Here is a 56,681-nt window from a genome sequence, read left to right on the forward strand (position 1 = left end):
GTGTTCCACCTGCGCCAGGAATAATTCCCAGTGAAGTTTCCGTCAGGCCAAGCATTGCAGTTTCAGAAGCAATGCGGATATCACAAGCAAGCGCCAGTTCAGTTCCCCCGCCAAAAGCTACGCCGTTTACAGCTGCTATAACCGGTTGGGTTAATGATTCTAAAGAGTTGATATTATCGCGGATCAATGAAACAGTCTTCCTCACTTGAACCGGATCCATTCCAGCTCGTTCTTTTAAATCAGCTCCCGCACAAAAAGCTTTCTCGCCGGCCCCTGTTATTACTATGCAGCGGACTGATTGATCATATTTACATGTAAGTATTGCGTCGCGGAGACCCTCTAACATCTCCACAGATAAAGCATTAGCAGCTTCCAGCCTATTTAAAGTAATCATCACGATTCCGTTTTCCAACTTATTAACTAATATGGTTTTACTCATGATCTCACCTTTCTTACACGATATTTCCAAGCTTTCCACCTAGTTGAGAGCTAGCGGCCTGAAGACTTTTACTCGGTAAAGGTCTTCCAATCTTCTCCTGAATGAATTGGGATGCAGAAGTGAGCTTTTGCTGATCAGCTCCAGTGTGAATTCCCATCCCGTGAAGCATATAGAGTAAATCGTCTGTTGCCACGTTTCCGGATGCTCCAGGCGCATAAGGACATCCTCCTAAGCCGCCAAGGGAAGAATCAAAAATGGTAATCCCCATTTCTAACGATACGATGATGTTGGCCAAAGCGGTTCCTCGTGTATCATGAAAATGCATTGCTAATTTATCGGCTGGAAATCTTTTTAATAAAACTTCCAAAACTTCTTGGACTTGCTTTGGATTTGCCACACCGATTGTATCCCCGAGAGACAGCTCTGCAATACCCATGTCAAATAATGTTTCGGACACTCTTATGACCGCATCGATATCAACATCCCCTTCATAAGGACAGCCAAAAACGGTCGAAACATAACCTCTGCTTAATTTTCCTGCCGAAATTGTGTCTCTGACCAAATCTCTTAACACAGGGAAAGTCTCACCAATAGTTTTATTAATATTTTTTAGGTTATGTGTTTCGCTTGCTGACATAAACACTGCTACTTCATCAATGTTCGCTTTAAATGCTCGTTCCAAACCTTGAAGGTTGGGAACGAGTGCTGTATAAGTGACACCAGGCACTTTTGTAATGCCAGCAGCAACGGCAACTGCATCTGAAAGTGCGGGAATCCATTTTGGATTAACAAAAGAGGTAATCTCGATATGTTTTAGTCCACTTTCGGACAATTGATTAATCCAAGCGATTTTATCTTCTGTTGAAATGAAAGCCTTTTCGTTTTGTAATCCATCACGAGGACCAACCTCTTTAATCGTTACACCTTCCGGCCACTTCATTGTTCCATCTCCTTTCCACCTTTATCCAGGCTTTATTCAATTTCTACAATGACGTCGCCTTCATTAACAAAGTCGCCTTCATTCACTTTCACTTCTTTCACCGTTCCATCGAATTCAGCTGCAATAGGAATTTCCATTTTCATCGATTCCAAAATCACTACATCTTGACCCTCTTCTACCTGATCTCCAGCTTTAACTAATACCTTCCATACACTTCCTGCCATGACTGCGATTACTTCACTCATGATGATTCCTCCTATTTTACGTTTTTTGCTTTTTTAGTTTTTAAATACTTGTTAACAAAGTCTGTTGTCGTATCACCTGATTGGAATGCCGAGTGGGCAATAACCTCTTGCAGCATTGTGATATTTGTTTTAATACCTTCAATATGATAATCAGCTAGTGCATCTTGCAGACGATTTATTGCCTCTTCACGATTGCTGCCTTTGACAACAAGCTTAGCAATCATTGGATCATAAAAAGGAGTGACTACGGATTGACCGTGAATGGCTAATTCATGTCGAACTCCAGGTCCGTTCGGCAACTCTAATTTCGTTATTTTTCCAGGTGATGGGAAAAATGTTTTGGGATCTTCTGCATAGATTCTAACCTCAATTGCATGCCCCTCACGTTTTACGTCTTCTTGAGAAAATTTCAGAACTTCACCTGCAGCAATTTGCAATTGTTGTTCAACTAAGTCCAAACCTGTAATTTCTTCCGTAACCGGATGCTCTACTTGCAAACGGGTATTCATTTCAAGAAAATAGAAATTTTGCTTTTCATCAACTAAGAACTCGATTGTTCCTGCATTTTTATACCCGATTGATTTTGCCGCTTTTACTGCAGCCTCCCCCATTTTGGTACGAGTTATTTCAGTAATAAACGATGAGGGGGCTTCCTCTACGACTTTTTGATGACGGCGCTGGATCGAACATTCACGTTCCCAAAGGTAAACTGTATTTCCAAAACCGTCTGCCAAGATTTGAATCTCAATATGTCTTGGATTTTCAACAAATTTTTCAATATACATTGCTCCATCGCCAAAGAAATCAGTAGCCCGCTTTTGGTTCCCCTCAAATGCCTTTCGGATTTCATCTCCGTTATGGACCACTTGCATTCCAATTCCGCCACCCCCAGCGGAGGCTTTTAGCATAACGGGATAACCGATGCGATCCGCCACTTCTACCGCTTCCTCTGCATCTGCCAGTGGGTAGGTAATCCCTGGAACGACAGGAACACCTGCTTCCTCCATCGCTTTGCGTGATTCAATCTTACTTCCCATTTTAGAAATAACCTCTGGGGAAGGGCCGATGAATATAAGGCCTGCTTCCTCACAACGGCGGGCAAAGTCAGTATTTTCAGATAGCAAGCCATATCCCGGGTGGATAGCCTCCGCTTCTGAAAGCTGAGCGACCTCTAGAATTTTATTGATATTTAAATAGCTTTCTGCTACGCGGGAACCTCCGATTAAATAGGCCTCATCTGCCATTTTTACATGGGGAGCATCCGCATCAGCTTCTGAGTAAACTCCAATCGTTGTAATCCCTAAGGCCTTGCATGTACGGATTACACGAACAGCAATTTCGCCACGATTAGCAATTAAAACTTTTTTCAACATCCCTTCCACCCTTTCTATCTTCTAATTAAGTAAGTTCAAACTCATCGGCATCGTTACAAAGCTTAACCTGTTACCATTAAGGAAATATGTAAAAATCTAATTATTAATTTTGCAACATTCTTTACGATTATCTTTAACTCCTAATCTAGTGGGTGGAACCAGTCATTTGCCGATCATTTTCCTGACAAATGACTCGTTCTCATTAATAACTATTAAACTGAAGATTTTTCAGCAACTATTTTTTGTATTTGTGCAACGGCCTCCGGATCTTCTAGTCCTGTAATGTCGCCGTTAACCTTTCCTGATACAACAATTTCCTTTAATAAGCGGCGCATGATTTTTCCGCTGACTGTTTTCGGCAACATATCAGTAAAAATAATTGATTTTGGAACTGCAATCTTACCAATTTGTTGAATTATCCGATTATTTATTTGTTGTTTCAATTCTTCGGTTCCTTTATAGCCATCAGCCAGACGGACAAATACGAGCGGAACTTCTCCTTTTATTTCATCAGGAATTCCAATGATAGCGCTTTCAGTGACACCCTCACATTCAAGTACAGCGCTTTCCATCTCCATTGTACTTAAGCGGTGTCCGGCTACATTAAATGCGTCATCTGAACGGCCAACTACCCATAAATATCCATCATCATCTATTAATGCCAGGTCGCTGGCATAATAGCAGCCATCCACTTGGCTAAAATAGGATCCGTAATATCGCTCTGGTTCTTTCCAAAGTGTCCGGCATAGCATAGGAAATGGTTTTCTAATAACCAGATTTCCTAACTTACCAGGTTTAACTGGATTGCCTTCTTCATCAACTATATCCATAATCGCACCTAAAAATGGAGTACCTGAGGAGCCCGGTTTCATTGGCGTTAGCCAAGCTGCTCCAGCTATAGGCGATCCCGCTGTTTCGGTTTGACCCCAAGTATTATTGATATATACCTTCTTCTTTCCTAGAACTTCATATGTCCAATGCCAAGTTTCCGGATCGAATGGTTCTCCAACAAGGGAAATGACATCGAGGCAAGATAGATCAAATTTCTCTAATGCCTTTTCTCCCATACTTTTTAACATTCTTAATGCTGTTGGGGCAGTAAACAGTTTATTCACCCTGTATTTTTCAATGATTTGATAGAAACGGTCTTTTGTTGGATAATCAACTGCCCCTTCAAAGACAACGGTTGTTACACCATTCGCTAAGGCACCTGTAATCCCCCAAATATGCATTGTTAACCAGCCGATATCCGCGGTACACCAAAAAACATCGTCATTATGGTGATCCATATGATACTTGGCATATGTGTAATTTTGAGTGACAAAAGCCATACCTGAATGCACGACACCTTTTGGTTTACCAGTCGTACCACTTGTATAAAACACAATACCGCTCTCATTAGCTTCTATTCTCTCAGGTTCACAAACGATACTTGCCACTTTTGTCTGCTCATGCCACCAATAATCCCGGCCTTCGTTCATTTGAACCTCTAAACCTAATCGGTCTACAACAATAACTGCTTCGACAGATGGAATAGATGGTACAACATTATCAACTTTTTCTTTTAAAGGAATGACTTTACCCCGGCGTTGCGTTCCATCTGCAGTGACCAATACTTTTGGTTCAAAACTGATGAGTCGGTCTGTCAATGATTTTTCGGAATAACCTGAGAAAATCGTATTGTAAATAGCACCAATGCGAAAACAAGCTAAAACGGCAATAAAGGCTTCGGCCAGATTTGGAAGATAAATAGCTACACAATCACCTTTTTTTACACCAAATGATTTAAGAACATTTGCAAATCGATTTACTTCAGCAAGAAGCATATTATAAGTATAAAATTTGGTGTCCCCGTTTTCACCCTCCCAAATGAGAGCGGTCCGGTTTCCTGCCCCGTTTTCTATATGCCGATCAAGTAAATTTACACTCGGGTTACTAATGCCGCCGGCAAAGAAGCGAAAATCAGGGAGTTGTCCACTAATGGTTTCATTCCATGGTTCATACCAAACAAGTTCACGGGCTGCACGATCCCAAAAGGCAGCAGGATCTTCTTGGGATTGTTTAAGAAGTTCTTGAAAAGCTTCGCTGCTCCCAATGGAGGTTGAACGCACTTTTTCTTGATCTGGATAAACGAGTTTGCTATTTGAAACGACTTGTAAAATTCCACTGATATCCATGTAATTGCTCCTTTAACAATTTTTATTTATTTATTATAAAAATTCTTTAACATCCAATTTGCTTGGCAATAACCATTCGTTGAACTTCAGAGGTTCCTTCACCAATTTCCAAAAGTTTTGCATCACGGAAGAATCGTTCAACTTGGTATTCCTTCATATATCCATATCCACCATGAATTTGTACGGCTTGATCACATGCACGCATGCATATTTCCGAAGCAAATAATTTCGCATATGCCGCTTCCTTCTTAAATGCTCGTCCTTGATCCTTTAACCAAGCTGCTTTAAAAACCATATTCCGGGCTAATTCGATATTCATTGCCATGTCAGCTAATTTAAATTGGATTGCTTGGAAGTTGGATAAACTCTTTCCAAACTGTTTTCTTTCCTTCGCATATTGAAGAGATTTTTCATAAGCACCTTGAGCAATACCTACAGCCATAGCTGCGATTCCAATTCTTCCGCCATCAAGAGTAGCTAAAAATTGTTTGTAACCGTTTCCATCTGTTCCCAGCAGATTTTCTTTTGGAACTCTTACATTCTCCATGATCAGTTCTGTAGTATTTGAGGCATGCAAACCCATTTTTTCATAGTTGTCGATTACAGTGAATCCTGGAGTATTAGTAGGAACAATAAATGCTGTGATGCCGTTGATCCCTTTTGAACGGTCTGTAACCGCTGTCACTGCAAGGTGATTGGAATAGCTTGCATTTGTAATAAAACATTTTGAGCCGTTAATGACCCACTCATCGCCATCAAGAACTGCAGTTGTTTGGGTTCCCCCTGCATCGGAGCCTGCATTCGGTTCAGTCAAACCAAATGCTCCGAAAGACTCTCCAGTACAAATTGGTGTTAAGTATTTCTCTTTTTGTTCGTCCGTACCAAATAAATTAAGAGGGGCCCCCCCTAATGAAATATGGGCTGAATATGTAATTCCTGTTGATGCGCAAACACGACTAAGTTCTTCAACAACAATTGCAAAACTGACAGTGTCAGCTTCACCTCCCCCGTATTGTTCAGGGAAAGGCAGTCCCATGACTCCTAGCTCTGCTAGTTTTGAAAAAATTTCTTTAGGGAATTCCCCAGTTCGATCACGTTCATCTGCTCCAGGAGCAACTTCTGCATCAGCAAAATCTCGAATTAATTTGCGTATCATCTCTTGTTCTTTCGTTAAATCAAAATTCATTTATTTGCAACCCCTTTCTAAATATTTTGATTATTTTTTGGTAAAAAAAATATTTTACAACAAAATTACTCATAATTAGCCTTTTTTCGTAACAAATATCAAACCTTTCACTAAATCTCTATGTACTGACCCCCTTTCATTATTTTTATAACTTTCTTATAATAATAATAATAAAACTATTTAGAAATATAATGCTATGTACATTTCCATGAATATTATTATGAAAAATTTGTGTGTTTTACACAAAAAACACAAAAATAGATTGATATGTAAAATAATAAATTTCATAGAGTAAGGATGATGAAAGATGCAAGATACATTAACTCATAGACAACTAAAGTCCTTAATCCAAGTGTCCAACGTTATTAATTCCAAATTAGATATTGATACCATCTTTGATTCAATCATGAATGAAACGATATCTGTCGTTGAAGCTGCTGGAGGAGGCTCTATTTGGATTTTTGACAAAAACCAGAATCGACTAATCGCAAAATCCGCTCAAGGATTATTTTATCCACATATTTTTAGGCAAATTAAACTAGCTAGCGGTGAATCCATGACTGGGATTTCTTTTGCTTCAAAAAAATGTCTCATTTTTTGGGATGAGGTAGAAATTAAACAAGCACTTTCTACATTAACTCCATATAACAGAGATTTATTGGATCGGGCTATTCCGAGTAATTTTCATTTTACATCCGTCATTTCTTCACCTATTTTACAAAAGGGAAAATGTATTGGCGTGATTACATTGGACTCTTTTGAACAATCTTTGCAGTTTAAGCAAGAGGATATTAATCTATTGGAAGCGATTGGCCACCAAGCAGCGATTGCCTTGGAAAAATCCAGTCTATATTATGAAAAGGAAAATACAGTTCGGATGCTTTCCCATTCAATAGAAATACATAGGAACTTAGCCAATCTTGTTGTAAATGGTGAAGGAATTCAATCAATTATGAATTTTATACATAAAACAATTGGACAGCATATGTTTCTCTTTAATGAAATAGGAGAACTTAGGGCTTCTGCCTGCCATTCCTCATTTTCTGTAGAGATGACCGAGTATATTACACAATACACCAAACAAATTATCCTAACACTTGAAAATTCACATACCGTTTCCGATATAACATTAAATGATGAAACTTATCAAATAGTTGTATTATCACTTGGATCTAAACTAAAGTCTCTAGGCGGGCTAATAATCCTTTCTAAACAAAAAATGAGTGAGGTGGAAATCGCTGCTCTTGAACATGCTTGTACGATCATTTCACTTGAACTGGTAAAAGAACAAGCTATTTTTGAAACACAGCAGCGTTTAAGAGGGGAATTCGTGACGAAGCTTTTTTCAGGACAGATGGATGAAGCACTCATTCAGAAAGCAAAGAATTTAAATTTTGACCCTAACCGGACCTATGTTGCCATTATTATTAATTTTGAAGATAAATTAAACGAGAAAAAGGTTTTAGGCGAACACGTTTTAAGGAATTTACTTCATATGGCCAATATCACATTACTTGGGAGGAACTCTCAAGTAATGGCAGTAAGGGTTGAAAATCAAATTGTTGCTCTTCTATCCTTTCATTCAAGAGTTTCTTCGTCCAATATTGTTGCCGAAGTAAAAGAACTTACAATAAATTTACAGCTTGAGATTACAAATAAATATAGAGAGATAGACGTATCGATTGGCATTGGAAGAATTAAGCAAGGGCTTACTTTTGTCCATGAGTCATTTGTAGAAGCGACAAAGTGCATAAAGTTTCTCAAAAACTATCTTTTTGATCATAGAGTCCTGAGTTATACAGACCTTGGCGTTCAGAGGTTTATTTTACAAAACTCAAAGGAAGAATTGAACGATTTTATTCATGAAGTATTAGGTCCACTTATTGAATATGAACAATCTAGAAAAGGCGAATTGTTAAGCACTCTGATTGTTTATTTAGACCAAAATCAGAACATAAAGAAAACGGCTGATTCTTTACATATTCACACTAATACCTTAAGCTATCGTTTAAAGCGAATTGGGGAAATTCTATTAATGGACTTGAATGATAGTCAACCATTATTTAATATTCATTTAGCAATCAATATTTATCAATGTTTAAAGGCTAAAGATACATTACAGAAAAGCAAAAGCTAAAAATAATAACTGCTAAATGAACTTATCCCAGGTTGAATTTAATTCGCGAAATAAAACACATATTAAACACCTTCAAGGCTGCCTTCATTCCAAATTCTTTTGCAATGAGGCAGCCTATTCTTGTACATACGGCTTGGTTGTCATCTCGCAGTCGAGTTCCTTATGGTGAGAAAGGGTTCAATGGTTACTTCTTTTGTCTCCACCAGTACTTCTTGCTCATTTTTTGCGTTAATAATTAAATCTAGTGCCACCGTTCCGAGTTTTTCGTAGTCATGGTTAATGGAGGTAAGGCTCGGCGTCAAGATATCGGCGACAAACGAATCATCATAGCCCACAAAGGCAAATTTCTTGGGATCGATATTTTGGTGATTGCATTCAACTAAAGCACCGGAAGCAATCATATCATTCATACAAATAATGGCCGTTGGCAACTCTTTGTTTTCTAGCAGCAGGTTCATTGCCTTTTGTCCGCTTCCTACTGAAAAACCGCTGTATATATGCCATTCAGGTTGATAAACCAGACCATTTTCCATTAGTAGCTTCCTGAACCCCTCTACTTTGATATCGGTCGAAGTAATCCCCTGCTTTCCTCCCAGCAAGCCAATGTTTTTGTGACCCATTTGGACTAAGTGCTCCACAATCATCTTCATACCAAACTGCTCATCGGATCTCACTCGATAACAATCGACGCCCGACATCTCTCCATTGACCATCAAAACAGGAATCTTGTTCATAACCTCCAGCACCTCGGCAGCCTCTTCTGCTACCGTTACCGATTTATTTATCCGGCCGCCCATCATGATGATCCCTTCGACCTGACGTTCCGAGAGAACCTTTAGGTAAACCGACTCCATCTCACTATCGTTCATTGAATTGCATAAGAAAATCGTATAGCCCTTTTTTTGAGCGTATTTTTCCAATTCCATGCAGAAGCTTGAAAAGAATGGATTCGTGATGTCTGGTAAAATCAGCCCAATCATCTTTGTTTCTTTTTTTGACAAGCTTCTTGCAATACTGTTTGGCTGGAAATTATATTCCTGTATTTTCGCCAATACCTTCTCTTTTGTTTTCTTGCTGACAGGATAATTGCCATTTAGGACCCGTGATACGGTGGCCGGAGATACGTTTGTGGCATCGGCAATATCGTAGATGGTAAATGTTTTTTTTTCCAACTGAAGCCCTCCCTTCTTAAAAAAGGCTATTTTCGCATAGATTGTTGTTTTTGGTATAAGTTAATCAACCCGTAAAACTATATGCTTCGTGGCATCTTTTCGTAAGAACATTTGCGAAAATTGCCCAGGAACTTAGTAAATGACCCTTAAAAAGCTCCTAAAGCAACAAAGTTTACGAAAAGAGCCTTAAAAAAAATAAACCGATATATTGAAATTGGTTTTATCCTAAATTTCTTTCTTCCGATTGTCAATCTATTTAAATAGGAAAATGGTAGTTGAGAGGGTCAACGTGGCTATTGGGGAAAATATAGCTATAAAAAGTCATAGTTGAGGATTTTTGCATCCTCAACTATGACCAATGGATTTATCTAAAATTAACCGTATAGGTTTCCACCCGGAGTCCATCCTCCGATTTTACCCTAATCACAGCAGCGTCCTCTTTTTCAGATACCTGATAGGAGGCAAATAAGTCGTTAGTTACTGCTGAAACAACTGGAGATTTCGATGCTTTATCCTTCACATCATAAGTAAATTGGTTTGGTTGGAAATCAGTTAGCGGCTTTCCATCGATTAAGATACTCTCAAGCGTGGCATCATCGCCGATGCTTGGGCCAGCCTTGATGACATCTCCTTTTCCAAATACCTCCATTTCCGAAATCGCAATGCATGTTTTTGGCATCGCCTTCATCACCACTCGAATTTTTGATGTGGTTACTGGTGCAAAGTTCACCGTTAAGTCTTTTGTCGCATTCACATCTAATTGGGTACCGTCGATGGCCTTCCAATTGGCCCCATCCCAGTACTCAAGATGTAGAGATTCCGGTGGTCTCGTACCGCCACCATCATCATAAAAATAGAAATCGACTTTAGATATGGTATCCTCACTACCAAAATCAAGGGCTACTGAATCTTCTGGTCTCCAGCTGTTAGGATCCCAATTCGTCCAACGAACCGAAGAGATATCGCCATCGTTGACATTGGTTGCCTTGTCATACTGTCCAGTAAAGGAAGCGCTTGCCTTTGGAAACTCCTTGCCAGAGCCCGGAAGATTTAACGCGATGTTCTGCAATGCCGGTTTGGTGACTTGCACATTGGCAGTTACTTTAACCGAACTATACGGAATCGAGCCTTTGACTGTAAATTTGCCTAGATTTTCAAACTTGCTTGGGTCAATTGGTTCCCAATCCACACGAACGTTTCCTTCCGTACCATTTTCAAGTTTAGCAGAAACAAATTCCGGCAGTACCGGTTCTTTCCCTGGAACGGTTTTCACCTTAATAGGTTCGACACTTTCCACCTTGCTGACGGTTACATTTACGACAGCTGGGATGTTCGTTCCTTCTACTGTACCCCTCGCGGTAAAAGTGGTTTCTCTGTCATATTGTTCAGGGTCAATCGGCTCCCATTGGACGGCTTTCTGTACTCTTTCCCCATCACCGTAAATCGTGGTAACCTCTTGCGGCATTTCGGGTGCGATTTTTTTCTTGGTGACGACTACATTAGCAGGCTCAATTTCTACAATTCCAGCCTTATTTATGATCCAGGTCTGATTCTTTCCAGAGTTCGCTGACCATACATCAACACCTGCATCTTCTTTTGTGGACGCACCGCCAACTTCCAGCATCTGACCATTTGCTGCGTTAATGAACGTGTATTGTTGATTACCGGAGGTCGATACCATCCACTTTTGGCTAGCTGTATTTTGATCCGCTTGTTCTACAGCTGACCCATTTTCTATACCTATTACTTTACCACTATTAGTGTCGACGATTTTATACAATTCCTTTGAGCTGTATCCCTTGGTTACTTTTTGAATGCTCCACTGCTGGGCGGCTTTATCACGGTCATAAGTTTTTTGCACAATCTTGCCATCCTGAGTGATATCCAGTACCTTGCCACTATTTTGATTGCTTACTTTGTATTTATCTTGATTATTTAAGAAACCAGCATCCTTGTCGACACCAGAAACACCGGATACGACGAAGGTCGTAATCGATTGTGCTGGAACCACCGCTGCTAATTTTTCGTCCTTTACCTTGATGTCTTCTTTTTTCTGCAAATTATCGGTCGCAGATGTTGTATATGGTGTTGCCGTGGCTGTTTCATTTACCGTTTCAAATCCAGAAAAGTCGAAGTCGACTGCTTTTGATTCCGTAGATGAATTGGTATAAACGATAACAGCGGAGTCATCTTTTGAATTAATAGCTGCCAAGGTATTTTTGTTATTTGAATTAATAAACTTATCACCAGGGCGGATAAATTTACTGTAGTTGCCCACTGCGTAGTACTTTTTATTTTTGTAGATTTTAAAATTACTGAAATCATCTGCTGTAAAGTCAACCTGCATTAGACCCCAGTTGCCATTCTCATTCTCAGGCCTCATGTTTACCTCATCTTCCACTGCTTGCCAAAGTACCCATGCCTCCGGCTCGAGCTGTTGGATATCCGCCTGAATTCTTTCCGATATGGCAAGCCCTGGCATAATGTCCTCATGATTCTGGCCGCCGACACTTAGGTCCACTTCCGACATCCACAATCTTTTTCCGGCCGCTTTGGCAATATCTCTGGCACCAATTCTTTCTCCTGTCCCGTAGGTATGTACATTTAGCTGGCCAATATTGTTGCGGGTGTCTGTATTATACGCATCCCAATCTTTACGGAATGTTGATGGATTGGTTTCATCCATTGCCGATACAACGGTTTCCAATCCTTTTTCGGTTAATTGCTTTTTCACTTCATCGATCATTTTCGCTTGTGATGCAGGGGTCCAGTGTGATCCTTCTTGTCTGCCCTTGGCCCCCCAGTAGTTAGTATTCGGTTCATTTACCGGTGAAAGCGTTTTAAATTGAATGCCTGTTTCTTGCTGCAGATGGTTTACAACTTCTGTTAAATAGCTGGCAAAATTCGTGTATTGATCCGGCTTAAGGTTATCATTATTAGAATTCCAGTTGCCGGATACGTATCCGCTTTGAGTCATAAAGTATGGTGCCGAGTTTGAAAAAGCTTCAAACGTATCTGCCCCTCGAGACTTAGCTGCCGTCAGCCACCAGCGCTGGTTGCCATCAGCGTTCCAGTTCCAATGATCAGGATTATTAGGGTCCCACCAATTATTCGGCTCTGTCCAGCCTTCTGTGTTCCCATTTGGCGGCCCAAACTCAGCAGGCCGATTCCAATAACCTGGGACCGCTCCGCCAAGACGCATGTACGGAGTGGTTTCCGGTGAATCACCCCCGCCGATATTATAACGAGCAATATTAAAATTAAGGCCATCCTTACCATAAAGTGCATCTGCTAATTGGTTTTTGACTTCATCCGGCCAGCCACCTGTAATATTGGCAAACCAGACAAGGGCTGTTCCCCAACCATTAAATGGTGCCTGTTGATAGCTTGGGTCTAATTTCACCGTTTCTGTTATGGTATTCGATTGAGTTTCTTCAGCGGCAAATGTCTTAGGTGCTGCAGGTGCGAGCAGACTAAGGGTCAGGGCCGTGGCCGATCCGCATGTTGCTATCCTTTTAGCAATCTGTTTAAAATTAGCTTTTACCATTTTAGCATTCTCCTTTTACTATTTTTCTAGAATCAAACAGCAAAGTTTCTAATCACCTCCCCAAAAGTTTTCAATAGAAACCGGTTTCTTTTTCTTCCAAATGAATTCCTATCATCTATTTTTTTGAAGTATTTTTGTGTTCAACAATCCAAATACGGATGATTGATTAGATAGAAACCGGTTTCTTTTTTTGCTAAAGAATGGTGGCCTGTTAATTCTGAATACTCTTAAAATTGTTCACTATAAATATAAAATCATCCATATAAACTGTCAATATAAAAGTAAACTTTTGGTACATTATTCCTACGGAAAATCGTACTAGCGAACTCCGAAGACTATTCAGCTCATTTTAGGGTCAGGTAGCCTCGTCGTCTCTAGGCCTCACCATAAAAAAGAAGCAGAAGAACTCTCCCCTGCTTCTTAAACCATTAATTTTCTTTTCGCTATTTCCTTAAGTCCGGCTCGGATGAGCAGTAAAACAACAATCCAGGAGGCTGCCATTAATAGAAATTGCCCATAGGGGAACATTCCTTGTATCGGGGTGTCCCATAAAGCATGCATCACAACCACTAACAAAAAGACGCGTAAAAATTTAACACGGAATAACATCTTAAGGTTAAATGGCTGTTCCCCTTGGACTCTGCAGAAAGCTGCACCAGTCAAAGCAGCCCACGCAACATGCCCTCCAGGAGCAAAAATCCCTCTCCATAGGATGGTGTTATAAAGATTTGTGCTATCCCCAGAAAGCAGTGCCCTTAGAGCATACCCTGCCGTTTCAAACGTTGCAAAACCTGCTCCAACTGCAGCACCAATGAGAAGGCCGTTTAGAATATATCTGTATTTTCGGTAACGAACAAATGAAATGACCGTTATCGCTTTAGCAAGTTCCTCAATTATTCCAATCGTAATCGGATTGATATTGTTTTTCAAAATATCGAAAAACACGAGTGCGACTAACATAGAAAGAATCCCGCCAAGCAACACGATATAAATAACTCGATAAAAGGCAATATTTTGCGGGGCATTCATCTCCCAGAAGAAGATTAACGTCGTAAACGGAACAGCAAAGGCACCCACAATAACAAGTCCAGGTATAAAGTTAACATTTCCAAAATAACTCACACCAATGTAAAATCCTGCAAATGCAAGAAGCGCAATGATGAACACCCTGGCAAAAAGCCAAGGTTTTGGCCATGTGTCTTTCACTTCCGTAATTTTAGGTGTCGTAAGGGCCGTTCCTACGATAAACAGCCGCTCCGCTTCCAGTTCACTATGATTACGGAAAACACGCGAAAATATGTTTTGAAATTTGGGCTCAATGGATCGTTCAATTTTTGGAACCATATTAACATAATCGGCAAACTCATAAAAAAAACTATTTTCATCACCTGGTGTGTTATTTTTAATAAACTTTTCACCACAGTTTAAGCAGAACCTCACTCCTTCTGGATTGGAATATACGCATTCCGGGCATTTCAAATAACTTCACCCCTATTGGTTTCATGTCTACTTTTTTGCTAAGACTTTAATGGTCAACTTATTAAATCTTTTTTTATCAAGAAAAACATCCTCAAAAAAAGGATGCCCAATAAAAGGTAAATTATTTGAATAAATGCTTATGCCTGAATTATCGGAGTCTAAAGACTAGTTAGTGGGAAGTAAAAAAATTCTACCTTAAAAAAATTGTCGGTATTTGTCGTTAATTTCCCCTTTGTTGTATTCGCTTTCACTTGTTAAAATCTATTCGTCTATCGAATATTATAAATATTTATTTTCTTTAAAATATTCTTGTTATGAATGAAACGCAAAGGGGAGTATTATTCATGAAAAAAGAAAGGGCAAGGAAATTAGAGGTCAAACCAGTTCAATTAAGCATAAACGTTCCAGAAAATATTAGAGACGATTTTCGGGACGTTGTAGAAAGAAATGGAAAAACAATAGAGGACGTATTAAAGTTATATATGCAAAAATATATATGGAAACAAGGGGAATTACAGAGAAATAGGCAAAAACGGCGTGAAAGTATTGGATAAGGTGAATTAAGCCCCTCTCGAATGAGAAGGGCTTAACTTAAGTATACTTATGGACAAAACCCGTTGGTAGATTACCTTCCTTTTCGTTTCAAATAATAAAGTTGTCTTTTTATATCCTTTTCTACTTTTTGAAAAAATGTCTCCAACCCCTTATTAGCCCCGTCCTCCAATAGCCGCTGACCGGCCAAAGCAAGTGCACCAGTTACCTTTGCATCAATTATACATTTTAGCGGGGTGGTCGCTTGTTGATCTTTAAGATAAAGGTCTGCATTACCTGCAATATCTCCGATTTTACCTGTTCCTTTTACTTGTAACTGAATTAATGAAGATAATTTCTTCTCATAAAGTCGAATCTCAAGGGCAAAGTGATCTTGTATAGGACCCATTTTAATCTCTAATTCAGCGCGGTACACACCACTGCTCACTTCTGAAAAAGACTTACAACCAGGGAGTGAGTTCTGAAGCACCGTTTCATCCTTGATGTATTTCCATACAATGTTCCTTGGCAATCCGAATGTGTAATCGTACTCAATTCTCACTGTTTCACCCTCCTATTGACCACAATTATTAAAAATCGATTTCTCTTTTACCAATTTATTAATCATTACAATCAATTATTAGTATTCAAAGGGATTAATGAATGTTAATAAAGATCAAAAATGACATCGAAGCGATCGATGCCATCCATTTGTATTTCTTTATTCATTGATTCTACCAACTTCCCAGCCTTGAAGTCCCGTTAAGAATGACAATATTTCCAGGCTTTTCTCCCCTTAACATGTGTTCCCTCCTTAAGATTTCATTATTACGCATTGGAACGATCCCATCCTATTCGATTAAAAAATTATAACTGAATCATAATCTTATATTTTTAAATTAATAGATTTTGATTCCTATGTAACCAAACTGTAAAACTAATCTACCTATTTGTAATACTAATCTATTTTTTCCATTCATAGGAATAGATTTAAACGCTTAATTAACTAGGAGGACTAGAATAATGAAAAAACTTAGCATGGTTTTTATATTACTAGCATCACTGTTATTAGCTTCCCCAGCTTTTGCCTATCCCATTAAACATGGGTATACGACGTCTTATAGTTCCAAGGAAAATAATTTAACGCCGCAAGAGTTAGCAGCGGTCCATCAGTCCGTTTCTGATACAAAACCGATTACACCTAGTGAATCCAAAAAAGAGAATTTCATAAAAATAAGTCTCACAGAAGATGAAATAGATTTACTTGCTAGATTGGTCAGAGCCGAGGCTCAGACGGAACCTTATGAAGGAAAGATTGCGGTAGCTTGTGTGGTGCTTAATAGAGTTGAAAGTAAAAAATTCCCAGACACCATAAAAGAAGTCATTTATGCCCCACGTCAATTCCAACCTGTTCAAAATGGTGAAATCAATAAGCCTGCTGATGAGGAATCAATTAAAGCTGTAAAAGCAGCATTATCTGAACAACGCCAACTAGCACCAGGAGCTTTATTTTTCTATAATCCTGCTATTGCTACTAGTCGCTGGCTCGATACACGAACAACAACGAAGATTATTGGACAGCATGTCTTTAAAAAATAGAGGAATAGAATAATAGCTATTTTCGTGAACCTTGTATTATCCAAAGCAACATAAGACTAAAAAAGAACACCGGGATTCATAGTAAAATCACCTGTGTTCCTTTGTATAATTGAACCTCTTTAGTAACCCCTTTGGTGTAATTGAAATTCAATTTCTTTTTCAAAAAATGAACCTATTTTTTGAAAAAAAATGTCTTATAGCACATAACCCTTTGAAAATGGCACAAAACACCCACGAAATGGCACAAAACTCCAAACGGATCAAATCGACTAACAATGAGTTTCTTTATTGTGACAAAAGCTTCTGAGCAACAATGTAGCCTGACCCGCCATTCACTCCATGCCCTGGCCAGGTTGCGGCACCGAGCATATACACATTTGGAATCGCTGTCTGATGACCTGGCTGCCCTGGTAATGGTCTCAAAAGATAGCTTTGCCCTAAATCATGGGCTCCACCGTAAGGATCCCCCGGTCCTGAGTTGGGATTAAACCTTGCAATTGTGTCCGGTGTAACTACATATTTTCCGATGACCGCACTAGGGATATTTGGTATATGCTTGCTCACCACATTTAGCACCCGTTCCGTAAACCGCTCCGTTAAATCATAGGTCCATGATCCATCACCCACATCAATTAAGTTGGCAGCATCCCTACGCGGACGGATTGGTACTTCCAGCACTTGAACGCGCATGATCGCTTTTCCTGCTGGTGCACGAGTTGGATCCAGGTTCGTCGAGCAGTCGACCGTAAAGGTAGGGTTAGACGGGAGCAGATTGGCCGCTCCTTGGGCAATCGCTAGAGTAAATCCGTCGAGTCCATCGGTTAGATGCGGTTGACCGACATGGTTGAACCGTTTATCAGGCCAGTTTGGCGGCTCACTTAGGGCTAGATGAATTTGGACACAACCTCGACCATATCGATACTGTCTCGCTTGTGCACGGAGTGGAGGGGAAATATCCGTGTCGGCTAATAGCGATAGATAAAGCTGGTCAGGAGTGGTGGAGGCGACGACTGCCTGCTTGGCATGATATTTTTTCCCCTTTGCGGTTCTTACGCCAATGGCACGACCATTCTCTACTAAGATCTGCTCAACAGGAGTTTGTGTAATAAATTCTCCGCCCTGGTCATTAATCAATTGTGACAATGCCTGAACCAGTTTCTCACTGCCGCCTTCTGGTGTAGGCATTCCGCCACCCATCAGCGCCATTACCGTTAGCGGCACCCAAATCCCGCTTCCGACTTCATCGGGTGTGCGCCCAAGGTGGGTAACCCAGGATGCCAGCATTGCCCGCGTTACTGGTGACTTAAGTGTACTGACCGTATTACGGGCGGTTGAAACTAACGAAGCTGCGAATGGCGAATAGCCTACACCGCCCTCTTGATGAAGCAAACGCTGTAGAATTGGTGACGCTTCTGGACTGGAGAGATCCATGTTGAACAGGCCAAATACATCGTTGACATAAGGGTTCAACTGTTCAAACATGCCGGCCAGAGCTGCTCCGTCTCCAGGAGCTAACCGTTCCGCCTCAGCGATGAGCTCTTCAAATGAACGAGGCAGGACAGCTGTTTGTCCGTCTTCCATCGAAACACCGGTCGGAAGGTTCGTATTTAAATATCGAAGTCCTCGTGCTTCTAGGTCCTCTTTTAGCTCAGCATAAGCTGGTCCAGTTGTAAAGAGAGGATGTGCGGCAGCAAACACATCATGTTTAAACCCTGGCAGCGTCAGCTCTTCTGTGCGCAAGAATCCACCAGGACGATCATTTTTCTCTAAAACTAAAACACTTCGACCCGCACGTGTTAAATAGGCTGCCGTAATTAACGCGTTATGGCCGCTGCCAATAATAATGACATCAAAGTTTTCCATCATATCTCTCCTTTATTATGATCAAGCCATACATACGTAAAAAGATATTCTGGAATCTGGTTAGTAAGTACTAAATCTAGTACCTTTTTTAAAATTTTTTAAGCAGTTACTACCAATAGAGAGACACTCTAAGAGAACCTGGCATTGATCGATTGAATAAACGGTTCATCGCCATATTTTTCTCTCATCCCAATCATTGTTTTCGCATCTTCTCCAACAATGTATCGTAACTGAGTGGAATCGTCTGTTGTAATTCGATAAATCTCTTCGGCTACAAATTCAGGTGAAGCCATTACTATATGGCCCCTCATATTACCTAAGGCCCTTCTTACATTATTGTTATATAAAAAATAATGCTCCGACGGGCAATGAGAGGTCTCTTCATTTACCTAAACGCAAAAATTATTGCTCTTAAGGTAAATGAAACACCCTTTCATTTACCTAATTACAAAAATTGATGCTCTCTTGGTAAGTGAAAAACCCGGCCGTAAACAGCCGAGTCCATTCATACAACTACATCTCTATTTCAACGTTAACAAATCGGCACAAGCACTCGGTCACCCGGTTCAATAATACTGCAAAGAATCGCTTCATTTCCGGAACGTGATTGGTGTGTGCAATTCAGAAAAAGCTATCTCCAACTACTCCTAATATGCTAGTTTATATAAAACTTCGGTTAATAGGTCAATTCCTGTTTCTAAATCTTCCAAACTCGTAAATTCCTTTGGTGAATGGCTGATACCCTTTTGGCTCGGTACAAATAATAAGGAGGTTGCGCAGACGGTACCAAATACTTGAGCATCATGTCCAGCCCCCGAAATCATCTCTTGAAAACGGTAGTTTTTCCGCTCAGCAATTTCACGAGCACACTCACACATCTCCCCATTCATCTTAACAGGCTTTACGTCCATCCATTGTGAAATGGACACTTCCATATTTAAGCTTTCGGAGAATCGTTTAAACTCCGTGAAAATCTCTTTACAGTACTGATCAATTACAACCTCTTGATGATGTCGAATATCCAGGCTAAACTCTACCTCACCGGCGACTACATTCGGCACATTTGGTTTTACATTTAACCTACCAACCGTTGCCACTAATTGTGGGTCGGCCGCTTTCGCTTTTTCCGTTAAAAATGAAATAAAATGGGCCGCTGAACTAACTGCATCCTTCCGATACGGCATCGGCGTCGTTCCTGCGTGGTTACATTCTCCCTTGATGTGAATGGTATAACGGCGTTGCCCAACAATATGGGTCACAATCCCAACCTGATTCTGATTTTTCTCAAGAATCATCCCTTGTTCAATATGAATCTCAACAAACCGTTCCACATCCTCCCGAACCGGAGCAGTATACTTTTCAGGATCAAACCCTGCTTGCTTCATCGCTTCTAAAAATAGAATTCCCTCTGAGTCTCTCACTTCTTTTACTCGGTCAAGGGTGTAGGCACCACTGATATTTCTCGACCCCCAAAAGGTGAGTGGAAAACGACTCCCCTCTTCTTCACATAATGAAACCACTTCGATCGTTTTTTTCGGGTATCCATAGGCTTGAAATAGCCTTAAGACAGCAATGAAACTTGCAATAATTCCATAGGCACCATCGTATTTCCCACCATCTACAACCGTATCCACGTGTGAGCCGGTCAAGATCGTTTTCCCGTTTGTTTCTGCCCCTGGCAATCTACCAAATAAATTGCCGACACTGTCAAAATACGTATGCAATTTCGATTGATCCATAATATTTTTTAACGCCAACTGCGCCTCTAGCCAGGACGGTGAATACAAAAGTCTTGTTACTCCCCCGTTTTCCGTTTTTCCAATCGAAGCAAGCCATTCAATCATAGCTCCCACATGACCTTTTTCCAAAAATGGTTTATCAACTTGAATGGCCATCCACTTCACTCCTCGTCATTTTGTTATGTTATGTTTCCTAATATTCAAATAGGTATATTCCTAGTTTACAATCATTTTTTATGAAAAATAACTAAATCATGACCCAAAAAACTCATAGAAAGTAAAAAAAGCCCGTGTCCCATCCATAATATGAATGGGACCCTGAGCTTTTTTTACTTTTTTTAAATGAAAGGATGATTAAATAACACGTGCTGTAACTAGACCTTCAATTTGATTGATTTTTTCCACCAAACCTGGAATGATATCGCCATTCACTTTATTGTCAATGTCGATCATCGTATAGGCGTATTCGCCACGGCTTCTATTAATCATGTCTGCGATGTTTAAATTATAGCTTGAGATAGCTAGTGTAAGCTGCCCCACCATATTTGGAACGTTCTTGTGGAATGCCGCCACGCGTCTCTTGCCTGTAAATGGCAGTGATGCATTTGGAAAATTCACAGAGTTTTTGATATTTCCTGTTTCGAGAAAATCCTTCACTTGGCGGGCTGCCATAATCGCACAGTTTTCCTCTGATTCTTGTGTAGAAGCACCAAGATGTGGGATTGGAATAGCATTTTTCATTTTCAAAACATTTTCATTCGGGAAATCTGTAATGTACTTGCCAACCTGCCCGCTTTCTAAGGCTGCCGCCATATCTGTTTCATTCACAAGTTCTCCACGTGAGAAATTTAAAATATGAACGCCAGGCTTCATGATGCTAAAGGTTGCTTCGTTAAACATTCCTCTGGTGTCTTCGGTTAATGGAACGTGTACAGTTATATAATCACAATTAGCAAACAACTGTTCAATTGTCATCGCACGCTGAACATTACGGGACAAGTTCCAAGCTGTATCCACAGAGATGAACGGATCAAATCCAATAACATCCATATCTAAATCAAGCGCATCATTCGCGACAAGCGCACCAATTGCACCTAATCCGATTACACCGAGGGTTTTACCTTTAATTTCTTTTCCAACGAATTGTTTCTTACCGGCTTCTACCAGCTTCGGTACTTGTTCTCCCTCGCCTGCTAGCGTCTTTGTCCAAGCTACACCGTCAAACAGGTTACGGGATGATGCCATTAATGTGGTAAGAACCATTTCTTTTACCGCATTAGCATTCGCACCAGGGGTATTAAAAACAACAATCCCTTGCTCTGTACATTTGTCGACCGGAATATTATTGACACCCGCTCCGGCACGTGCAATGGCCTTTAAATCATTCCCTAATTCAATGGAATGCATATTAAAACTGCGAACAACAATGGCATCAGGATTTTCACTTTCATTGTCGATCGTGAAGTGATCGTTTTTGAATACCTTCAACCCGCTCTCAGCAATATTGTTTAACGTTTTAATGGTTTTCTTTTTGTCTAGGGTTATTGTGCTCATCTTGTTTTCTCCTCTATTCTTCTGTGATAGTTTTTAAGTTTACTAAATAAATTTAAAGGATTTTAAGCAAAGGGATTGGCAACTTTCAAATTACTAATGTTTCTACTAGAATAATGAAATTTAACAGAATATTGACTTCTAGCCGCTTCTATCCCCTCCTAATATGCAGAAAGAGGTAAGGGATTAAATCCCTTACCTCTGCCCAGGCGAACGGCTACGACATTATGTGCTCCCTCACGGTTATCCGTGTTTCGCCAGTTACACATCGTCTTTTCATTTCTCTAACAATATCAAATTTTCTAACAACATTCAAGTATATTCAACAAAATTTATTTCCTAATCATTCTTTGAATAAATCTTAAATTTATCACAAGGACTATAAAGATAATTGGATACAATACCCCAGAATACCAAAGCTTCCATCCACTATAATAAAAATATTCAGTTTGCAAGGAGAACCATTCAAAAGTCAAAGAGAATATGGACCAAAGGATAATATAAATAAGAACCCATATATTAAATGTCCTTCCTTATACCGGCTTTACTTTAGCCTTAACCCTTAGTACATTACCTTTCTTATAGTTATCCATCCTTACCACATTTTAACAATAGTATTCAGTACTGCCGTTTGTTTATTAGAATTATCGTAATCCACTTTTCAACCTCTCAAGAAAGGCTGCAACTTCGTCCTCTTTTGTTACCCAGGATGTGACAAGGCGAATGGCCGAGTGCTCGGCATCTACCTTTTCCCAAATATGAAAAGAATAGTCTTTCTCTAATTCTGTAATCAGTGCATTCGGTAAAATCGGAAAAATTTGGTTCGATGGAGAATCGGTCAGAAACTGAAAATTTGCCTTGCTGATTTCTTCACTAAGAATGGCTGCCATCTTATTCGCATGTGAAGCCAAATCAAAGAACAAATTGTCCCGGAACAATTCAAGAAATTGAATGCCTAAAAGTCTCCCTTTCGCAAGTAGTGCCCCTTTTTGTTTCAAATGATAACGAAAATCTTCTTTCAATGAATCATTGCAAATAACTAAAGCTTCACCGATGAGGGCACCGTTTTTTGTTCCACCAATATAAAAGGCATCGACAAGTGCCGGTAGGTCGCTTAACTGAAGGTCATTTTCCTTCGAAGTGAGGGCTGACCCTAGTCTTGCCCCATCCATATATAAAATGAGTTTGTTCTTTTTGCAAAAATCACTTAAATCCTCTAATTCGTGCTTTGAATAGATGGTTCCGATTTCAGTGGAATTCGATATGTATACAAGCTTAGGTTTGACCATGTGCTCATCTGGATGTCCGTCGAGGACTGCTTGAATATCCGAAGGGGTTAGTTTCCCATTCTCTGCTTCAATCGATAGGATTTTATGGCCTGTTGCTTCGATAGCTCCCGTTTCATGCCCCAGGATATGACCCGTGCTCGCAGCCATGGCCGCTTCATGCGGTCTCAAGAAAGCAGAAATGGCAATTAGATTTGTTTGTGTTCCGCCTGATAAGAGGTGAATATCAACATCTGTTCGGCCGATTCTTTCCTTTAATAGTTCAACTGCTTTTTGTGAAAATTGATCTTCCCCATAACCATCCTCTTGAACAAGGTTGGTTTCCAGTAAAGCATTCAATATTCTAGGATGTGAACCTTCGCTGTAATCGTTCTTAAAGCTGTACATGATCTTGCCCCCGTTTAATGAATTAAAATTCTCTCTTCTTTTCCATCGTATCATAATTATAAAGCGGCTAAAAACAATCGAGATTTAGACTTTAACTAAGGCTATTTCCGCATAGATTGTTGTTTTTCGTACAAGTTCATCAACCCGTATAACTATATGCTTCGTGGCATCTTTTCGTAAGAACATTTGCGAAAATTGCCCAGAAACTTAGTAATTGACTCTTAATAAGCTCCAAAAGCAACAAAGTTTACGAAAAGAGCATTAACTAAAAATATAAAATTATCATGCCTTGCTATACTGTATCTAGTGAAACTATTTGATAGTATTATCCGTATAGGATAATTGAGGTGAAATGAATGTACATACCAATAGAGGAACCGACAGATAAAATTTCAATAGATGCTGTGAAAATGTGGAGAATATCCAATTCTATGGGGCACGGGATAGCTTTCCTAATTATTGCTGTTTTGATCGTTTGCACAGAGAAGTTTGACTGGTATGGATGGATTGGCATCGTTCTTTATATTTTGGGTGGAATTGGCGTTCTATCTGCTCTTTTCTCCATCTTGATTGAACCAGTCTATCTACAACGAACCTGGCGTTATAAAATTGATCAAAAATTTGTTCAATTGAAACATGGGAAATGGCAAGTACAACACACATTAATCCCGATGGAAAAAGTGGAATACGTTCGCACAGAACAAGGTCCGATTATGAGGCGCTATGATCTATACAAGATTGAGATTGGAACCACTACTTCGAGCCATGTCATTCCTGCCATACCTGCCGAAGCAGCAAAACATCTAAAAGCAGAAATTGCCACCTATGCAAAAATACAAGATATAAATGTATTAGAAGGAGAAAGAGCATGACCCGAGGTGTAAAAAGATATCACCCCGCCGTAATCGTCGTTGAGTTGGTATCCTTCATTAAAAACAGCTTTTGGTTCTTTCTCTTTTTATTTGTCCTTAAAGCCTCCTCCACTTCCAATTGGGTCATCTGGGGCCGCTATATCCTTTTACTTGCTTCGGTCTGGACCATTCTTACCATTATCTTAAAATGGTACTTCCACCGCTATGACTTAGTTGGAGATGCTATTGTCATTTATGAAGGGATAATGGTAAAGAAACAACGGACGGTTGGATTGCACCGTATTCATAACCGAACTTCGAGCACAACATTTGTTCATCGCTGGTTTGGTCTAACTTCCCTCACGCTTGTAACAGGGACAAGTGGAGAAAATGCTTCCGTTGAGTTTAAAGTGATTAAAAAAGAAGAAAAAGAACGAATCCTTTCACATTTGGAACAAAAACAAGATTCATTCGAGGAATTAGATGTGCATGTGGTCGATAAACCCTCAGAGCGTAAGATACACTTTCAATCGACTAGAAAAGATTTAGTCAAGGCATCCTTTACATCGCTAAGCTTCCTGGCAATTTTTCCGTTATTAAGTGCGCTTTATGCCAATCTAGCTGATTTTTTTCAAATTGAAGAAACTACGGAAAATGCCTTCGATTACTTACTGCTCCATTGGTGGATGTTGATCATACTCTTTGTATTAGCTCTGGCCTTATCCGTCGTAATCGGGCTGATCCAAACAACTTGGAAGTATGGAAATTATGTCATTAGTGATGACAATGAGCGGATTTATATTGAAAAAGGGATCGGCAATTTTATAAGTTTTTCGATTCAAAAACAGAGGGTACAAGCCATCATTGTCGAACAAACCATCCTTAAACGGATGCTCGGACTCGCTTCGATCAAACTTGTCAGTGCAGGTGGAAATGATGAGGAACATCAGGAAACCAGTTCTCTTTATCCCTTTATGCCGAAGAAAGAAGCTTATCGAATTTTACATACCATGCTGCCAGATTACCAGATTGAAGAACATATGGAGCGTTTCCCGATTAAGGTCCTTTGGCTTAAGCTGCTTCGTCCTTATTATCTATCGGTTTTGCTCCTCATCGGACTGTGGGTTTTTAAAAGAGAGTGGCTGTGGATCACTGCGATTGTCTTTGTCATTTCCGTTCTGATACGGCTCCTTGACTACTGGTTCACCAGTTATCTCCGGGATGGAAACACGGTCCAAATTAGAAAAGGTGGCTTAACCAATGAAACCTTTGTTACCCACCGTGACCGAATCCAACAGATTACAGTAAAGCACTCATGGCTGCAGAGAAAATTCGGCATCGCGACCCTGCTATTCACAAATAAGGCTAAGCCCATGCATAAAAGTAAATTATATGGAGTATCCAAGGAAGAAGCCGCTACTTTCTATCTTTGGTACTACGAAAAATCCGCCTCGTTATAATCACGAAGCGGATTTTTTATGGTAATTCTGGCTTTTCATCCTAAGTATGTAAAAAGACAATTACTTTTTTAAATTCGCCCATTGAAGTCAAAAATTCGCTCATTAATATCTAAGATTCGCCCATTAAGCTTAAAAATTCGCTTATTGCTGGGACAACTCGTTAAATATATCATAAATTTCAATCACTTGAGTGTAATTTTACACATTATTGAGTGATTACTACAATATTTTTGAAATAAAAGTCAAAAATAGCTCTTCTTTTTTATTGGTGTCCTTTTATCTCTGTTTATGGTCGTGAGATAGTTTTTAAAAAAACACTTGTTCCTTTTTGGGACAGTTTTTTTATTGAAAGTTTTAATATTTATTAATGTAGTAGCTTTTGATACTTATTAAAATCACCAGTTTGTCCGATCAAGGTAAGTCCACAGTTTTGATAAAATTGATTTAGCTTTTGATTATGAGCGACGCAATCAAGTCTTAAATATCTGACACGATCAGCGAAATTATCTTCTATCCACTGCAGAGTTTCCAATCCTAATCCATTTCCCTTGTAATCTAATCCCAGTGCCAGGCGGTGTATGTATATTGAAGGGGCGTTACTCTCTCCCCATATCTCGCGATCCCAATCACTTTGTTTTGACGAAACCGTAAATGTCCCAATTACTTTGTTGTCCATATCCAGAACAAACGTCTCTTCACTTAAAATTGCCCGATGAATTTCAGCATACTCCCCACCGTCTACTAAATACGACCATTGATTTATTCCCTTTGATTGAAACCAAACAGCATTCTCTTTCAATATCTGGCGAATTGGTTCGGTTTCATCACAAATTGCCACCCTAATTCGATAATCCATTCCGGACAACCCCCATCTACTCATTTTATTTTTGAAAATAATCATAAGTATTTTTGGCTAACAATAAAAAGGTTACTACGATAAAGAGAGCACGGACATAGCCACTTCCCCGTTTAATTGCAAATTTCGAACCACAAATAGCCCCAGCAAATTGTGCCAGACCCATTGGTATCCCATAGGCGTAATTGACTTGTCCTAAATAGATGAACATCAACAATGCAGATACATTACTCCCAAAGTTTAAAAACTTGGCATTCCCTGCGGCCTTTAAAAAATTAAAGCCCATCATTAAAAAGGCAAAAATTAAAAAGGAACCCGTTCCGGGACCTATAAATCCGTCATAGAATCCAATAGCAAAGATGACTAGCATAAAAATGACAAGATGGTGGACGGCGAATTTTTTATCAGTTGAAATACTACCCCAATCTTTCTTAAAAATGGAATAAATCGCAACCACTGCAAGCATGAATAGCATCAAGGGTTTAAGCACTTCAGGATTCATTAAATGGACCGTCCACGCACCAATCATTGAGCCAATAAACGTGAGTGGAAATAGCTTATAGACGGATCTTAAATTAAGTTCTCCTGAACGATAAAACATAATCGTACTCGTTAAAGAGCCGATTGTCCCTACTAATTTATTCGTTGCCACTGCGGCCGCTGGGGTCAGACCGGTAAATAACAAGGCCGGCAAGGCAATCAGTCCACCTCCGCCGACAACGGAATCGATAAATGCAGCTAAAAAGCCAAACACAACCAAAATAATTAATAACGTTGGATCTAAATCAAATAACATCTAATCAGCCTTTCTAGTTGTCACAACTACCCGAAATTATCTTTCAAAACGCAAGAGGACAAACTTCATCATTTTTATAAAATTAATCATAGAAAACTCCCACAGATATAAACAGTATGCCGTTTTCCTCCTTAAATGTCACCCTATCAAACTATGATACATCAAAAAATGATTGGGCAAAACAGTTGTTCCTCGTTAAATCTGGGATCGGAACGCAATTATATTAGGTTAATCAATGAACATAGCCATGAGCTAAAAAGGAGACAAAATAAAATAAATTTCCCATATAATTTGTCCCACACTTTCCAACTACTTTTACATTTAATGTAGAAAGGGAGGTGAAATGATTTGAATATGGAGGATGTTATTTCAATTGGAGCAAATTGTATTGTAGAAATCAGAAATCGTTTTTTTCTTTTAGTAGAAATCGAAGTGGAAGCAGGTAATGTTGCATTTGAGGAATTCGTGTTTATTCGTATATCACGACAAGAGGCCAGGGCATTGTTGGATGCAGGTGTCCAGCGTTGTGAAGTTGTAACTCGGGTTCCAAGATCGGATGATGTTGAAGTAGAGTTTATTTGTATCTTGATTGTAGACGGAGAGGCATTTGCAGTCTTTGATGTAGAAAACGACACGGACGAAGCAGTTCTTGTCGAAATCCCATTAGCAGCGGCACGCCGTTTAATCCGCAGAGGTGCAAGGGAATGTACTGTCATTGACAGATTGCGACATTAAGATTTTTAAAGAGAATTAATAGATTACACAAGAGGGCCATTTAAGCGAATGGTCCTTTTGTTCATACTTAAATTAGGTTCGGCATTTTATAAATTTCCTGTGTAAAGGGAGAAAAAAACTATATACAACGAAATACAACGGGATTGAAATGAAAAAGCTCCAACCGTGAGGCTTCATATATCCTACCTTCCTCATTCCCCATTCAATTAAAGTAGAAATTATTGTAAATATGATGACTAGAATCCATTTATTTGTTTTCGTTAAATAGTTTAAATAAATAACGGAAAGCGATGAAGGAACTAAACTGTAGCTTATAAACTCACCTATCCCCGTGATATTCGGGTTACCAAAATCAACCAGGTCTAACATTTTTGCAAATAAGGAATCCGAAATCCAAGCAAAATAACCAATGATTCCAAAGGTAACATATAAATCTCTCCAACCGATCTCTTTTTTGGGCATGAAAAGAGCATACAAAAACATTAGCAAACCTAAACTAATTGGCAACCAATTTCCTTGAGCATGTAAATCTAAATTCTTCATCACTGAACTCAAACTAATCACCTCTCTTTTACTATCTCCAAATTTCATATGATTATTTCAAGAGCTTTATATTACACTGAAGTAATGAATGACCTTCTTACATAAGTGTAATAAGAAAAACTGTCGCATAAATTTGAAAAAAACCGCCCTCACTCTAGGTGAGGACGGCAGTGTTCGTAGCCTATCTTTTTCGCTTAAATTGGCACCTATCTTACACCATTATTTTACAAATATCATTTGTAAATTCTACAGGGTCACTGATTGGTAATCCTTCGATCAATAGTGCTTGATTGTATAATAACTTGGTATAAAGATTCAATTTATCTTTATCCTTTTCAAACGCTTCTTGTAAGGATTGGAAGACTTCATGGTTTTTATTAATTTCTAAAACCTTTTCCGCTCTGATATTTTGATTATCAGGCATTGCGGCAAGAATTTTTTCCATTTCAATGGATATTTCGCCTTCAGTTGCCAGGCAGACTGGGTGAGATTTTAGTCTTTTTGAAATCCTAACATCCTTCACTTTATCAGCTAAAATGTTTTTCATATACTCAAAGAGTTCTTTGTTTTCCGTCTCATTGGATTCGGAACCGTCCTTGTTATCTTCCCCTTCGATTCCTAGGTCACCACTTGAGATCGATTTGAATTCTTTCTCTTTGTAGGTCATTAACATTTTGATTGCGAACTCATCGATATCCTCAGTGAAGTAGAGAATTTCGTAGCCTTTTTCTGAAACGAATTCTGCTTGTGGTAATTTTTCAATCCGATCAATGGATTCACCAGAAGCGTAATAAATATATTTTTGATCCTCAGGCATTCTTGAAACATATTCATCTAATGTTACTAGTTTCTTTTCTTTAGAAGAATAGAACATGATCAGGTCCTGTAATAATTCTTTATTTGCGCCAAAGTCACTATAAACACCGTATTTTAACTGACGGCCGAAGGATTGATAAAATTCCTCATACTTTTCTCGTTCTTTCCTTTGCAGGCTTAGTAACTCACTTTTGATGTTTTTGTTAATATTTTTAGCAATCAGCTTCAATTGGCGATCATGCTGCAGCATTTCTCTTGAAATGTTAAGGGATAAATCCTCGGAATCAACCATCCCTTTTACGAAACTGAAATGGTCTGGAAGCAGGTCAGCACATTTATCCATGATCAGAACCCCATTGGAATAGAGCTCTAAGCCCTTTTCAAACTCTTTCGAATAAAAGTCGAACGGGGTTTTTTCAGGAATATATAATATTGCATTGTACCTTATCGACCCTTCAACGCTGATATGAATATGTTTAATCGGCTTGTCAAAACCGTAGCGTTTTTCTGAATAAAAGTTCTCGTAATCTGCGTCAGTAAGCTCGCTCTTATTTTTCTTCCAAATCGGAACCATACTATTGATAATTTGTTCCTCTTGATAATCCTCGTATTCGGATTCACTGCCATCCTTCAGTCTACTGCTGGTAACATCCATTTTAATCGGGTAACGGATGAAATCCGAATATTTCTTAATAATCGATTTTAAGCGATATTCCTGTAAATACTCATCATAGTTTTCATCTTCTGTATTTTCTTTAATCTTTAAAATAATTTCTGTACCGACTGAATCCTTTTCAACCGGCTCAATCGTATAGCCATCCGCACCTGTGGATTCCCATTTAAAGGCCTCATCGCTGCCTAATGCTTTACTAATGACGGTAACGACGTCAGCTACCATGAAGGCAGCATAAAAACCTACCCCGAACTGACCGATAATGTCATACCCATCTTTTATCTCATTTTCTTTTTTAAATGCAAGGGAACCACTTTTGGCAATTGTCCCAAGGTTGTTTTCCAATTCTTCCTTCGACATACCAATCCCAGTATCCAGAATCTTCAATGTTCGGTTTTCTTGGTCAGGAAGCAATTTAATAAAATAGTTGTCCTTGTCAAAACGTAAAGCATCGTCCGTTAATGCTTTATAATAAATCTTATCAATGGCATCACTAGCATTTGATAGTAACTCTCTTAAAAATACCTCTTTGTGTGTATAGATGGAGTTAATCATCATTTCTAGTAATCGTTTAGATTCTGCTTTAAATTGTTTCTTCGACATAGAAAAATCCCCTTTCCATTCTAAAAATGTGAACAAACTATTATGTAGTTACTGATTTAGATTGTCAAAAAATGAAATCAGCACTTCATTAGCACTCTAACTTCCAGAGTGCTAATCCATATATTTAAATATCATATTCCTTGTGATGGTGTCAATATGTAGTCGTATTTTTTTCTAAAACTAACTCCCTTTGAATCAATGTAATGGAGGCATTAAAAAAGAAGGGTTATTTTGACTAAACTTAAATAACCCTTCTTGTTTTAGTGTATATGATCTGGTATATCTGAATACTATTTATTTTGATTTCGAATGGCTTCTCTATCAAGCGTTTGAGGTGGTTTTTCAAACCATCCATGATCGATCATTATTTTAGCCCCCTTTTCGGCATATGCCCCCACCTTCAAAAGGTATTTTTCATACATAAGGGCTAAATCTTTACGAAGTGAGGTAGCTATAGCTAGTCCGAAGTCTCCTATTCCAATAGCACTTTGTGAATTAGTATGAAATAACATCAATTTATCTGAAAATGGAGCTTCCGTACTACCTGTAATCGTTGAATCCCATGTAGAAGGATTAGAATCGTCGTCCTCTTTTAATTTTATCATAAAATCTTCCATCATTTTCTTCCCAAGATCATATCCCTCTTTAAAATAATCACTTATTTTTTTGGACTGAGCTACTTGACTAAATCCTAATAGCATCGTTTTACCTACATTTGCCACCTCAATGTTGGTACCACAATGGGCAATTTCTATTGCTAGCAGTGGACGGCGGTGACCTATTAGGCCACCAAGAAAAGATTTATCCGTAATGTATTCTACTTTTTCTGGATATGACATATATGGAGAGCGGATAAACACGCCTTTTTCCTGCATTAGCTTTGCATTTCTGTCATAAAGCGTCTCCGTTTGGTCATAAAACCGCTTGAATAAGTTACGAACATCTTTTCTTGCGGAAATGGATTTAGCCAAGCTATATGAATTCAAGCCAGTTCTCCCCATATGATGTAGGTAACGCATATACGTTACATCAGAAAAGAGTTTTTTTGCTTCTAAATTTACATCCTGTTTCCCAAAACCATTCGGAATTGGAATTCCTTCTAATTTAAATAATTCTGATATGTGATGGAGATGGTCATACGCAGATTTTAGAGCGAATTCGATAATTGGTTTAATTTCTTGATCTTCGGTAGTAAGTAAAAAATGAGAAAGAATACAAATACCCATTGAATCACCAATGTATGTACTCCATAACATTGAAATTTCAGCCGTTGTTATCTTAGGGTTATGGTGTTCCATTGATTTTCAACTCCATCAAAAAATTCTTTATAATGTAATGATGACTAAAATTAAAACACTGATGACCCAAACAAATACTATGTTCATATCCCACTCTTACAGAAGTTTGATTATCTGCATTAAGCATTAGTATGTCATTATTCAAGTTTTATATGCTCATTAACATGTAGTTAAGGAGAGGTATTTTTAACACAATCCCCCTTTGGTAACAGAAAATAAAAAGAGAGCTACAAAATCAGCTCTCATTTCTTTTACTATTCAATTTTCACTTTAAAAATTTCTCTAAGTCTGTCATCTTTAGACCTTTTTTCAATACTGTTTTATAGATGAGCTCAATTTCATAATTCAACGTTTTGGAGAGTTTACCGTTTTCAATTTTCTTATTTATATGATAGAAAAATTGAGCAAGCATATCGAGTGATAATTTATCGTAAAAGTTAGCCATATTTTCCCCCACCATTTTAGCAACTCTTTTTGATAAACATACCATACTTAATGATTTTTAAATATGCCATTCTTAAAAATATTTTGTCAATTCCTTTAACGTGTTAATAATACAAACAACTAAAAAAATTTTACGGTGGGTTCAAGGCTTTATGCCTTATCATATTACTTTTATTGCAATTTTAATTACATTATTGACATATTTGTAACGATATTGGCATATATTTTATCAATCGCATAGGAAGGAGGGAGAACCAATGGATAATCGAGTTTTATTATTTTTTGTTTCGATTTTATCTGGTTTTGCACTTATTAGAGTTCCTTTGGACGATTCGTTTCTTGAAAGCATTTCCCCAGTTACTGATATCATTGGCATACTAACTGTTCTAGTCTTCTCACTCGTCTTAATATATAAAGGCGTAAAAGGATTGTTCAGTAAGTAATTAGATTACGGAAAGCACTCACGGGTGCTTTCTTTTTTTACTTTGTTCCACTAAGAAAATAAATTTTACTTTTTTGTTAACAATAAATTTAAATGCAATTGAAAGGAGCTTTTCAAACATGAAAAAAGATACATATTCAAAAGGAGCACCAACTATTGCGGAAGGTATAAATACAGAGGATGAATTAAATAGAGATGCCACTCAAGAAGAAATTGAAAAGGGAGAATCCACAAATGTAACGGTTCTATCTTTGGATGAAAACGATCCAAGCTAGAAATAGAACAAGTGAATGCATTTGGCAAAAAGGCTTCGTTTTTAACCAAGCCTTTTTCTTTTGTTGATTAAAAAAAAATAGCTACCAATTGGTAGCTTAATTCTTACAACTATGGTTAGTTATCTTCAACTCTTCAAAATACCCTTTTGATCAAAGTTAAACCATTTTCCATTTATTTTATTTCTTCCTGTCAGCATGACACCTTTGGAATTGAAGTAATACTTCTTACCATTTATCTTTTGCCAACCTGTTAACATCGCTCCAGAAATATTAAAATAATACTTCTTACCGCTTATGGTTTGCCAGCCCGTTAACATAGCTCCAGAAGTATTAAAGTAGTACTTCTTTCCACTTATAGTTTGCCACCCTGTCAACATCGTTCCAGATGCATTAAAATAATACTTCTTACCGCTTATGGTTTGCCAGCCCGTTAACATCGCTCCAGAAGTATTAACATAGTACTTCTTTCCACTTAAAGTTTGCCAGCCCGTTAACTTCGCTCCAGTTGTATTAAAGTAGTACTTCTTTTCACTTATAGTTTGCCAGCCCGTTAACATCGCTCCAGAAGTATTAAAATAGTACTTCTTTCCACTTAAAGTTTGCCAGCCTGTTAACATCGCTCCAGTTGTATTAAAGTAGTACTTCTTTCCACTTATGGATTGCCAGCCAAGACACATCACTCCAGTTGTATTAAAGTAGTACTTCTTTCCACCGATGCTCTGCCAGCCTGTCAACAAAACACCCTGAGGATCGAAATAATACGTTTTACCCTCAAAGGATTTCCAACCAGTCTGTACTTCACCATTTTCACTAAAATAATAGCTTTTATTTAATATACTTTGCCAACCTTTTTGTGTTTGGCCGTTTTCATTCAGATAGTACTTAAATCCATTATAAATTTGCCATCCTGTCAGCATGACTCCCTGATTATCAAAGTAATACTTTTCCCCATCCAAAGTATACCAGCCTGTTAGTACAGGTCCCATGCCCAAAAGATAATATTTCTTACCGTTGATCGTTTGCCAGCCGGTTTGCATTTTACCATTTTCATTAAAATAGAATTTAAGCCCATTTATGGTTTGCCAATCGCTTTGCATGACTCCCTTATCATTAAAGTAATAATAGGACCTGTCAATAATTTGCCATCCAGTTTGCATTTCCCCATAATAATTAAAATAATATTTAGATCCAGAAATAACCTTCCATCCAGTAACGTAATCATCAATTGACGGATCATAATAGTACCAATGCCCATCATATTCTTCCCAGTTGGATGCTGTTTTGAATTGAATATCGATATCTTTTTCTAAATCTTGGCCTAACTCGCCGGAAATTGCTCCCTTTTTAATCGTTAGTGTGTATGTAGTAAGACCCTTTAAACTTTCAGGATAAATGTATAAAACATTCTCCTCAACCTCACTATCGATTATCACCTTTCCATCTGGACTACTTAATTCAATTTGCGTATCATCTAAATTTACCAATTGGTTAAAAGAGAACGTAAACAAATTATTTAATGGTACATCTTGTACACCATTTGTTAAACTAGCATAATTATAGTCCTCGCCATCCCAGGCTTCCAATCTTATCCGCACCTAATAGGTTAAGGAGCGTAACCCCTATAATGATCGAACTTCCCAGCAATCCAATGGATACATTAGGTAACCACTCACGGATTAAGATGGAAATAGCCGTAGCTTCACTTGACATAGATAAAACCCGTTCCCGTCCAATAAAGCCAACCAACAACGAATCCAGTCCCCGCACCCAGCTCTCGAGTTGCAAAGGTACTAAAGGATCCTGTCGTTGGATTTGCAACTGTCATCTCTGATAAGGCGTAAAGAATTAGATAAACCAATCCACCCGCTAAAATAAAAGAAAGTAAAATGGACGGTCCTGCTGCATGAATGGCAACTGATGAACCTAGAAAAAAGGACCCTCCAATTACACTCCCTAAGGCCATCATTGTCAGTTGCCAAGCGGACAATCCTTTGCGCTTTTTCACCATTGTCTAATTCTCCCATACCAGATATTTTGTAAAGTAAGTTAAGGGTATTATTTACTCGGCTCTACAAAATGATTCTGATAAGAATAGTGATGCGCTCACCTCCTTTTGCATTTTTTAAAAGACCTGGTTAAATTAAATTTTTAATTATGTCATGAAGCATGATATCCTGAACTTAAACTTTCAGTCATTTAATAATGGAGGATGAATATGAAAATTGGCGTCATTGGATTGGGTGATATTGCTAAAAAGGCTTACTTACCCGTTCTTTCTGAAAAAGAAGATATTGAATTGGTGCTTTGTACTAGAAATATACTTACGCTAGAGCGCTTTGCAAAAAAGTATCGAATGGAAGAAACTGCTCAAACAGTAGCGGATTTAATCACAAAAAACATTGATGCCGCGATAATTAGTACGGCGACGGAGGCACACTTTGAAATAGCAGAATTATTACTTAAAAGCGGAATCAACGTTTATATAGACAAACCGATCTCCATGAACTTTCATGAAACTGAACGAATTGTGAATCTCGCCAAGGAAAACGGGGTAATCGCCATGGTCGGTTTTAATAGGAGATTTATCCCTAAAGTGAAAGAGCTGAAGGAACATGGGAAAGCAAGCTTGATTATCATGCAAAAGAATCGATATGCTGCACCAGAGTATCCTAGAAGATTTGTGGTCGAGGACTTTATTCATGTGGTCGATACACTTAGATTTTTGATGGATACTAAGGTTACAGACGTCAAGGTTGAATACCTAAAAAGTGGGGAAATGCTGAACCATCTAATTATCCATTTAATTGGGGAAGGATGTACAGCCGTCGGAATCATGAACAGAAATAGCGGAGTGACAGAGGAAATCATCGAATATATGACCAGTCACAATAAATATGTTGTTAACAGCCTAGTTAAAACCACTCACTTTCATAATAAAGAAATAAGTATTTCTGAATTTGGTGATTGGGAGCCCACCCTTTATAAACGGGGCTTTTATCAAATAGTAGATCATTTTATTGACTGTGTACAAACGAAGAGTATTCCAGAACCTTCTATTGAGGATTCCCTAATCACTCATGAAATTTGCGAAAGAATTGTAAATTATATTGATTCCAATTGTTAATAAAATACAAGTACATAGGAGAATCAGGGTGAGAAATAATGAAGATATATGCTAATTTGGATAATGTGACCAGCTATAAATCGTTTAAGGACTTGAGGAAATGGCAGATAGAAAGAAGAAAGAAAGTCAAAGACTTAACTGTTAACATTGAACAGTGTCCTTCCAAAAAAATAAGTGAATTACATGAAAACAAAAGCCAAACATCCTATACATGGGTTGGCCACTCCACATTTTTGATACAAATGAATGGAATGAATATTCTTACTGACCCTGTTTGGGCTCGGCGGATGGGACTGGAAAAAAGATTAACTGAACCAGGTATCTCGTTAGCAGAACTGCCGGAGATCGATGTTGTTGTTATCTCTCATGGCCATTACGATCATTTGGACTTTCCTACTTTGAAAAAATTAAAAGGGAATCCGCAATACTTTGTCCCCGCTGGCCTGAAGTCTCTTTTTAACAGAAAGGGCTATCAAAAGGTACATGAATTGAATTGGTGGGAAAGAGTTGAACATAGAGGTATAACGATTCATTTTGTCCCCGCACAACATTGGACAAGGAGATCGTTAACTGATATAAATACGTCTCATTGGGGCGGATGGATTTTTAGTACATCTGGAGAAACATTATACTTTGTCGGCGATACCGGCTATTTCAGTGGTTTTAAACAAATAGCAGAGCGTTTTAATTCCATTGATACGGTGTTTATGCCGATTGGCGCCTTTGAGCCTGAATGGTTCATGGCCCCTGCTCATATCTCACCAGAAGACAGTGTGAAAGCCTTCATCGAATTAAAGGCAAAAAACTTTGTGCCGATGCATTATGGCACTTATCGTTTGGCCGATGATACTGGTCCGGAAGCCTTAGAACGTCTCCTCAGTGAATGGGAAAAACAGCAACTTCCCAAGGAACAATTAAAAGTCCTGCTACTTGGGGAAACAGTATTTTAAGAATATGGTACATAAGCTGTTATGGAAAGATAAGCACCCTTTATCTTACCGTAATCTTTGTATGGAGACTACCTCGGGAAGATAAGGGACTTTTATTTTACCCTAAACTTTGTTTTGGTGTCCTCTCGGGAAGATAAGAGCGTTTTATTTTACCGTAATCTTTATATGGTGGCCCTCTCGGGAAGATAAGAGCCTTTTATTTTACCGTAATCTTAATATGGTGGCCCTCTCGGGAAGATAAGAGCGTTTTATTTTACCGTAATCCTTGGATGGTGGCCCTCTCGGGAAGATAACCACTTCGACTACAATCAATTTTGGTCATTCATTCAAAATTTACCTGCCCTTTACCTCGAATACATTCACTTAAAAAGGTCACGATATGTATGTAAGACTTTATAAAGGAGTGAGTATTTGTGGTGAAAAAAAGTTGGATGACTTTGGTTTTAGCAACCACCTTATTGGGAGTAACCGGCTGTAATAATACAGCTAATGATAATAAAAACAATTTGGGTGTCAATAATGTTAGAAACAATGCTATTAATGGTGTAAATGTAAGGAATGTTGCGAACCAAAATTTACGTGTTTCTGCCCAAGCAATTAGAAACGTGGAAAGCTTAAAAGAAGTTGATCAAGCAAATGTCATCATCCGAAATGATGATGCATATGTGGCCGTTCGTTTAGAGGGTACTCAAAATGGGACTCGCGCTCGTGGCGGTACAACTGGGACTGGCATAAATATGAATGCTACTTATGGGAATGGCTATAATTCCGGCACAACCGGGACCAATGGCGCAGCCAATTTGAGCGATACTACTGGTAATCGCTACAACGCTAACATTACAGGAACCACTGGAACCACTGGAACCACAGGAACAACTGGAACAACTACTAATGCACGTATTAATCGTACCAATAATCTTAATGCACGCGGAACCAATGGATTGGATCGAAAAATCATAAATCAAGTCCGTGCAGCTGATCGTAGTATTGACAATGTATATATTTCTTACGATACCAATACTTTTGGTCAAATGACCAACTATGTAAATGATATTCGTACTGGTACAAGAGTTGACCTGTGGGATGATTTTACTAATTCTGTTAACAGGATGTTTAGATAATTTATAAAAGCTGCCGGGAATTTGTCCGGCAGCTTTCTTTATGACATTGGAGTCAAAACACAACCGTTTCCGTACTCAATCCGCTTCCTATTCCCTGTTAATTTTCCATTCCTTCCCCTTACTTCTGAATTCAAAATACGCTTCCCTATTTTCTCTAGCAAACTGGAAAACAACTCCTACTTAATTTCACTTGTTTTTCTTGTTATAATAGAATATTCAAGGAGTTGATGGTATGAAAATAGTAAAATATCTGCTCGGTATTGTATTGCTCATTGGCATTGGTATTTCGGCGTGGCTTTATTACCCTCAGTACCAAATACACCAAATGAAAAAACAGACGGTTGCGGTGAGCAAAAGCACTGACCAAATCTCTTTTCTTAATTATTTTCGAAACGCTAAATCATCTCAACTACACCAATTGGCGATTGGTGATTCGATCATTCGCGGAGTGGGTGCAGGAAAAGACGAAAATTTTGTCAGTCTATTTTCTAGTAAATTTGCAGAACAAACATCTAAAAAATTAGTATCACAAAACGAAGGGATCAACGGGATAACCAGCAGCGAATTAAACGACCTGGTTCAGGAAGGTCGTTTTGATGATTCGATCAAGCGAGCTGACATTGTTACGATAAATGTAGGCGGCAATGATATTCTTCAATTCGCAAACGGTCAGGATGTTCAGTCGGTCTTTCAACGCTATGACCAAATACAAACTTCCTTCTCGAAAAATCTGTCGGACATTTCCGCGAAAATTACCATGCTAAATCCCAAAGCTACAATTGTATTCTTAGAATTGTACAATCCATTATCACCCGAGAACCAAATGTATGCACTTGCAGATCAAATGCTCCCGAAATGGAATCTTAATATATATAAAGTTGCTGAAAACGTCCCTGGGTCGATCGTCATTGAAACCACGAAAGTCATTAACGGGGACCATCTACAAAACCTTTCACCGGATGGTGTCCATCCTAATTTTGCTGGTTATACCGCAATTTCAGAGCAAATGATGTATCAATTTAAACATCAATCAAGAAAAAGCCCTGTTTAAAACCGAAGGATGAATTATTACCTTCGGTTTTTTTATGCTCCTTTTCTACTAACGCCGAGATGACAAAAGGATAGTCGAAAAACGCATTTAAGGGGCCGGGTATCCGCTATAAGGTGGCAATTTGATTCATACGACAAAAGAGGATGAATGCCTTTGAGATTTTGTAATCATGAGGAGTTCATGAGGACAAACTATGCCAGAATCAAAATGATTCTGGCCTTATGACGGCTTCATCCAAACTTGGATCCACCAAACCTAAATAAAACTCCACTTAATTCAATAAACCGAAATTATTTTCCCTCATTCCCCTTAACTATCGGGGCAATTCGATCAATCCGATTGGTCCAAATGCCGCCAGTAAAGTTAGATGGCAGTCGTTTTAAGTCATCCGCTGAATCAAAGCCTTCGGACCATCCTCCGTCGCCTGCGACAACTATGACTCTCGTGTTTACCTTATCCATACGGTTTAAGAACTTATTCGGCCAGCCCCACAAGAAAGAGACATACTTCTCTGGAATATGTAATTGGGTGTTCTCACAGGCTGATGGCATATAGCCTGTCCACCCCGTCCCAATATAGGGAAGCAAACAGCTTTTTAACGTCGCCATCGACATCACTCTTAGATCAGGAAGTTGTTCCTTTAATGCTTCGATCGGTTGATCATCGCCGTATACGGTTAGCTGATCCTGACGTTTTTCCGGAAGTTTTGATAGAAATTGAGCAAGCATCGTGCCCTCATTTGGGTCCGCACTTTTAATATGAATCAAAAATGGTTTATCAGGGAATTGCGTTATCACTTCATCTAAGGAAGGCATTAATCCTACTCCCTTACCACGGAATGGAAAAGTCTTCCCGTTATCAGCAGTGTAGCCGTAACCAATATCCACCTTTTTCAATTCTGCCATCGTGTAGTCTTTGGTGGAACCCTTTACATTTGTTCGGCAATCAAGCGTCCCGTCGTGGAATACAGCAAATTGATCATCCTTTGTAGGTTTTATATCCAATTCGACAAGATCAGCCTTTGCAGCAAATGCAGCTTCCATTGATGATAGTGTATTTTCTAAATAGGGATGCTCCGGTTCATAAATACGCTCCGCAGTGCAGGTATCCCATTCGATTCCTTTCATGGTAAACGTTTGGCCAAGTCCCCGGTGTGCCAGTAAGAACGGCTCTCCTTTACGTTCCTTCGTTAATAGCGAACTATTATTAAAGAACATAAAAACGATCAGTAAAAGCAGAAACAGGCCGAGCCTTTTTAATCCTTTTTTAAATTTCACCTTGTTTCCTCCAAAAATGTTTAAGATTCCATTATCAATAATAACGGAATTCCAAAAAACTGACAATTTTCATCCCATTCCCAAAGAAAGTAAAGAGGCACCAAAATATGATGCCTCTGCCTAAATCCTCAAACCCATTTGATATGAGATGCTAACACTGATCCGCCTTCATTCGGATCATATACCTCAAAAAATTTATATGTTGGCGGCTCATCAGTTAAATCATTAAGTTTGCCTAATAATTTTGGAAACAATAGTTGATTGGCCCGCACAGCATCTTCTTTGGTGTCCCAATAGTTTAATGCTCTATATTCAGAAACTGCGTCATCATAAAAGTAAACATTGCCTCTAAAACCCGCTAAGGTTCTACTTATTTTATCAAATTCATTTGTTATTCCTTCGGCCGTCGCTCTTTGTCCATTTCCTAATTTAAATTGAACCAACCGTGCATAAAACATCTTTTATCTCTCCTTGCTGTCGTGTAATTTTAGTCGGTATATATAAATTTATGAAACTTCCTTTAGAATGTTGAAAAAGAAAAAGACTCCTTGTTTCGTTGAAATCAATTTTGTGCTCTGGATGATTTTCATTATTTAGAAAAATAAAATATTCAAACTATTGTGTTTACTAAAGCAGTATTCTATAATACTTAGCATTACGAAATTAATTCAAAAGAGGTGCAAAAATGAAAACATTAGAACGTATCAGTCAATTTGTCGGCAAAACCTTTGCCATCTGGGTGCTATTATTTGCTGTCCTTGGTTTTTTCTCGCCGTCGACGTTTACCTGGATTGCTCCGCATATTTCACTGTTATTAGGAATTATTATGTTTGGGATGGGATTAACATTATCCGGAAATGATTTCAAAGAAGTATTCAAGCGGCCTAAAGATGTAGCCATCGGTGTTGTTGGTCAATTTTTGATCATGCCTGGTCTGGCATTTTTACTAGCGAAAGGATTGCAGCTTCCTCCTGAAATTGCCGTTGGTGTAATTTTAGTAGGTTGCTGCCCAGGTGGTACTGCATCAAATGTTATGACGTTCCTTTCAAAAGGCGATGTTGCTTTAAGTGTTACGATTACATCCATTACAACCATTTTAGCTCCACTTGTTACACCAGCACTTATTTTATTACTAGCGAGTGAATGGATCCCTGTTGATCCTAGTGGATTATTCCTTTCGATTGTAAAAATCGTTTTATTCCCAATTGTCCTTGGATTGGTTGTTAAAAAATTATTCAATAAACAAGCCCAAGCCAGCGTGAAGGTTCTGCCGCTCGTATCCATTGTTGCCATTGTTGCAATCGTAACTGCTGTAGTTTCTGTCAGCCAACAGTCGATTGCTAAAACGGGCTTAATTATTTTTGCCGTCGTTGTCCTTCATAACTGTCTTGGATATTTATTGGGATATACGTTTGGAAAAATCTTTAAGATGGACTTATCAAAGAAAAAGGCTGTAGCTATTGAGGTGGGGATGCAAAATTCCGGTCTAGGCGCAGCTATCGCTGCGGCACACTTCTCTCCATTAGCTGCCGTGCCAAGTGCGATTTTTAGTGTATGGCATAATATTTCTGGTCCAATCTTAGCAACAATATTCAGCCGAATGAAAGATGTTAAGAACGACCCTAATCAGAATGAAAAATCGATAACTGCTTAAACAAAAAAACACCTTCTCCACAACTCATTTTTATCTAAATGATTGTGAAAAGGTGTTTTTCTTATACTATATTAGCGGTTTGCCCGCGTCTGGTGAAAGATTGGGGTCGCCGCTGCCACTGATCATCGCGCTCTCCGTCTGAATATCATTATCCTCTAGGTTAGCTGAAACCTTCGCTTTACTGTTTTTATGATCATTTACATTATTTTGAAATTCCTGTGGGACATTCTTCTTTTCCTTATCCATGGTTACACCGCCTTTTAACTGGTAGTGTTTGTAAAAATAAGCGTAATTATGCTAAATCCTTACCATCATTCGCTCTTTGTTCTTAAAATAGACCCATTCCTTAAATCCAATTTCCTTGAGACGATGCTGAACTAGCTCAAACTCGTCCCCGACTCGATACGCATCATGGGCATCAGATCCAAACGTTACCTTTACACCATAATGAAGGGCCATTTCTAAAATATCATCGGACGGATACCAGCCGCCAACGTCTTTCGTTTTTCCAGATGTGTTGATTTCAATTGCGATATCATTTTCTCCAATAACCTTGATCGTATGTTCAACCGCATCAGTTTGTATCGAAGAAAAAGCTGGGTAAAACCCCTTCATCGCATCAATATGACCCAGAATTTGAAACAACCCACTTCGCGCGGATTGCTCAATAAGCGAATAATAATTTTCTTTTGTTTTGATTTTTTCTTTCTCTGTTAGCCCATTCCATCGATTTTTATTAAAAATACTTACCCCGTCCACATTATGAACAGAACCAATGATGTAATCAAAGGGATATGGTTCAAAGCAGGAGCGGTAAATCTCGACTGACTCCGGGAAGAAATCAGACTCTACCCCGAGAAGCACGTCAATTTTCTCGCTATAGATTTGTTTCAGCTCCAGCACCTCGTTAACGTATACTGGAAACATACTTTTAGCCATAGCGATATTAGGATGGAGCTGATCCTCCTCACTGCTGAAGTACGGGGAATGATCGGCAATCCCGATAACATTTAATCCTCTTTCAATCGCCGCTTCAATATATTCACGTAATTGTCCACGTGCATGCCCGCAACGATCGTGATGCGTATGTAAATCAAATTTGTGGTTGGAATTTAACATGTTCACAATTTTCACCTCAATTATTAATATGTACATTTATCGGAAAACATTAATCAGATTAAAAAAAGAAAACGCCTCCCTTTAGCCACGTGAACTATGGAGTCGTTTTCTTTTTTGATTCACTTATATATAATTCTGATTGATAGAGTTGAGAGGAACCTCACGCTTATTCTTTCGCCTTTTCAGCCGTTTCGCTTTTTCTTTTTCATAAAAATAATACACAATGAAATAGGAACAAATGCCAAGGATTAACCCAAAAATGGACATTCCTATTAAAGTATGAATGCCTCCATGAAGGACACTTACAAGCGTATGAAAATCTCCATGGATTAACTTTTTAAAAGAAAAAGAGGTATGATGCCCGTAATGGACTTTCATCGGAAAAAGAAATTTCCCCAGTTTTTTTGCAAAAGGCAGCAGTATAACCGGGAGAAGCGTTAGTTTCCCTATCACATTTCCAATAATGGATGCAGGTAAGGAACCTTTCGCTAATCGAACAATCGGAACAAATAATATATAGATAAGTGATCCTGAAGACAGAACCAGCATTTCCAAGCCTAGGCCAAGGGCAAATCCTAATGATACTTTTTTTGCTCCACCAGGAGAGCGAAGTAGTTTAGTGATATTTAACTTAAAAGCACGTCCAAATCGTTGAAAAAAATTATACTTTTTTGGTTTTATGCTCATATAGGTATCTCCTTACTACAATAGATAACTTTATTATACTCTATATAAGCAATAACTACTATTCTAATAAATTAACTAATTAAACAAATTTAGAGCAGTCTCCAGTGTGGAAACCACTCTGCTTCAATAATAGACAAAATTCGTTTAGGTTTTAACCTGTTTATTTAAATAAACCCATTCTTTCGACAGCATTTCTTTGACAGAATCCCTTCTTGGATTTATTGCACGATAATATACTTGTTCCCTAATAAATTCAGGTAAATGAACAAGTGATTTTAATTGAGCATACGTACCTCTTGGTTCAATATCGATATCCACAATATTGTAACTCCACTCAATCTCAGCTGGGATATGGATGGCATTTATACCCAGTTCAATCGCCGGCTTGATGTCTGATTTGAGAGAATTCCCGATCATCCAGGTATTCTTTTTATCCGCGTTGATTTGGTTTAATACCTGTTTTAGGGCATCCGTGTTTTTGTGTTCAAAGATAAAGATTTTATCATCGAAGTAATCCGTTAACCGTAATTGGGTGATTTTTCTTCTTTGGTTTGCTTCATCTCCTCCCGTAAATAATATTAATTGATGTCCATCTGCTTGTAAGGTATCGAGGATTTCATACATATATGGAAATGGTTTCACCCTTCTTCGAAAAACACTTTGACCAATTCTTTCAATTTGAGTTATTTCAGATCCCTTCATTTTTCTTCCGAATCTCTCGCAGAAATAGCGATAGGTTGTCACTAAGGATTGCGTATATAAGGAAGAATGTAAGCCTTTTTGTTCCACACCCTTTATATCTATTTCTGATTGCTTTTCGAGAATTTCTTGCTTTGATACTGTTTTAAACCATTTCTTCATCACATTTGCAAAACTGTTTCTCGATTCTACAAAATATTTATTGCAATGAATTAAGGTGTCATCTAAATCCAATATTAAGGTTTGTTGATTCATGAACCAATTCCCCCTTTAATAATGGTTTAAACTAAGTATATGGGTTTACATCATTTTCATGATAAAATGAGCCTTTCCTAATTTAAGATTCGTGTATTCGTTTTAGAGGAATTTTTAAAGAAGTTATTTAATTTTTCAATATAATAATGGATTTGAAAAATAAAATGTCAGTACCTCAAAAGACAATAGTTTAGATTTCTATAGTATAATGAGAAAATTATAGCTAACAGGAGTAGAGATCATTGGAAAAACAAAATAGCAAGTATAGATGGGTCGTTTTTGTGTCAGTTTTGCTAACGTATTTATTAATTGTTAGTCAAAGAACAGCTCCCGGATTAATTTCCGACCAATTAATGAAAGATTTCAACATTACCGCCTCCACGATTGGGTTACTGGCAAGTATTCAATTTTTTGCGTATGCTGGTTTACAAATTCCGGTTGGAATCTTGTCTGATCGGTTTGGCCCTAATTATTTTTTAGTTATTGGGTCGCTGCTTACAGGGATAGGTACGTTAATTTATAGTCTAGCTTCGCATGAAGTGGTGTTTCTTTTTGCTAGATTATTGGTTGGAATGGGCGATTCGGCGATATGGGTAAATTTAGTCTTGATTCTCAGTCAATGGTTTAAAGTGAAAGAATTTGTTGGTTTACTCGGAGTTGCGGGTATGGCAGGAAGTTTTGGCTTTTTATTAGCGACTGTCCCTCTTTCTGCCTGGATTACCTTTTCTGGCTGGCGCGCACCTTTTTTTACCACAGGAATCCTATTATTGCTTTGCAGCGTCCTTCTTTATTTTGTGCTCGTACAAAAACCAAAGAAAATAGCCTGGAAAAGCACATCTACTACTAAACCTAAAAAACCTCGTGAAAAAACGCTGATTTTGTTACGGCGGATTTTTTCCACACGTCAAGCATGGGCGACATTCTTTTGTCACTTTGGTGTAGTCGGAACGTATGTAGGATTTATTGGCTCGTGGGCTGTTCCCTATGGAATGAATGTATATGGATTATCTCGTTCCGATGCCAGTCAGCTGATCATGGTTGGTCTTTTCGGGGCATTAATTGGTGCACCTTTAACCAGTTGGGTGACTAGTCGTTTAGATTCCCTCAAACGCCCCTATGTTGTCGTTCACTGTATTGTTGTTTTATGTTGGACTTCTTTTTTTATATTTGATGGAAAGCCGCCCTTTTACCTGATGACGATTCTTTTCTTTATTATTGGATTTGGAAATGGGGCGTGTTCCTTAACGTTTGCGATTGTCCGAAAATCATTTGATCTTAAAGAGGTCGGGGTGGTTTCTGGTTTTGCCAATATGGGCGGATTTTTAAGTGCTGTCCTCTTACCAGGCATTTTCGGAAAAGTACTAGACCATTTCTCTACATCTGCTAGCAGTGTTGGATATCATTATGGTTTTATTATTCCAGTCCTTTTCTCCACGCTGGGGTTAATGGGTGGATTAATTATCGTTGAGCAGCGTCAGAAAGTCGTCCAAACTCAGGTAAATTAGCGATTTCAAAAAAACTAGGAAACTCATCGGTGAGTTTCCTAGTTTTTTCTGTTTATTCGATTTTATAATCCATGACCCATTCGGTATTTGGCAGGTAGTTAATCAGGAAATGACGCCCTTCCACATTTTTTTCAAACGGATAACGAGGATTTGGTGAAATACTTAGTCGTTTGTTATGGATGATGACCGTAATCGCACCTTCCATTCCACCCTTTGAAGTAGGTTTTTCGTATACAATTTTTGAAGGAATCCCTTCTATTTTCGCATAATTCTTTTTAATGTATGCAGGCGAATCCGCCCAAAACGCAGATGCGCTGTACAAGACTACTGCTCCAAGTCCAAGAATGCCTATGCGATAAATCCAGACGATTGATGAGCCGATAAATGGTAATTCTTGCACTCGAATGAAGCCCTTCGAGTCGTTTTTTACTTTTAAACTATATAATATAAATGATAACCCGGCACCAGTTAATCCAATCGCGCAAAACGGGAAGATATTCGTATAGATTCCAAGTAGGACTAATAAGAAGAAGGTAATACCAAGTCCTAGAATAAATGGTGCTTTCATATATTACTCTCCTTTTTAGAATTTATCGGAAAATAGTTGATATCCTATTTCCACTATATTATGTCTAAAACAACGCTAAATTACTTAACGAAATCGTTAAGTTTAGATAAATTTTCCACACCATGATAAAATAATGAAATATAAAAAGTTGTAAGATTAATCAGTTAGTTTTACTGAGGGAATTATGTTTGTTAAATATCGACTTTCCCTCTTCAAGAAGTAATTATTAAACTAATTTATAGAGACGGAAGGGTTTTCTTTGATTAAATTTACGAATGATGACAAAAGGATTCGATTTGGCGTCACCTTGTTAACCGCCCTGATTGGCGGTTTTATGTTCACTATATTCCATTCACCGATTCCGTGGCTGCTTGGCCCCATGGTCGCTGTATTGATTGGCACAAGGTTCGGAAAAGTTCAGTACTACTGGCCAAGCCGGATTCGTGACATAGGATTAGTGATCGTCGGTTATTCCATTGGCCTCTCGTTCACAAAAGAAGCCCTCTTGGAAATTGTGGCGAAACTGCCTTCCATGCTGCTGATGACAATATTACTTGTTTGTTTTTGTGCTGGAATCGCTTTTGTCGTCTCCAAACTGTCCGGTGTCGATTATCCGACCGTCTTGATTGGCAGTATTCCAGGTGGGCTTTCACAAATGATTATGTTTGCTGAAGAATTAAAAGGAATTAATATTACAACAGTGACCTTTCTTCAAGTGGCTAGATTGATTATGATTATTTTCTTTGTTCCCTTTCTTATTTTCGGACCACTGTTTAAAAATACTTCCCACACGGCCTCTGACTTGATTAATAGTGGTGCTGTCTCCCCAAGCCCGCTTTTTCCAACCGTTATTTGGTTTGTTATTATTTGTGTGGGTTGTGCACTACTTGCTAGAAAACTTAACTTTCCTACACCCTATTTATTAGGTCCGATATTAGGTACAGCTATCTTCAATTTGCTGGGATTGCATGGCCCAGCGTTACCTCCGACCTTATTGGATGTTTCCCAATTTATGATTGGTGGTTATATTGGATTGCTGCTAAAACCTGAGAAACTGGAGCATAAAACAAAAATTATTACGCTGGCACTTATTAGCGGGATGGTCATGATTTTGGTTTCTATTGGGTTAAGTATATTACTTGTTTCTTTCTATCATATAAATCACTCGACCAGTTTTTTAGCCTTGGCCCCTGGGGGAATGGATCAAATGGGGATTCTCGCTAATGTCGTCCATGCTGATTTATCAATGGTGACCGGCTATCAATTGTTTCGCCTCTTTTTTATATACTTTGCTGTTCCACCGATTCTTAGATGGATTTTTAAAGTCGGGATGAGGAAAACAATAAAAACTCCTTAGATTCCATGTGTTAATTATTTGTATTTAATCGACTACAAGTAGTTAAACTATAAGAAAAACGGAGATATAAAAATGGAACATAAACTAGCAATTATAACTGATATTCATGGTAATTATTCCGCATTAAAAGCTGTTTTGGATGATATTGATAAGGATAATAAGATTGAGCATATTTATTGTTTGGGCGATTTGATTGGTATTGGCTATCAAACAAATGAAGTTCTTCAGCTACTACGTTCACGTTCTGGTATTTCTTTTGTTATGGGAAACCATGATGAAGCGATTTTGGATATCATTGGAGGTAGAGAACCTTATAGCAGGGGTAAGGAGAAAGTGCATCATGAATGGATTGCCGCTCACCTTGACCAGGAGTTTATTCCGTTTTTAGCTGAGATTCCTGTCACTTCAGATGCGATTTACAATGGTAAAAAATTGTTTTTTGTCCATTACCATTTGAGTGAACAAAATGTCTTTATCCCATTAGATAAAGAACCGACCCATGTGAAGCTTGATGAGCATTACCGAACATCTAATGCGGATATCGTTTGTTTTGGACACCACCACGTGATCCATCACTTTAAATCGAATGAGCGGCTATATCTCAATCCAAGTTCCTTAGGCTGCAACTATCATCCCTTGGCCACCTTTGCCATACTGACTATTGGCGAAAAGGGAGAAGTTTCCGTTGCTTTTCGAGAAGTGTTTTATGACAATAAAGAGTTTTTGTTGGGTTTTAAAAGACTGAATGTGCCGGATGGAGATTATATTTTGAAAGGCTTTTTTGGGGATCAGCATTTAAGGTATATGTAGATATGGTGTCACTTCCCCTGTTCCTGAGGACAAAACTCTGCTTGAGTATCGGTTAATGTCCATCGGGCTCGCTCCGATGGACAAGACACTCCTTAATTATCGGTATCTTCAGAATTTTCTTAAACAAACAATAGGTTTGTTTAAGAAAATTTATTTAGTCGTATCATGTACTACATTTCAAAAAAATTATGTCGCTCGACACTGCATACTCTGAGAGAAAAGTTTTTGTACCAATCAGCTTTCCCTTTTTCTTGGGCTACCTTATGGGCAGAATTTTCCTTCCACACTTTGATCGATTCTAAAGATTCCCAATAGGAAACAGTAATTCCCAACTGGTCATCCCTGGCACTTTCCACTCCTAAGAATCCTTTTTGCTGAGAGGCCAACTCGACCATTTTGTCCGACATAATTCCATATCCTCTGTCACCTTCAGTTCTCACCGAAGCAAAAATTACGGCGTAATAAGGTGGTTCAGGCGTTTTTACAATCCCACTCATATTTAATTCCTCCTATCTGTTATTTCTTAAGCTAAACTTTCTTTAACCAGAATTAGTTTAAGCCTTGCAAGCAATCTTCTCCAAAATCATTCTTAATTCTAGTAAACTATCAATTTTTATATCTGCTTGAGACAACTCGTCTTCTTGGGCAAAGTCAAAGTTACAGCCAATGGCCATTAATCCATTGCTTTTAGCTGCGTTAATATCTGATAATCTGTCACCAATGACGGCACCTTTTTTAATATTGTACTTTTTAATGATGGTTTGAACTCGATATAACTCATCTTATCGCACTCCGAATGCATAAATGCAAGTTTATTCTTTAAATTCCACTAAAAGTTTAGACATATAGTATTCTTCCACGAATTCACCGTCAATGTATAGCGAATGTCGTTTGGTTCCTTCTATTTCAAAGCCCATTTTTTTATATAGCTGCAGACCTGCTTCATTACTAGTAATGACAGATAATTCTAAGCGATGAATATTATGATTAGCGGCCCACTCCTCTAAATGTTTAAACAATTTTGTTCCAATGCCAATACCTCGATATTGACTTAAAATCCCAATAACCACATATACAGAATGTTTATTTCTTTTAGCATTGCCACCTAAAGCTATTAAGTATCCTATTAATACATTCTTTTCTTCAGCTACAAAAATAGTAGAATTGCCCGCTTCTTTCATTGCAGCAATTCTTTTTACTTGATGCTCAGGGTCCATCATTCTTTCCCCTGATTCATAGAGCATATACTGGGATTCACTTTCAACTTGTTTGATTAAATGGACAAACCGCTCCGCATCATTTGGATTTATTTGCCTGATATTCATTTATATTTACTCCTTCATTTTTTGAAAGGTTAATTACAACTCCTGATAACCAATATTATCATATTTCTATACCTATTTTTACCATAATTATATATTACTAGTAAATATAAATAGTGACTCGTCTTATCTCCATCATAGTTTGTTCTCAAAATTTTTTTTATCAGTAATTAGGGCTAAATCTTACTCATATATATTTAAATGAGCATTTTTATATCACATACCATAAGAAATAGGTGATCCCAACATGTTTGCAGTTCATTTTATTGAAAAGGATAACGTTTTATTAACACAGCTGCTTAACCATGTTCCAACCGAAGGGGAAGAGTTAAGAATTAAAGGTCGCAAGGCAAAAGTTTCCAGTGTAAAGAATGTTGATGAACTAAATATTCATGTTCACGTTACCTTAGAGGTCGTTAAGAAAAGTAAATTTGTTGTAGATAATACCAAAAAGAAAAAGCGGTAAAAATAAAAAAGAACGTGCATGTTAGATTTGATCTAATTTGTACGTTCATTTTTTTTTCTATAATTGGCAGCAATGGCACCATATGTACCCACATAGAGAAAAATAAGAATATACCGTATCAAGTCGAGGTGAATGATTCACTCTTTTTTTAGAAAAAAATTAAACATCCTTATTGGTAAATAAAACATTCTAAGAGGTTGCCGAAATAAAAAAGTCTATTATCTGATAAATTAAAACTCCAATAAAAAGAAGTAACCCGATGGTTATAAGAATTCTTCGGAGATTTCGATACCATTTTGGAATTTGTTCAACTCTTTTCGGAGCCTGAAACCCCTGCACAATATCGCCATGCCTGATGACATCGTTATGAGGAGTCCTCTCTTCTATGCGGAGATTATTTTCATGTAAATGACCCGTGTCGTTTTCATTTTGATAATCCTTTGAGCTATTCATTCGATCCCTCCTCATTTAATACCCATATTATAACATTTAATTTTTATACATCATATGAGAGCACATAATATTACAGCTTAGAAAGATATTAAGGATAAAAAACAATATGGCAGGTGTAACAATATTGAGCAGGGTTTTCTTATTAGCGATTATATTAACCTTAATTTTTCCATTCACTACATTCGCAGATTCAGCCGTTAAAGCTGGCTTCATCAGGGATGGAAACCTATGGATTTTACTAAACAAGGAGGAAGAACAAATTACAACCACAGGGAAAGTCTTATCCCATCCCAAGTGGTCCCCTGACGGAAAATGGTTATTATATCAACAGACTGCCCCATCAGTATTTCCAGATAAGGAAGAGCAGTCAGAGGTATGGGCATATAATATTGAAACAAAGGAAAAAAAGAAAATCTTTTATGATGGCTACTCTCCCACATGGGCCCCACATAAAAATATCATCGCCTTTAATCAATTGGGTATATTAAACATTTCAGATTTTAAACAATTTTATAATATTGCTACTGGTGTTCACGGTTATACTTGGTTACCGGATGGAAGTGGATTCTTGCTCTCTTCTGGAGGAGTGTTGCGGCCAGATGGATGGACAAGTGCTATCTTGTTTACAAAAAAAGTAAATGACAATTATAAGGATATTGTTTTATTTGGAGGCGTGGACCATTTCTACACCCTTCCAAGAGAAATTGGAAAGAACGGAAACAAGATCATTGCTGTTTTTGCAAACGATTTTTCCTATTCACCAAGTAATCAATGGATTTCCTTTATTGTTTCACCGACGGCCTCATGGTCCATGGATAGTAATATGCTGTGTGTTATCTCTAAAGATGGGAAGAAATTTGAAGTTTTAGATGAAGTTGTGTTTGAGGTCGGCAAACCGAAATGGGCACCATCAAGTGATACCCTCGCCTATATCTCTGGAGGCGGCCGAATTGTTTTTGGGTTTAAAAATAAGGATCTAAAAATTCGGGAAATGCCTGTTGCCGGGACATTTACCCCACCAAACTATGCGGATCTTGATTTTGATTGGATCACCAACAAATCAATTGTGACGTCTAGAATTGAAGAAAAAGAATGGTCAAACAACTTTAGTAAGCACCCGTTACCCTCCCTCTATTCCATTAATATTGAGAATAATCATCAAGTGAGACTAACAAATCCACCTAAGAAATATGGAGATTACCAGCCGCAATATGTGAAGTCATTGGATAAGCTTGTATGGTTTAGAGGAATATCACTTATAGATCGGCATAAAACTCTTTGGCGAGCAAAGGCTGATGGGACAAAAGCAGAAAAATGGCTGGATAATGTCGATGAAATAGAATTTTATCAAACTAATCCTTAGAGCATTTGAAAAAAAGGAGTTGATTACCCCTGGTGAGAGGTAACCAACTCCTTTTTAGTTTGTCTAATTACCAATTAATTCTGTTCCATATGAATTATCTATGGAACAAAGCCATTCCCCTTGTGAATTTTTCTTAAATACATAGGTGGCCTTTCTCTCCGTAGAATATTCAGAATCCTTTTTATCGGCTGCCAGTAGCGTTTGGGAAATAACAAGCGCGGTATCTCCTGCTTCTAAAATAATCATTTCCCCCTGTGTTGGAACCACACTGTTATTGAAATAGTTTGCAATGGCAATAAATGCTTTTTTGATTTCCGCTTTGCCTCGCGCAATTCTACCAGGCTTGACAACCAAAATGGCATCCTCTGCATAGTAATTCATCAACGTATCAAAATCTTCCTGTTTGATTGCAAGGTCACACTTTTTGATGACCTCTTTCAATTCGTGATCCATTATCTATTCCTCCCAAACAAACTTATAATTCCATTGTCATAAATACGCTATTGTGGTCCTCAATATAATCCGAAAATGGCTGACAATATTGGAAGCCAAAACTGGCATAGAGTCTTCTTGCGGGTTCGAAAGCATTCATTGACCCTGTTTCAAGACTCAGCTTGTTGTAGCCACGCTGTTTTGCTTCTTCAATTATGTGTTTGAGTATCCGTGATGCCACACCTTTTCTTAGATGTGAGGAAGAGGTTCGCATCGATTTGATTTCTCCATGTTGTTCATCAAGTTCTTTCAAAGCCCCGCAGCCAAGTAATTCCTTTCCTTCCCATGCACTCCAGAAGGTAATCTCTGATCTTCGCAATTGATCAAGATTGAGGGCATGAATACTTTCAGGCGGTGAATTTAGTGTCATATTATGAAGATGCTCCCCTATCAAATGAACCACTTCTGTTCCGGTTAGATCATCAATTTTTATTTCCAAAAAAATCCCCCTTTCCTCCTTATATTGGAAATATATTAAACTATTAACGGGTTAAGTGCCAGTAATATTTTTTCAAATTTATTATTTCTAATCAAAAAAACTGCCAAAAGGCAGTTTTCTCAACAAATACATAGAACTAAAGTTTCATTTCATACTCATTTTGGATAGAGGATCTCATCAATAATCCCATACTCTTTTGCCTCTTCGGCGCTCATGAAGAAATCTCGATCCGTGTCCTTTGCGACCTTTTCAAGCGGCTGTCCGGTCCGTTCTGAGATAATTTGATTGATGTGCTCTCTTAGCTTTAAGATTCTTCGTGCGGAAATTTCAATTTCCGTTGCCTGCCCTTTCGCTCCACCTAATGGCTGATGAATCATAATTTCACTATTAGGCAAAGCATAACGTTTTCCCTTTTTCCCAGCAAGGAGTAACATCGCCCCAAAAGAAGCTGCCATCCCTGTACAGATCGTCCTGACGTCCGGCTTAATGTATTGCATTGTATCAAAAATGGCAAAGCCTGCAGTCGTCAATCCTCCTGGGCTATTAATATAAAGTGAAATTTCCTTATCTGGTGCGTCTGCAGCTAAAAATAATAATTGGGCCACGACACTATTGGCCGTATGTTCATTTATCTCATCACCAATGATAATAATTCGGTCCTTTAACAATCGGGAATAAATATCATACGATCGTTCCCCGCGATTAGATTGCTCGATTACATATGGAATGGTACTCATTCCAATCCCTCCTTGAAAGCAATTTGGCTATGCAGCCATACAGAGAGTGCTTGAAGGAGAGAAATTTGGTTTGGATCGTAATTTACTCGAAACAAGCATAGGAACGTCACAAGTTCTTGTTCGTGAAGAAAGGGAATGAATGAGGCTAGACGGGTCTTGTTTTTTCAACGCTTCATAAAATAAATCCGATAGTTGTTCCCGTTCCTCCTCATTCCAAAACAATTCAACTGAATGAACTGGACTTTCTTCGTTAGCTTTTTCCAGTCGCCTTTTCGCACGATGAAGATTGGCCTTCACAGCCATTTCTGTAGAATCTAAGATCGTTGCGATTTCTTTCAGCTGATATTGAAACCCCTCTTTTAACAAAAAGATAATCGCTTGGTTGGGAGTGAAGTTTTTCAAAAGTAAATCAACCGATTCCCTTGTTCCATCAAATGGATTCGTAATTGTTTGCTTTACAAAATCGGGATCCGCTTCAATCGATTCATTTTTTCTTTTTCGAAGCATATCGACCCAATGATTATAGGCAATCTTATTTAGCAATGCTGTAGTCATCCTTTGGTGCTGATTTGCATATTTTAATGCCTTTATATAAGTCTCCTGGGCGATATCGTCTCCATCCCAGACATTCCGTGCGAGAAAGTGACAATATCTTTGAAGTTTAGGATAATTCTCATCCCAAAAGTTATGTTCAAACCTATTTTCGTGCTGTGTCCTTGCTAAGCTATCCTCTTTATGGTTGTGTGACATGTTTTCACTCCTTTTTGCACTCTCTACCCTATAAACGTTTCAAGCGGGTTAAAAAGATACGGGTCATTAAAATATTTTTATAGTGATACTATATGTTGCTTTCATTTGATTTAACCTTATCCTAACTAATCCTGGATGAAATTGCATGCTTTACCTATCTACGACCACAGCCCTAGATAAATTTACACCTTAGGCTCATATTACCATTATGAAAATCTTGTTAAACTGTAATTATTGGATGGAAAGGGGAAATAATAAAATGGAGAAAAAAGATGAATCATCAAGATTTCGTATAGGAAGAATTAGTTTTGCTTTGTTAAGCAGTTTGCTGGTTTGTTGTATTGTTGCTCAGGTGTTTTTGGCAGGTTTAGCTGTTTTTGTAAATCCAAGCAATTGGGCGTTCCATGAAGGATTTGTGCATTTTTTTGAAATTATTCCTGTTTTAATGGTAGTTATGTCGTTTGTAGGAAAATTGCCACGATGGGCCCTTTGGCAAAGTCTAGGAATTTTCGGTCTCATTTTCGTCATGTATTTTACCGCCAATATTACATCTGTTTTACCATGGGCAGCAGCCGCTCACCCAGTCATAGCTATCATGTTGTTCTGGTTATCGGTTACGGTGCATAAAAGTGCATGGCGAATGACATTTAAATCAAAACAAGTTGGAAGCGTTTAACTTCCTTCTAATACTGATTAGACACTAATAATCCATTTAGTGTCTTTTTTGATTGGAAAAAAATTAGATGATTTTGATGAAAAATAATGGTGGACTATTTTTTTTAGCCTGTTATAATCCTTATATAAAACTAATTTATTTTTAAAGGTGGACATTATGGCGAACACTTGTAGATATGTTGTCAACGCACTTGGTAAAGGTGGAGAAACATATTATACGCTTTGTAAAGATAAACATGAATTACAAAAATGGATTACTACCAATCAAGAAAAGTTAATTATGGAAGAATTAAAAATTACTGATAAAAACCAAACGTTATTCTCAAAATTATTTAACCTTAAAAAACTATATTAATAATTTTAC

General features: G+C 38.2%; 58 protein-coding genes, 1 pseudogene and 1 riboswitch (1 of these 60 cut by a window edge). Of the genes and pseudogenes, 20 read left to right on the forward strand and 39 right to left on the reverse strand.

Annotated elements, in window-relative coordinates:
- The 6 genes from ACJ004_RS23580 to ACJ004_RS23605 all read right to left on the reverse strand — a co-directional run.
- On the reverse strand, positions 1 to 439 hold the 5' portion of the coding sequence (locus ACJ004_RS23580) for an enoyl-CoA hydratase (protein ID WP_410895572.1). The gene continues 344 nt to the left of window position 1, outside the view; only the first 439 of its 783 coding nucleotides appear in the window; its start codon is at positions 437 to 439; the stop codon falls past the left edge of the window.
- A 13-nt stretch (positions 440 to 452) separates the two neighbouring features.
- Complete coding sequence (locus ACJ004_RS23585; protein ID WP_410895573.1) at positions 453 to 1,379, reverse strand: hydroxymethylglutaryl-CoA lyase; 927 nt, start codon at positions 1,377 to 1,379, stop codon at positions 453 to 455.
- A gap of 32 nt (positions 1,380 to 1,411) precedes the next feature.
- Entirely contained in the window at positions 1,412 to 1,624 is a 213-nt protein-coding gene (locus ACJ004_RS23590) for an acetyl-CoA carboxylase biotin carboxyl carrier protein subunit (RefSeq protein WP_410895574.1), read from the reverse strand.
- 11 nt (positions 1,625 to 1,635) lie between these two features.
- On the reverse strand, positions 1,636 to 2,997 hold the full coding sequence (locus ACJ004_RS23595) for an acetyl-CoA carboxylase biotin carboxylase subunit (RefSeq protein ID WP_410895575.1): 1,362 nt from the start codon (positions 2,995 to 2,997) through the stop codon (positions 1,636 to 1,638).
- A gap of 212 nt (positions 2,998 to 3,209) precedes the next feature.
- A complete protein-coding gene (acs, locus tag ACJ004_RS23600) occupies positions 3,210 to 5,174 on the reverse strand; it encodes an acetate--CoA ligase (protein ID WP_410895576.1) in 1,965 nt (654 codons plus the stop codon).
- Between the two features lie 46 nt (positions 5,175 to 5,220).
- Positions 5,221 to 6,360 carry an acyl-CoA dehydrogenase gene (locus ACJ004_RS23605; RefSeq protein WP_410895577.1) on the reverse strand — a complete coding sequence of 380 codons (1,140 nt, stop codon included), beginning with the start codon at positions 6,358 to 6,360 and terminating at the stop codon, positions 5,221 to 5,223.
- A gap of 307 nt (positions 6,361 to 6,667) precedes the next feature.
- Between ACJ004_RS23605 and ACJ004_RS23610 the strand changes: the two genes are divergently transcribed.
- Positions 6,668 to 8,497, forward strand: coding sequence for a helix-turn-helix domain-containing protein (locus ACJ004_RS23610; protein ID WP_410895578.1), 1,830 nt, complete (start codon positions 6,668 to 6,670; stop codon positions 8,495 to 8,497).
- Positions 8,498 to 8,637: 140 nt separating this feature from the next.
- Here the strand turns inward: ACJ004_RS23610 and ACJ004_RS23615 are convergent, their stop codons facing one another.
- The 3 genes from ACJ004_RS23615 to ACJ004_RS23625 form a co-directional block, all read right to left on the reverse strand.
- Positions 8,638 to 9,669: a LacI family DNA-binding transcriptional regulator gene (locus tag ACJ004_RS23615; protein ID WP_410895579.1), complete on the reverse strand. Its 1,032-nt coding sequence runs from the start codon at positions 9,667 to 9,669 to the stop codon at positions 8,638 to 8,640.
- A 364-nt stretch (positions 9,670 to 10,033) separates the two neighbouring features.
- Positions 10,034 to 13,216 (reverse strand): glycoside hydrolase, encoded by a 3,183-nt coding sequence (locus ACJ004_RS23620; RefSeq protein WP_410895580.1) that lies wholly within the window; start codon positions 13,214 to 13,216, stop codon positions 10,034 to 10,036.
- A gap of 420 nt (positions 13,217 to 13,636) precedes the next feature.
- Positions 13,637 to 14,695 carry a PrsW family glutamic-type intramembrane protease gene (locus tag ACJ004_RS23625; RefSeq protein WP_410895581.1) on the reverse strand — a complete coding sequence of 353 codons (1,059 nt, stop codon included), beginning with the start codon at positions 14,693 to 14,695 and terminating at the stop codon, positions 13,637 to 13,639.
- Positions 14,696 to 15,039: 344 nt separating this feature from the next.
- Between ACJ004_RS23625 and ACJ004_RS23630 the strand changes: the two genes are divergently transcribed.
- Positions 15,040 to 15,249 (forward strand): hypothetical protein, encoded by a 210-nt coding sequence (locus tag ACJ004_RS23630; RefSeq protein ID WP_410895582.1) that lies wholly within the window; start codon positions 15,040 to 15,042, stop codon positions 15,247 to 15,249.
- 71 nt (positions 15,250 to 15,320) lie between these two features.
- On the opposite strand, the gene ACJ004_RS23635 is transcribed toward ACJ004_RS23630, so the two are convergent.
- On the reverse strand, positions 15,321 to 15,788 hold the full coding sequence (locus ACJ004_RS23635; RefSeq protein WP_410895583.1) for an SRPBCC family protein: 468 nt from the start codon (positions 15,786 to 15,788) through the stop codon (positions 15,321 to 15,323).
- 461 nt (positions 15,789 to 16,249) lie between these two features.
- Here ACJ004_RS23635 and ACJ004_RS23640 point away from each other — a divergent pair, with 461 nt between their 5' ends.
- Positions 16,250 to 16,825: a cell wall hydrolase gene (locus tag ACJ004_RS23640; protein WP_410895584.1), complete on the forward strand. Its 576-nt coding sequence runs from the start codon at positions 16,250 to 16,252 to the stop codon at positions 16,823 to 16,825.
- A gap of 285 nt (positions 16,826 to 17,110) precedes the next feature.
- On the opposite strand, the gene ACJ004_RS23645 is transcribed toward ACJ004_RS23640, so the two are convergent.
- From ACJ004_RS23645 to ACJ004_RS23665, 5 genes are all read right to left on the reverse strand, one after another.
- Positions 17,111 to 18,688: a phytoene desaturase family protein gene (locus ACJ004_RS23645; RefSeq protein WP_410895585.1), complete on the reverse strand. Its 1,578-nt coding sequence runs from the start codon at positions 18,686 to 18,688 to the stop codon at positions 17,111 to 17,113.
- Positions 18,689 to 18,816: 128 nt separating this feature from the next.
- Positions 18,817 to 18,981: a hypothetical protein gene (locus tag ACJ004_RS23650; RefSeq protein WP_410895586.1), complete on the reverse strand. Its 165-nt coding sequence runs from the start codon at positions 18,979 to 18,981 to the stop codon at positions 18,817 to 18,819.
- Positions 18,982 to 19,335: 354 nt separating this feature from the next.
- Positions 19,336 to 20,583 carry an allantoate deiminase gene (gene allC / locus ACJ004_RS23655; protein ID WP_410895587.1) on the reverse strand — a complete coding sequence of 416 codons (1,248 nt, stop codon included), beginning with the start codon at positions 20,581 to 20,583 and terminating at the stop codon, positions 19,336 to 19,338.
- Positions 20,584 to 20,781: 198 nt separating this feature from the next.
- Entirely contained in the window at positions 20,782 to 21,981 is a 1,200-nt protein-coding gene (locus ACJ004_RS23660; protein ID WP_410895588.1) for a phosphoglycerate dehydrogenase, read from the reverse strand.
- Between the two features lie 193 nt (positions 21,982 to 22,174).
- A riboswitch (ZMP/ZTP riboswitch) is annotated at positions 22,175 to 22,253 on the reverse strand.
- A gap of 369 nt (positions 22,254 to 22,622) precedes the next feature.
- A complete protein-coding gene (locus ACJ004_RS23665) occupies positions 22,623 to 23,651 on the reverse strand; it encodes a threonine aldolase family protein (RefSeq protein WP_410895589.1) in 1,029 nt (342 codons plus the stop codon).
- 356 nt (positions 23,652 to 24,007) lie between these two features.
- Between ACJ004_RS23665 and ACJ004_RS23670 the strand changes: the two genes are divergently transcribed.
- Positions 24,008 to 24,523: a PH domain-containing protein gene (locus tag ACJ004_RS23670; RefSeq protein WP_410895590.1), complete on the forward strand. Its 516-nt coding sequence runs from the start codon at positions 24,008 to 24,010 to the stop codon at positions 24,521 to 24,523.
- On the forward strand, positions 24,520 to 25,962 hold the full coding sequence (locus tag ACJ004_RS23675) for a PH domain-containing protein (RefSeq protein ID WP_410895591.1): 1,443 nt from the start codon (positions 24,520 to 24,522) through the stop codon (positions 25,960 to 25,962). Before ACJ004_RS23670 ends, ACJ004_RS23675 begins: the two co-directional genes overlap by 4 nt.
- A 364-nt stretch (positions 25,963 to 26,326) precedes the next feature.
- On the opposite strand, the gene ACJ004_RS23680 is transcribed toward ACJ004_RS23675, so the two are convergent.
- Both ACJ004_RS23680 and ACJ004_RS23685 read right to left on the reverse strand, forming a co-directional pair.
- Positions 26,327 to 26,818, reverse strand: a complete 492-nt coding sequence (locus tag ACJ004_RS23680) for a GNAT family N-acetyltransferase (protein ID WP_410895592.1) — start codon at positions 26,816 to 26,818, stop codon at positions 26,327 to 26,329.
- A gap of 25 nt (positions 26,819 to 26,843) precedes the next feature.
- Positions 26,844 to 27,614: a TSUP family transporter gene (locus ACJ004_RS23685; protein WP_410895593.1), complete on the reverse strand. Its 771-nt coding sequence runs from the start codon at positions 27,612 to 27,614 to the stop codon at positions 26,844 to 26,846.
- Positions 27,615 to 27,968: 354 nt separating this feature from the next.
- Between ACJ004_RS23685 and ACJ004_RS23690 the strand changes: the two genes are divergently transcribed.
- A complete protein-coding gene (locus ACJ004_RS23690; protein ID WP_410895630.1) occupies positions 27,969 to 28,349 on the forward strand; it encodes a hypothetical protein in 381 nt (126 codons plus the stop codon).
- A 72-nt stretch (positions 28,350 to 28,421) separates the two neighbouring features.
- On the opposite strand, the gene ACJ004_RS23695 is transcribed toward ACJ004_RS23690, so the two are convergent.
- From ACJ004_RS23695 to ACJ004_RS23710, 4 genes are all read right to left on the reverse strand, one after another.
- Positions 28,422 to 28,892 (reverse strand): hypothetical protein, encoded by a 471-nt coding sequence (locus tag ACJ004_RS23695; protein WP_410895594.1) that lies wholly within the window; start codon positions 28,890 to 28,892, stop codon positions 28,422 to 28,424.
- 211 nt (positions 28,893 to 29,103) lie between these two features.
- Positions 29,104 to 30,984, reverse strand: coding sequence for a molecular chaperone HtpG (htpG, locus tag ACJ004_RS23700; protein WP_410895595.1), 1,881 nt, complete (start codon positions 30,982 to 30,984; stop codon positions 29,104 to 29,106).
- Positions 30,985 to 31,274: 290 nt separating this feature from the next.
- Positions 31,275 to 32,282 (reverse strand): DUF3231 family protein, encoded by a 1,008-nt coding sequence (locus ACJ004_RS23705; protein ID WP_410895596.1) that lies wholly within the window; start codon positions 32,280 to 32,282, stop codon positions 31,275 to 31,277.
- 265 nt (positions 32,283 to 32,547) lie between these two features.
- Positions 32,548 to 32,727, reverse strand: coding sequence for a hypothetical protein (locus tag ACJ004_RS23710; RefSeq protein WP_410895597.1), 180 nt, complete (start codon positions 32,725 to 32,727; stop codon positions 32,548 to 32,550).
- 256 nt (positions 32,728 to 32,983) lie between these two features.
- Between ACJ004_RS23710 and ACJ004_RS23715 the strand changes: the two genes are divergently transcribed.
- Positions 32,984 to 33,169, forward strand: coding sequence for a hypothetical protein (locus tag ACJ004_RS23715; protein WP_410895598.1), 186 nt, complete (start codon positions 32,984 to 32,986; stop codon positions 33,167 to 33,169).
- 118 nt (positions 33,170 to 33,287) lie between these two features.
- Entirely contained in the window at positions 33,288 to 33,443 is a 156-nt protein-coding gene (locus tag ACJ004_RS23720) for a hypothetical protein (RefSeq protein ID WP_410895599.1), read from the forward strand.
- A 125-nt stretch (positions 33,444 to 33,568) separates the two neighbouring features.
- Here ACJ004_RS23720 and ACJ004_RS23725 read toward each other — a convergent pair whose 3' ends face one another.
- Genes ACJ004_RS23725 through ACJ004_RS23735 form a run of 3 tightly spaced genes read right to left on the reverse strand, consistent with a single transcriptional unit; the run spans position 33,569 to position 35,451 of the window.
- The gene (locus tag ACJ004_RS23725) at positions 33,569 to 35,026 is read right to left on the reverse strand and encodes an Ig-like domain-containing protein (protein ID WP_410895600.1); all 1,458 of its coding nucleotides are present in this window, start codon (positions 35,024 to 35,026) and stop codon (positions 33,569 to 33,571) included.
- Positions 34,998 to 35,153 carry a hypothetical protein gene (locus ACJ004_RS23730; RefSeq protein ID WP_410895601.1) on the reverse strand — a complete coding sequence of 52 codons (156 nt, stop codon included), beginning with the start codon at positions 35,151 to 35,153 and terminating at the stop codon, positions 34,998 to 35,000. Before ACJ004_RS23730 ends, ACJ004_RS23725 begins: the two co-directional genes overlap by 29 nt.
- The gene (locus ACJ004_RS23735) at positions 35,143 to 35,451 is read right to left on the reverse strand and encodes a hypothetical protein (RefSeq protein WP_410895602.1); all 309 of its coding nucleotides are present in this window, start codon (positions 35,449 to 35,451) and stop codon (positions 35,143 to 35,145) included. The genes ACJ004_RS23730 and ACJ004_RS23735 overlap by 11 nt, the downstream gene beginning before the upstream one ends.
- 207 nt (positions 35,452 to 35,658) lie before the next feature.
- On the opposite strand from ACJ004_RS23735, the gene ACJ004_RS23740 reads away from it, so the two are divergent.
- From ACJ004_RS23740 to ACJ004_RS23755, 4 genes are all read left to right on the forward strand, one after another.
- Positions 35,659 to 36,567, forward strand: coding sequence for a Gfo/Idh/MocA family protein (locus ACJ004_RS23740; protein WP_410895603.1), 909 nt, complete (start codon positions 35,659 to 35,661; stop codon positions 36,565 to 36,567).
- 35 nt (positions 36,568 to 36,602) lie between these two features.
- On the forward strand, positions 36,603 to 37,517 hold the full coding sequence (locus ACJ004_RS23745) for an MBL fold metallo-hydrolase (RefSeq protein WP_410895631.1): 915 nt from the start codon (positions 36,603 to 36,605) through the stop codon (positions 37,515 to 37,517).
- A gap of 413 nt (positions 37,518 to 37,930) precedes the next feature.
- Positions 37,931 to 38,638, forward strand: coding sequence for a YhcN/YlaJ family sporulation lipoprotein (locus ACJ004_RS23750; protein ID WP_410895604.1), 708 nt, complete (start codon positions 37,931 to 37,933; stop codon positions 38,636 to 38,638).
- A gap of 232 nt (positions 38,639 to 38,870) precedes the next feature.
- Complete coding sequence (locus ACJ004_RS23755) at positions 38,871 to 39,689, forward strand: GDSL-type esterase/lipase family protein (RefSeq protein WP_410895605.1); 819 nt, start codon at positions 38,871 to 38,873, stop codon at positions 39,687 to 39,689.
- A 290-nt stretch (positions 39,690 to 39,979) separates the two neighbouring features.
- On the opposite strand, the gene ACJ004_RS23760 is transcribed toward ACJ004_RS23755, so the two are convergent.
- Positions 39,980 to 40,906 (reverse strand): glycerophosphodiester phosphodiesterase family protein, encoded by a 927-nt coding sequence (locus tag ACJ004_RS23760; RefSeq protein WP_410895632.1) that lies wholly within the window; start codon positions 40,904 to 40,906, stop codon positions 39,980 to 39,982.
- A gap of 188 nt (positions 40,907 to 41,094) precedes the next feature.
- Positions 41,095 to 41,424, reverse strand: a complete 330-nt coding sequence (locus tag ACJ004_RS23765) for a hypothetical protein (protein ID WP_410895606.1) — start codon at positions 41,422 to 41,424, stop codon at positions 41,095 to 41,097.
- 227 nt (positions 41,425 to 41,651) lie between these two features.
- Between ACJ004_RS23765 and ACJ004_RS23770 the strand changes: the two genes are divergently transcribed.
- A complete protein-coding gene (locus ACJ004_RS23770) occupies positions 41,652 to 42,620 on the forward strand; it encodes a bile acid:sodium symporter family protein (RefSeq protein WP_410895607.1) in 969 nt (322 codons plus the stop codon).
- Between the two features lie 66 nt (positions 42,621 to 42,686).
- Here ACJ004_RS23770 and ACJ004_RS23775 read toward each other — a convergent pair whose 3' ends face one another.
- The 4 genes from ACJ004_RS23775 to ACJ004_RS23790 all read right to left on the reverse strand — a co-directional run bounded on the left by ACJ004_RS23775 (position 42,687) and on the right by ACJ004_RS23790 (position 45,380).
- On the reverse strand, positions 42,687 to 42,866 hold the full coding sequence (locus ACJ004_RS23775; RefSeq protein ID WP_410895608.1) for a hypothetical protein: 180 nt from the start codon (positions 42,864 to 42,866) through the stop codon (positions 42,687 to 42,689).
- Positions 42,867 to 42,917: 51 nt separating this feature from the next.
- Positions 42,918 to 43,739, reverse strand: coding sequence for a histidinol-phosphatase (locus ACJ004_RS23780; RefSeq protein ID WP_410895609.1), 822 nt, complete (start codon positions 43,737 to 43,739; stop codon positions 42,918 to 42,920).
- A 123-nt stretch (positions 43,740 to 43,862) separates the two neighbouring features.
- Positions 43,863 to 44,426 carry a DUF2062 domain-containing protein gene (locus tag ACJ004_RS23785; RefSeq protein ID WP_410895610.1) on the reverse strand — a complete coding sequence of 188 codons (564 nt, stop codon included), beginning with the start codon at positions 44,424 to 44,426 and terminating at the stop codon, positions 43,863 to 43,865.
- A 144-nt stretch (positions 44,427 to 44,570) separates the two neighbouring features.
- The gene (locus tag ACJ004_RS23790; protein ID WP_410895611.1) at positions 44,571 to 45,380 is read right to left on the reverse strand and encodes an HAD family hydrolase; all 810 of its coding nucleotides are present in this window, start codon (positions 45,378 to 45,380) and stop codon (positions 44,571 to 44,573) included.
- A gap of 242 nt (positions 45,381 to 45,622) precedes the next feature.
- Here ACJ004_RS23790 and ACJ004_RS23795 point away from each other — a divergent pair, with 242 nt between their 5' ends.
- Positions 45,623 to 46,885 carry an MFS transporter gene (locus tag ACJ004_RS23795; protein ID WP_410895612.1) on the forward strand — a complete coding sequence of 421 codons (1,263 nt, stop codon included), beginning with the start codon at positions 45,623 to 45,625 and terminating at the stop codon, positions 46,883 to 46,885.
- 52 nt (positions 46,886 to 46,937) lie between these two features.
- On the opposite strand, the gene ACJ004_RS23800 is transcribed toward ACJ004_RS23795, so the two are convergent.
- Positions 46,938 to 47,453: a hypothetical protein gene (locus tag ACJ004_RS23800; protein WP_410895613.1), complete on the reverse strand. Its 516-nt coding sequence runs from the start codon at positions 47,451 to 47,453 to the stop codon at positions 46,938 to 46,940.
- A gap of 259 nt (positions 47,454 to 47,712) precedes the next feature.
- On the opposite strand from ACJ004_RS23800, the gene ACJ004_RS23805 reads away from it, so the two are divergent.
- Both ACJ004_RS23805 and ACJ004_RS23810 read left to right on the forward strand, forming a co-directional pair.
- The gene (locus tag ACJ004_RS23805) at positions 47,713 to 48,810 is read left to right on the forward strand and encodes an AbrB family transcriptional regulator (RefSeq protein WP_410895614.1); all 1,098 of its coding nucleotides are present in this window, start codon (positions 47,713 to 47,715) and stop codon (positions 48,808 to 48,810) included.
- A gap of 72 nt (positions 48,811 to 48,882) precedes the next feature.
- On the forward strand, positions 48,883 to 49,620 hold the full coding sequence (locus tag ACJ004_RS23810; RefSeq protein WP_410895615.1) for a metallophosphoesterase family protein: 738 nt from the start codon (positions 48,883 to 48,885) through the stop codon (positions 49,618 to 49,620).
- Positions 49,621 to 49,790: 170 nt separating this feature from the next.
- On the opposite strand, the gene ACJ004_RS23815 is transcribed toward ACJ004_RS23810, so the two are convergent.
- The 3 genes and pseudogenes from ACJ004_RS23815 to ACJ004_RS23825 form a co-directional block, all read right to left on the reverse strand.
- A complete protein-coding gene (locus ACJ004_RS23815; protein WP_410895616.1) occupies positions 49,791 to 50,117 on the reverse strand; it encodes an antibiotic biosynthesis monooxygenase family protein in 327 nt (108 codons plus the stop codon).
- A 57-nt stretch (positions 50,118 to 50,174) separates the two neighbouring features.
- Positions 50,175 to 50,387 (reverse strand): annotated as a pseudogene (locus ACJ004_RS23820) (HAD hydrolase-like protein); the annotation flags it as partial.
- 45 nt (positions 50,388 to 50,432) lie between these two features.
- The gene (locus ACJ004_RS23825) at positions 50,433 to 50,945 is read right to left on the reverse strand and encodes a GNAT family N-acetyltransferase (protein ID WP_410895617.1); all 513 of its coding nucleotides are present in this window, start codon (positions 50,943 to 50,945) and stop codon (positions 50,433 to 50,435) included.
- Between the two features lie 244 nt (positions 50,946 to 51,189).
- Between ACJ004_RS23825 and ACJ004_RS23830 the strand changes: the two genes are divergently transcribed.
- Positions 51,190 to 51,408 carry a hypothetical protein gene (locus tag ACJ004_RS23830; RefSeq protein ID WP_410895618.1) on the forward strand — a complete coding sequence of 73 codons (219 nt, stop codon included), beginning with the start codon at positions 51,190 to 51,192 and terminating at the stop codon, positions 51,406 to 51,408.
- Positions 51,409 to 51,597: 189 nt separating this feature from the next.
- Here the strand turns inward: ACJ004_RS23830 and ACJ004_RS23835 are convergent, their stop codons facing one another.
- Entirely contained in the window at positions 51,598 to 51,861 is a 264-nt protein-coding gene (locus ACJ004_RS23835; RefSeq protein ID WP_410895619.1) for a hypothetical protein, read from the reverse strand.
- 106 nt (positions 51,862 to 51,967) lie between these two features.
- On the opposite strand from ACJ004_RS23835, the gene ACJ004_RS23840 reads away from it, so the two are divergent.
- A complete protein-coding gene (locus ACJ004_RS23840; protein ID WP_410895620.1) occupies positions 51,968 to 53,224 on the forward strand; it encodes a TolB family protein in 1,257 nt (418 codons plus the stop codon).
- Between the two features lie 63 nt (positions 53,225 to 53,287).
- Here the strand turns inward: ACJ004_RS23840 and ACJ004_RS23845 are convergent, their stop codons facing one another.
- The 4 genes from ACJ004_RS23845 to ACJ004_RS23860 form a co-directional block, all read right to left on the reverse strand.
- Positions 53,288 to 53,677 (reverse strand): YybH family protein, encoded by a 390-nt coding sequence (locus tag ACJ004_RS23845; protein ID WP_410895621.1) that lies wholly within the window; start codon positions 53,675 to 53,677, stop codon positions 53,288 to 53,290.
- A 22-nt stretch (positions 53,678 to 53,699) separates the two neighbouring features.
- A complete protein-coding gene (locus ACJ004_RS23850; protein WP_410895622.1) occupies positions 53,700 to 54,155 on the reverse strand; it encodes a GNAT family N-acetyltransferase in 456 nt (151 codons plus the stop codon).
- A gap of 155 nt (positions 54,156 to 54,310) precedes the next feature.
- Entirely contained in the window at positions 54,311 to 54,892 is a 582-nt protein-coding gene (gene clpP, locus ACJ004_RS23855) for an ATP-dependent Clp endopeptidase proteolytic subunit ClpP (RefSeq protein ID WP_283878919.1), read from the reverse strand.
- Positions 54,893 to 54,919: 27 nt separating this feature from the next.
- The gene (locus ACJ004_RS23860; protein WP_410895623.1) at positions 54,920 to 55,642 is read right to left on the reverse strand and encodes a sigma factor-like helix-turn-helix DNA-binding protein; all 723 of its coding nucleotides are present in this window, start codon (positions 55,640 to 55,642) and stop codon (positions 54,920 to 54,922) included.
- Between the two features lie 259 nt (positions 55,643 to 55,901).
- Between ACJ004_RS23860 and ACJ004_RS23865 the strand changes: the two genes are divergently transcribed.
- Complete coding sequence (locus tag ACJ004_RS23865; RefSeq protein ID WP_410895624.1) at positions 55,902 to 56,318, forward strand: DUF6220 domain-containing protein; 417 nt, start codon at positions 55,902 to 55,904, stop codon at positions 56,316 to 56,318.
- Positions 56,319 to 56,474: 156 nt separating this feature from the next.
- Entirely contained in the window at positions 56,475 to 56,672 is a 198-nt protein-coding gene (locus ACJ004_RS23870) for a hypothetical protein (RefSeq protein ID WP_410895625.1), read from the forward strand.
- Positions 56,673 to 56,681: the final 9 nt, after the last annotated feature.

Origin of the sequence: Neobacillus sp. 204 (assembly GCF_046562815.1) — a bacterium.
Taxonomy (GTDB): Bacteria; Bacillota; Bacilli; order Bacillales; family Cytobacillaceae; genus Neobacillus.

Excerpts from the sequence above, each read along its gene's own strand:
- ACJ004_RS23585 (WP_410895573.1), bottom strand. The coding sequence starts at position 1,379 with ATGAAGTGGCCGGAAGGTGTAACGATTAAAGAGGTTGGTCCTCGTGAT.
- ACJ004_RS23590 (WP_410895574.1), bottom strand. The coding sequence starts at position 1,624 with ATGAGTGAAGTAATCGCAGTCATGGCAGGAAGTGTATGGAAGGTATTA.
- ACJ004_RS23595 (WP_410895575.1), bottom strand. The coding sequence starts at position 2,997 with ATGTTGAAAAAAGTTTTAATTGCTAATCGTGGCGAAATTGCTGTTCGT.
- acs (WP_410895576.1), bottom strand. The coding sequence starts at position 5,174 with ATGGATATCAGTGGAATTTTACAAGTCGTTTCAAATAGCAAACTCGTT.
- ACJ004_RS23605 (WP_410895577.1), bottom strand. The coding sequence starts at position 6,360 with ATGAATTTTGATTTAACGAAAGAACAAGAGATGATACGCAAATTAATT.
- ACJ004_RS23610 (WP_410895578.1), top strand. The coding sequence starts at position 6,668 with ATGCAAGATACATTAACTCATAGACAACTAAAGTCCTTAATCCAAGTG.
- ACJ004_RS23620 (WP_410895580.1), bottom strand. The coding sequence starts at position 13,216 with ATGGTAAAAGCTAATTTTAAACAGATTGCTAAAAGGATAGCAACATGC.
- ACJ004_RS23630 (WP_410895582.1), top strand. The coding sequence starts at position 15,040 with ATGAAAAAAGAAAGGGCAAGGAAATTAGAGGTCAAACCAGTTCAATTA.
- ACJ004_RS23640 (WP_410895584.1), top strand. The coding sequence starts at position 16,250 with ATGAAAAAACTTAGCATGGTTTTTATATTACTAGCATCACTGTTATTA.
- ACJ004_RS23645 (WP_410895585.1), bottom strand. The coding sequence starts at position 18,688 with ATGGAAAACTTTGATGTCATTATTATTGGCAGCGGCCATAACGCGTTA.
- ACJ004_RS23650 (WP_410895586.1), bottom strand. The coding sequence starts at position 18,981 with ATGGCTTCACCTGAATTTGTAGCCGAAGAGATTTATCGAATTACAACA.
- allC (WP_410895587.1), bottom strand. The coding sequence starts at position 20,583 with ATGGCCATTCAAGTTGATAAACCATTTTTGGAAAAAGGTCATGTGGGA.
- ACJ004_RS23660 (WP_410895588.1), bottom strand. The coding sequence starts at position 21,981 with ATGAGCACAATAACCCTAGACAAAAAGAAAACCATTAAAACGTTAAAC.
- ACJ004_RS23665 (WP_410895589.1), bottom strand. The coding sequence starts at position 23,651 with ATGTACAGCTTTAAGAACGATTACAGCGAAGGTTCACATCCTAGAATA.
- ACJ004_RS23670 (WP_410895590.1), top strand. The coding sequence starts at position 24,008 with ATGTACATACCAATAGAGGAACCGACAGATAAAATTTCAATAGATGCT.
- ACJ004_RS23675 (WP_410895591.1), top strand. The coding sequence starts at position 24,520 with ATGACCCGAGGTGTAAAAAGATATCACCCCGCCGTAATCGTCGTTGAG.
- ACJ004_RS23680 (WP_410895592.1), bottom strand. The coding sequence starts at position 26,818 with ATGGATTATCGAATTAGGGTGGCAATTTGTGATGAAACCGAACCAATT.
- ACJ004_RS23685 (WP_410895593.1), bottom strand. The coding sequence starts at position 27,614 with ATGTTATTTGATTTAGATCCAACGTTATTAATTATTTTGGTTGTGTTT.
- ACJ004_RS23690 (WP_410895630.1), top strand. The coding sequence starts at position 27,969 with ATGGAGGATGTTATTTCAATTGGAGCAAATTGTATTGTAGAAATCAGA.
- ACJ004_RS23695 (WP_410895594.1), bottom strand. The coding sequence starts at position 28,892 with ATGAAGAATTTAGATTTACATGCTCAAGGAAATTGGTTGCCAATTAGT.
- htpG (WP_410895595.1), bottom strand. The coding sequence starts at position 30,984 with ATGTCGAAGAAACAATTTAAAGCAGAATCTAAACGATTACTAGAAATG.
- ACJ004_RS23705 (WP_410895596.1), bottom strand. The coding sequence starts at position 32,282 with ATGGAACACCATAACCCTAAGATAACAACGGCTGAAATTTCAATGTTA.
- ACJ004_RS23710 (WP_410895597.1), bottom strand. The coding sequence starts at position 32,727 with ATGGCTAACTTTTACGATAAATTATCACTCGATATGCTTGCTCAATTT.
- ACJ004_RS23715 (WP_410895598.1), top strand. The coding sequence starts at position 32,984 with ATGGATAATCGAGTTTTATTATTTTTTGTTTCGATTTTATCTGGTTTT.
- ACJ004_RS23720 (WP_410895599.1), top strand. The coding sequence starts at position 33,288 with ATGAAAAAAGATACATATTCAAAAGGAGCACCAACTATTGCGGAAGGT.
- ACJ004_RS23730 (WP_410895601.1), bottom strand. The coding sequence starts at position 35,153 with ATGTCAAGTGAAGCTACGGCTATTTCCATCTTAATCCGTGAGTGGTTA.
- ACJ004_RS23735 (WP_410895602.1), bottom strand. The coding sequence starts at position 35,451 with ATGGTGAAAAAGCGCAAAGGATTGTCCGCTTGGCAACTGACAATGATG.
- ACJ004_RS23740 (WP_410895603.1), top strand. The coding sequence starts at position 35,659 with ATGAAAATTGGCGTCATTGGATTGGGTGATATTGCTAAAAAGGCTTAC.
- ACJ004_RS23755 (WP_410895605.1), top strand. The coding sequence starts at position 38,871 with ATGAAAATAGTAAAATATCTGCTCGGTATTGTATTGCTCATTGGCATT.
- ACJ004_RS23760 (WP_410895632.1), bottom strand. The coding sequence starts at position 40,906 with ATGTTCTTTAATAATAGTTCGCTATTAACGAAGGAACGTAAAGGAGAG.
- ACJ004_RS23765 (WP_410895606.1), bottom strand. The coding sequence starts at position 41,424 with ATGTTTTATGCACGGTTGGTTCAATTTAAATTAGGAAATGGACAAAGA.
- ACJ004_RS23770 (WP_410895607.1), top strand. The coding sequence starts at position 41,652 with ATGAAAACATTAGAACGTATCAGTCAATTTGTCGGCAAAACCTTTGCC.
- ACJ004_RS23775 (WP_410895608.1), bottom strand. The coding sequence starts at position 42,866 with ATGGATAAGGAAAAGAAGAATGTCCCACAGGAATTTCAAAATAATGTA.
- ACJ004_RS23780 (WP_410895609.1), bottom strand. The coding sequence starts at position 43,739 with ATGTTAAATTCCAACCACAAATTTGATTTACATACGCATCACGATCGT.
- ACJ004_RS23785 (WP_410895610.1), bottom strand. The coding sequence starts at position 44,426 with ATGAGCATAAAACCAAAAAAGTATAATTTTTTTCAACGATTTGGACGT.
- ACJ004_RS23790 (WP_410895611.1), bottom strand. The coding sequence starts at position 45,380 with ATGAATCAACAAACCTTAATATTGGATTTAGATGACACCTTAATTCAT.
- ACJ004_RS23800 (WP_410895613.1), bottom strand. The coding sequence starts at position 47,453 with ATGAAAGCACCATTTATTCTAGGACTTGGTATTACCTTCTTCTTATTA.
- ACJ004_RS23810 (WP_410895615.1), top strand. The coding sequence starts at position 48,883 with ATGGAACATAAACTAGCAATTATAACTGATATTCATGGTAATTATTCC.
- ACJ004_RS23815 (WP_410895616.1), bottom strand. The coding sequence starts at position 50,117 with ATGAGTGGGATTGTAAAAACGCCTGAACCACCTTATTACGCCGTAATT.
- ACJ004_RS23825 (WP_410895617.1), bottom strand. The coding sequence starts at position 50,945 with ATGAATATCAGGCAAATAAATCCAAATGATGCGGAGCGGTTTGTCCAT.
- ACJ004_RS23830 (WP_410895618.1), top strand. The coding sequence starts at position 51,190 with ATGTTTGCAGTTCATTTTATTGAAAAGGATAACGTTTTATTAACACAG.
- ACJ004_RS23835 (WP_410895619.1), bottom strand. The coding sequence starts at position 51,861 with ATGAATAGCTCAAAGGATTATCAAAATGAAAACGACACGGGTCATTTA.
- ACJ004_RS23840 (WP_410895620.1), top strand. The coding sequence starts at position 51,968 with ATGGCAGGTGTAACAATATTGAGCAGGGTTTTCTTATTAGCGATTATA.
- ACJ004_RS23845 (WP_410895621.1), bottom strand. The coding sequence starts at position 53,677 with ATGGATCACGAATTGAAAGAGGTCATCAAAAAGTGTGACCTTGCAATC.
- clpP (WP_283878919.1), bottom strand. The coding sequence starts at position 54,892 with ATGAGTACCATTCCATATGTAATCGAGCAATCTAATCGCGGGGAACGA.
- ACJ004_RS23860 (WP_410895623.1), bottom strand. The coding sequence starts at position 55,642 with ATGTCACACAACCATAAAGAGGATAGCTTAGCAAGGACACAGCACGAA.
- ACJ004_RS23865 (WP_410895624.1), top strand. The coding sequence starts at position 55,902 with ATGGAGAAAAAAGATGAATCATCAAGATTTCGTATAGGAAGAATTAGT.
- ACJ004_RS23870 (WP_410895625.1), top strand. The coding sequence starts at position 56,475 with ATGGCGAACACTTGTAGATATGTTGTCAACGCACTTGGTAAAGGTGGA.